Origin of the sequence: Bartonella sp. CB10SXKL (assembly GCF_042195515.1) — a bacterium.
GTDB lineage: Bacteria > Pseudomonadota > Alphaproteobacteria > Rhizobiales > Rhizobiaceae > Bartonella.
The window spans coordinates 230,685-279,827 of record NZ_JBHION010000002.1; the positions used below are offsets into that span (position 1 = coordinate 230,685).

General features: G+C 37.6%; 39 protein-coding genes, 3 tRNA genes and 2 pseudogenes (1 of these 44 cut by a window edge). 38 read left to right on the forward strand and 6 right to left on the reverse strand.

The window, feature by feature from the left end; translation table 11 throughout:
• The 7 genes from tatC to ACFIK3_RS02205 form a co-directional block, all read left to right on the forward strand.
• A protein-coding gene (tatC, locus tag ACFIK3_RS02175) for a twin-arginine translocase subunit TatC (RefSeq protein ID WP_273791131.1) crosses the window boundary here: on the forward strand, window positions 1-594 show its 3' portion. The gene continues 189 nt to the left of window position 1, outside the view; 594 of the gene's 783 nt are visible here — the last part of the coding sequence; its start codon lies off the left edge, out of view; it ends in the stop codon at window positions 592-594.
• A 61-nt stretch (window positions 595-655) separates the two neighbouring features.
• Window positions 656-1,933, forward strand: coding sequence for a serine--tRNA ligase (gene serS, locus ACFIK3_RS02180; RefSeq protein ID WP_375631757.1), 1,278 nt, complete (start codon window positions 656-658; stop codon window positions 1,931-1,933).
• 133 nt (window positions 1,934-2,066) lie between these two features.
• A complete protein-coding gene (locus ACFIK3_RS02185; protein WP_273791164.1) occupies window positions 2,067-2,726 on the forward strand; it encodes a protein-L-isoaspartate(D-aspartate) O-methyltransferase in 660 nt (219 codons plus the stop codon).
• Window positions 2,727-2,881: 155 nt separating this feature from the next.
• A complete protein-coding gene (locus ACFIK3_RS02190; protein ID WP_375676186.1) occupies window positions 2,882-4,063 on the forward strand; it encodes a peptidoglycan DD-metalloendopeptidase family protein in 1,182 nt (393 codons plus the stop codon).
• 684 nt (window positions 4,064-4,747) lie between these two features.
• Complete coding sequence (gene yajC, locus ACFIK3_RS02195; protein WP_375676187.1) at window positions 4,748-5,200, forward strand: preprotein translocase subunit YajC; 453 nt, start codon at window positions 4,748-4,750, stop codon at window positions 5,198-5,200.
• A gap of 462 nt (window positions 5,201-5,662) precedes the next feature.
• Complete coding sequence (locus ACFIK3_RS02200; RefSeq protein WP_375643084.1) at window positions 5,663-6,049, forward strand: Mth938-like domain-containing protein; 387 nt, start codon at window positions 5,663-5,665, stop codon at window positions 6,047-6,049.
• 898 nt (window positions 6,050-6,947) lie between these two features.
• Window positions 6,948-7,808, forward strand: a complete 861-nt coding sequence (locus tag ACFIK3_RS02205; RefSeq protein WP_375676188.1) for a phytoene/squalene synthase family protein — start codon at window positions 6,948-6,950, stop codon at window positions 7,806-7,808.
• A gap of 913 nt (window positions 7,809-8,721) precedes the next feature.
• Here the strand turns inward: ACFIK3_RS02205 and ACFIK3_RS02210 are convergent.
• The gene (locus tag ACFIK3_RS02210) at window positions 8,722-10,611 is read right to left on the reverse strand and encodes a peptidyl-prolyl cis-trans isomerase (protein ID WP_375676189.1); all 1,890 of its coding nucleotides are present in this window, start codon (window positions 10,609-10,611) and stop codon (window positions 8,722-8,724) included.
• Between the two features lie 154 nt (window positions 10,612-10,765).
• On the opposite strand from ACFIK3_RS02210, the gene tpiA reads away from it, so the two are divergent.
• The 14 genes and pseudogenes from tpiA to ACFIK3_RS02280 all read left to right on the forward strand — a co-directional run bounded on the left by tpiA (window position 10,766) and on the right by ACFIK3_RS02280 (window position 24,951).
• Window positions 10,766-11,530, forward strand: a complete 765-nt coding sequence (gene tpiA / locus ACFIK3_RS02215; RefSeq protein ID WP_375631362.1) for a triose-phosphate isomerase — start codon at window positions 10,766-10,768, stop codon at window positions 11,528-11,530.
• A gap of 82 nt (window positions 11,531-11,612) precedes the next feature.
• On the forward strand, window positions 11,613-12,065 hold the full coding sequence (gene secG, locus ACFIK3_RS02220; RefSeq protein WP_375631361.1) for a preprotein translocase subunit SecG: 453 nt from the start codon (window positions 11,613-11,615) through the stop codon (window positions 12,063-12,065).
• Between the two features lie 127 nt (window positions 12,066-12,192).
• Window positions 12,193-13,821, forward strand: coding sequence for a CTP synthase (locus ACFIK3_RS02225; protein ID WP_273791140.1), 1,629 nt, complete (start codon window positions 12,193-12,195; stop codon window positions 13,819-13,821).
• A 36-nt stretch (window positions 13,822-13,857) separates the two neighbouring features.
• A complete protein-coding gene (kdsA, locus tag ACFIK3_RS02230) occupies window positions 13,858-14,694 on the forward strand; it encodes a 3-deoxy-8-phosphooctulonate synthase (RefSeq protein WP_273791141.1) in 837 nt (278 codons plus the stop codon).
• Between the two features lie 71 nt (window positions 14,695-14,765).
• Entirely contained in the window at window positions 14,766-16,052 is a 1,287-nt protein-coding gene (gene eno / locus ACFIK3_RS02235) for a phosphopyruvate hydratase (RefSeq protein ID WP_375643079.1), read from the forward strand.
• Window positions 16,053-16,144: 92 nt separating this feature from the next.
• Entirely contained in the window at window positions 16,145-16,552 is a 408-nt protein-coding gene (locus ACFIK3_RS02240) for a TM2 domain-containing protein (RefSeq protein ID WP_375659950.1), read from the forward strand.
• Window positions 16,553-16,934: 382 nt separating this feature from the next.
• Window positions 16,935-17,371: pseudogene (locus tag ACFIK3_RS02245) on the forward strand (TM2 domain-containing protein).
• A 182-nt stretch (window positions 17,372-17,553) separates the two neighbouring features.
• Window positions 17,554-17,865: a septum formation initiator family protein gene (locus ACFIK3_RS02250; protein ID WP_012754998.1), complete on the forward strand. Its 312-nt coding sequence runs from the start codon at window positions 17,554-17,556 to the stop codon at window positions 17,863-17,865.
• A gap of 135 nt (window positions 17,866-18,000) precedes the next feature.
• Window positions 18,001-19,041, forward strand: a complete 1,041-nt coding sequence (gene pdhA, locus ACFIK3_RS02255) for a pyruvate dehydrogenase (acetyl-transferring) E1 component subunit alpha (RefSeq protein ID WP_273791144.1) — start codon at window positions 18,001-18,003, stop codon at window positions 19,039-19,041.
• Window positions 19,042-19,057: 16 nt separating this feature from the next.
• Complete coding sequence (locus ACFIK3_RS02260) at window positions 19,058-20,425, forward strand: pyruvate dehydrogenase complex E1 component subunit beta (RefSeq protein ID WP_375638116.1); 1,368 nt, start codon at window positions 19,058-19,060, stop codon at window positions 20,423-20,425.
• A gap of 14 nt (window positions 20,426-20,439) precedes the next feature.
• Complete coding sequence (locus ACFIK3_RS02265) at window positions 20,440-21,783, forward strand: pyruvate dehydrogenase complex dihydrolipoamide acetyltransferase (protein WP_375659951.1); 1,344 nt, start codon at window positions 20,440-20,442, stop codon at window positions 21,781-21,783.
• Window positions 21,784-21,996: 213 nt separating this feature from the next.
• Window positions 21,997-23,457: a dihydrolipoyl dehydrogenase gene (gene lpdA, locus ACFIK3_RS02270; RefSeq protein ID WP_375643074.1), complete on the forward strand. Its 1,461-nt coding sequence runs from the start codon at window positions 21,997-21,999 to the stop codon at window positions 23,455-23,457.
• 67 nt (window positions 23,458-23,524) lie between these two features.
• On the forward strand, window positions 23,525-24,487 hold the full coding sequence (gene lipA / locus ACFIK3_RS02275; protein ID WP_273791148.1) for a lipoyl synthase: 963 nt from the start codon (window positions 23,525-23,527) through the stop codon (window positions 24,485-24,487).
• A 2-nt stretch (window positions 24,488-24,489) separates the two neighbouring features.
• Complete coding sequence (locus tag ACFIK3_RS02280; protein ID WP_273791149.1) at window positions 24,490-24,951, forward strand: type II toxin-antitoxin system RatA family toxin; 462 nt, start codon at window positions 24,490-24,492, stop codon at window positions 24,949-24,951.
• A 575-nt stretch (window positions 24,952-25,526) separates the two neighbouring features.
• Here ACFIK3_RS02280 and ACFIK3_RS02285 read toward each other — a convergent pair.
• The 3 genes from ACFIK3_RS02285 to rirA are packed head-to-tail and all read right to left on the reverse strand — an operon-like array spanning window position 25,527 to window position 27,670.
• Entirely contained in the window at window positions 25,527-26,015 is a 489-nt protein-coding gene (locus ACFIK3_RS02285; RefSeq protein ID WP_375631353.1) for a CinA family protein, read from the reverse strand.
• Window positions 26,012-27,202: a bifunctional 2-C-methyl-D-erythritol 4-phosphate cytidylyltransferase/2-C-methyl-D-erythritol 2,4-cyclodiphosphate synthase gene (locus ACFIK3_RS02290; RefSeq protein ID WP_273791165.1), complete on the reverse strand. Its 1,191-nt coding sequence runs from the start codon at window positions 27,200-27,202 to the stop codon at window positions 26,012-26,014. The genes ACFIK3_RS02285 and ACFIK3_RS02290 overlap by 4 nt, the downstream gene beginning before the upstream one ends.
• A 24-nt stretch (window positions 27,203-27,226) precedes the next feature.
• On the reverse strand, window positions 27,227-27,670 hold the full coding sequence (gene rirA, locus ACFIK3_RS02295; RefSeq protein WP_273791151.1) for an iron-responsive transcriptional regulator RirA: 444 nt from the start codon (window positions 27,668-27,670) through the stop codon (window positions 27,227-27,229).
• Window positions 27,671-27,843: 173 nt separating this feature from the next.
• Here rirA and ACFIK3_RS02300 point away from each other — a divergent pair, with 173 nt between their 5' ends.
• From ACFIK3_RS02300 to ACFIK3_RS02335, 8 genes are all read left to right on the forward strand, one after another.
• Complete coding sequence (locus ACFIK3_RS02300) at window positions 27,844-30,111, forward strand: ATP-binding protein (RefSeq protein WP_375676190.1); 2,268 nt, start codon at window positions 27,844-27,846, stop codon at window positions 30,109-30,111.
• A 1-nt stretch (window position 30,112) separates the two neighbouring features.
• Window positions 30,113-31,471 carry a sigma-54 dependent transcriptional regulator gene (locus tag ACFIK3_RS02305; protein ID WP_273791153.1) on the forward strand — a complete coding sequence of 453 codons (1,359 nt, stop codon included), beginning with the start codon at window positions 30,113-30,115 and terminating at the stop codon, window positions 31,469-31,471.
• A gap of 3 nt (window positions 31,472-31,474) precedes the next feature.
• The gene (trkA, locus tag ACFIK3_RS02310) at window positions 31,475-32,851 is read left to right on the forward strand and encodes a Trk system potassium transporter TrkA (RefSeq protein ID WP_273791154.1); all 1,377 of its coding nucleotides are present in this window, start codon (window positions 31,475-31,477) and stop codon (window positions 32,849-32,851) included.
• Between the two features lie 10 nt (window positions 32,852-32,861).
• Entirely contained in the window at window positions 32,862-33,671 is an 810-nt protein-coding gene (locus ACFIK3_RS02315; RefSeq protein WP_375676191.1) for a hypothetical protein, read from the forward strand.
• A 146-nt stretch (window positions 33,672-33,817) separates the two neighbouring features.
• Entirely contained in the window at window positions 33,818-34,450 is a 633-nt protein-coding gene (gene clpP, locus ACFIK3_RS02320) for an ATP-dependent Clp endopeptidase proteolytic subunit ClpP (protein ID WP_273791156.1), read from the forward strand.
• A 183-nt stretch (window positions 34,451-34,633) separates the two neighbouring features.
• Window positions 34,634-35,908 (forward strand): ATP-dependent Clp protease ATP-binding subunit ClpX, encoded by a 1,275-nt coding sequence (clpX, locus tag ACFIK3_RS02325; protein WP_273723371.1) that lies wholly within the window; start codon window positions 34,634-34,636, stop codon window positions 35,906-35,908.
• A 183-nt stretch (window positions 35,909-36,091) separates the two neighbouring features.
• Window positions 36,092-38,518: an endopeptidase La gene (lon, locus tag ACFIK3_RS02330; RefSeq protein ID WP_273791157.1), complete on the forward strand. Its 2,427-nt coding sequence runs from the start codon at window positions 36,092-36,094 to the stop codon at window positions 38,516-38,518.
• A gap of 229 nt (window positions 38,519-38,747) precedes the next feature.
• On the forward strand, window positions 38,748-39,026 hold the full coding sequence (locus ACFIK3_RS02335; RefSeq protein WP_273791158.1) for an HU family DNA-binding protein: 279 nt from the start codon (window positions 38,748-38,750) through the stop codon (window positions 39,024-39,026).
• Window positions 39,027-40,126: 1,100 nt separating this feature from the next.
• Here the strand turns inward: ACFIK3_RS02335 and trmFO are convergent.
• Window positions 40,127-41,539, reverse strand: coding sequence for a methylenetetrahydrofolate--tRNA-(uracil(54)-C(5))-methyltransferase (FADH(2)-oxidizing) TrmFO (trmFO, locus tag ACFIK3_RS02340; RefSeq protein ID WP_375676192.1), 1,413 nt, complete (start codon window positions 41,537-41,539; stop codon window positions 40,127-40,129).
• 134 nt (window positions 41,540-41,673) lie between these two features.
• Here trmFO and ACFIK3_RS02345 point away from each other — a divergent pair.
• From ACFIK3_RS02345 to ACFIK3_RS02370, 6 genes are all read left to right on the forward strand, one after another.
• Window positions 41,674-41,756, forward strand: a tRNA-Leu gene (locus ACFIK3_RS02345).
• A 135-nt stretch (window positions 41,757-41,891) separates the two neighbouring features.
• Window positions 41,892-43,319, forward strand: coding sequence for a trigger factor (gene tig, locus ACFIK3_RS02350; RefSeq protein WP_273791160.1), 1,428 nt, complete (start codon window positions 41,892-41,894; stop codon window positions 43,317-43,319).
• Between the two features lie 129 nt (window positions 43,320-43,448).
• Window positions 43,449-44,948 (forward strand): Asp-tRNA(Asn)/Glu-tRNA(Gln) amidotransferase subunit GatB, encoded by a 1,500-nt coding sequence (gene gatB / locus ACFIK3_RS02355; RefSeq protein ID WP_273791161.1) that lies wholly within the window; start codon window positions 43,449-43,451, stop codon window positions 44,946-44,948.
• A gap of 182 nt (window positions 44,949-45,130) precedes the next feature.
• Window positions 45,131-45,529 carry an NADH:ubiquinone oxidoreductase subunit NDUFA12 gene (locus ACFIK3_RS02360; protein ID WP_012755018.1) on the forward strand — a complete coding sequence of 133 codons (399 nt, stop codon included), beginning with the start codon at window positions 45,131-45,133 and terminating at the stop codon, window positions 45,527-45,529.
• Window positions 45,530-45,619: 90 nt separating this feature from the next.
• Window positions 45,620-46,045: a DUF2155 domain-containing protein gene (locus ACFIK3_RS02365; protein ID WP_273791166.1), complete on the forward strand. Its 426-nt coding sequence runs from the start codon at window positions 45,620-45,622 to the stop codon at window positions 46,043-46,045.
• 887 nt (window positions 46,046-46,932) lie between these two features.
• Window positions 46,933-47,664 carry a rhomboid family intramembrane serine protease gene (locus ACFIK3_RS02370; protein ID WP_273791162.1) on the forward strand — a complete coding sequence of 244 codons (732 nt, stop codon included), beginning with the start codon at window positions 46,933-46,935 and terminating at the stop codon, window positions 47,662-47,664.
• Here ACFIK3_RS02370 and ACFIK3_RS02375 read toward each other — a convergent pair.
• Window positions 47,661-48,491, reverse strand: a complete 831-nt coding sequence (locus ACFIK3_RS02375) for a TrmH family RNA methyltransferase (RefSeq protein WP_375676193.1) — start codon at window positions 48,489-48,491, stop codon at window positions 47,661-47,663. The genes ACFIK3_RS02370 and ACFIK3_RS02375 overlap by 4 nt on opposite strands.
• 206 nt (window positions 48,492-48,697) lie before the next feature.
• Here ACFIK3_RS02375 and ACFIK3_RS02380 point away from each other — a divergent pair.
• From ACFIK3_RS02380 to ACFIK3_RS02390, 3 genes and pseudogenes are all read left to right on the forward strand, one after another.
• Window positions 48,698-48,781: transfer RNA gene (locus ACFIK3_RS02380), tRNA-Tyr, on the forward strand.
• Window positions 48,782-48,813: 32 nt separating this feature from the next.
• Window positions 48,814-48,887, forward strand: a tRNA-Gly gene (locus ACFIK3_RS02385).
• A gap of 180 nt (window positions 48,888-49,067) precedes the next feature.
• Window positions 49,068-49,143 (forward strand): annotated as a pseudogene (locus ACFIK3_RS02390) (elongation factor Tu); the annotation flags it as partial.

Here is a 49,143-nt window from a genome sequence, read left to right on the forward strand (position 1 = left end):
GGTAATCCTGAGGGTATTCGTTTGCAATCAACGCAAGTATGGGAAACTTTTTTAACGAAGATGAAGCTTTCTGCTTTTGGGGGAATTATTTTATCTTTTCCCTATACGGCTTTTCAGTTTTATAGTTTTATTGCACCAGGGCTTTATAAAAATGAGCGGATGGCTTTTTTACCATTTCTCATTGGGGGGCCTATTTTATTTTGTATTGGGGGAGCGTTTGTTTATGGTCTATTAGCGCCAATAATACTATGGTTTAGCCTTTCTCAGCAATTTCTTCCAGATGTTCATTTAAAAATAGAGTTTATAGTGCGTATTTCTGATTATTTGGGCTTTATGACATCATTTATCCTAATTTTTGGTTTGATTTTTCAATTACCTCTTGTCATCAGTCTTTTAACAAAAATTGGATTTTTAACGTCTTATGATTTGGCGTCTAAACGAAAATGGGCTATTTTGCTCTCTTTTATTATTGCGGCAATCATAACGCCGTCGGATTTTTTTACGATGTTTGCAGTGGCTTTACCAACGATAGCACTTTACGAGATTTCAATTTTAATTGCTTACAGTATAGAAAAGAGAAGAAAATCCGCTTAAGAAAAGTGTATAATCTTATGCGATAAGGAATGAATAAAAACAATATAAATGAGGAATTTTTATGCTTGATATTAAGTGGATTCGTGACAATCCTGAGAAATTAGATAAAGCACTCGTAAGTAGAGGTCTTGAGCCACAAGCTGAAAGGTTAATACAACTTGATCTTGCACGTCGGTCGCATATTGCTAAGGTGCAATTGGCGCAGGAACGTCGCAATGCTGTTTCAAAGGAAATAGGACAGGCTTTAGCGGTATCGGATCAGCAAATGGCTGAACGTCTTAGAGCTGAAGTTGAAGAGATTAAAGCTTTTCTTTCCTCTGCAACAGTGGAAGAAAAACAGCTGACGGAGAGTCTTGAGAAAATTCTTTCAGCACTTCCAAATATTCCATTAGATGATGTTCCAGAAGGTAAAGATGAAAGTGATAATGTCGTCATTCGACATTTTGGTACACCTCCAACATTTAATTTTACACCAAAGGAACATTTTGATCTTGGTCAAGATCTCAAGCAGATGAATTTTGAACGAGCTAGTCGTTTGTCTGGAACACGTTTTACAGTACTTTCAGGGGCATTAGCACGGCTAGAACGAGCATTAGGCCAGTTTATGCTCGATGTGCATGTCAATGAGAATGGTTACACAGAAGTCTCAATACCTCTTCTTGTTCGTGATGAAATTGTTTACGGAGCAGCACAATTACCGAAATTTGCTGAAGACCTTTTTCGTACAACAGATGGTCGATGGCTTATTTCCACAGCAGAAGTGCCATTAACCAATTTGGTCAACGATGAAATTCTTGAAATATCAGATTTACCACTGCGATTTTCTTCTTTATCTCCCTGTTTTCGTTCAGAGGCGGGAGCAGCCGGTCGTGATACGCGCGGTATGTTGCGTCAGCATCAATTTTGGAAAGTTGAAATGGTCTCGATTACCAGTGAAGAGCAGTCTTTAATTGAATTAGAACGTATGACGGAATGTGCAGAAGATATATTAAAGCGGCTTGGTTTGCCTTTTCGCACAGTGGTTCTTTCTACGGGTGATATGGGGTTTGCAGCGCGTAAAACCTATGACATCGAGGTTTGGCTTCCTGGTCAAGAATGTTATCGTGAAATTTCTAGCTGTTCAGTTTGTGGAGATTTTCAAGGTCGTCGTATGAATGCGCGCTATCGTAAAGAAGGCGATAAAAAATTGCATTTTGTTCATAGCCTTAATGGTTCTGGTACGGCTGTTGGACGTTGTCTTATTGCCGTACTTGAAAATTATCAACAGGCTGATGGATCAATTATTATTCCAGATGTTTTACAACCTTATATGGGAGGCATGCGCTGTATTACTGCTTAATTTTACGAAAGGAGAGACAATATGCGTTTATTGCCAAGAGGTGATGATACACAGACGCAAGTTTTTGCCATTTTAAAAGAAGCAGTTTGTCAGTATGATAAAAGTGTACCTCCATTGGAGATTGAATGATACTATGGGGCAAAAGGGTATTTTACAATTTCGTGAGGAGTTAGCCGCTCTTGTACTGAAAATGCGTAGCAAAGGCATTGATGACGTGCGATTTTTTTCGGCATTAGAGAAAATTCCGCGTCAACAGTTTGTTGCTGCTCCTTGGTTCAATAGTGCTTATGATAATAAAGTTATTCCCCTTGAGTGTGGTGAATATATGGAACGTTTGGAAGAACAACTCTTAATTCTTTCGGCATTATCGTTGAAAAAAAGGCATCGTGTCTTAGAAATTGGTACAGGATCTGGTTTTTGTACTGCTCTTATGGCATGTCTGAGTGACCGCGTGACAACGATTGATCGTTATAAAACGCTTGTTGATTTAGCACGCCAAAAATTTCAAACTTTAGGAATTGAAAATATTGTTATAAGGCAGATTGATGGAAGTCATAGTGTGACAGGCTTAGGATCATTTGATCGCATTCTTATTTGGCCATCACGTTTTGATGAACCAAAGGAATTTTTAGAACTTTTAGCTGAAAATGGAATTCTCATTCAGGCGATAGGACCTGACGAAGGGGTACAAACGGTGACGCGCTATACAAAAATTGGTAGTCGATTTGAGTGTTTAGAACTGTTCCAAGTGCGTTATCAACCTTTTATTAAAGGCATTGCGGAGATACTTTAATTTTTAAAAGCTAAGAAGTTTCTGCAAATTGTCTACGTTAAATTCATTTTGATCTTATATAAAGATATTTATGAATAAAACATCTCATTTTAACTCTTCGGTAATTTAAAAAAGCTTTAATGGAGTAAGTTGATTATTGATGAGTGAGCAAAACGATGTATCTAAAAGCTTTGGATAATATTTTCCAGCATAATTTTCAGAGAATAACTTTTTTAGCGGTGGTAACTATTGTTGCTGGTTGTAGTTCTGGTACACAGCGTTTTTCCAATACGTTCTCTCATCGTACGGTATCATCTCAATCAAATATATCAAGCACTATGTATACAGACCCGCGAATTCTATCATACGGTAGTGGTATGATACAAAGCACTGAATTGCCACCTGTGGAATCAGGTGATGATTCGTGGGGAGATGACAATTCTCCCTATAATTTTCCACATCAAGATAGGATAACTTCTTCTGATGGTCGCGTTATGGGCTCCCCTCCACGTAATCTTGGAACACTTTCTCGTTCACAAATGGATAAATCTCCTATTTTTCGGCGGAATTCTTATATTGTCCAGAGTGGAGATACACTGCTCAGTATTGCACGACAAGTAGGGGTTAGTGTTGAGGCATTAAAATTAGCAAATGGTATAAACAGCAATTCCATTTATATCGGTCAGGTACTGGTTGTTCCAAGCAGGCGTACATTAGCGTCTTCAAATGCACACAATAATAACGATTGGGCAGTGTCAACTACAGAATCTACATCCCAATCTCAAGTGATGTCCTCTATAAAAAACAAGAAGTCCTCTCCTATATATAAAGCTCCTGTAACAACGCCACCCTCTGCAAAGATGAACAAATCAAGTTCTGAGAAAAATTTTTCTAAACAGATGACGCAATTGAAACATGAGACTGGTTTGTCAAGTACTGTTACGAATACAGATAATATGACGACTCCGCAAGCCACAGGAATTTCTAAGATGCGTTGGCCAGTACGAGGGCGTTTATTAAGCCAGTTCGGTCAAAAAAAGGGAACAGTAATGAATCGAGGAATAGATATTGCAGTGCCTGAAGGGTCTTCGGTAAAGGCGGCAGAAAATGGTGTGGTTATTTACGCGGGAGATGGATTAAAAGAGCTTGGTAATGTTGTGATGATTCGACATGAAAATGATATTATCACTATTTATGGATGTAATAGTAAGCTTGTTGTTAACAAAGGACAAAGGATAAGGCGCGGTGATGAGATTGCTAAATCTGGTGTTTCAGGAAATGTTAAAACGCCACGTGTCTATTTTGAGATGCGTAAGAATTCATTACCTGTTGATCCCCTTAAATATTTAGAAAACTAATTTATTGATGACTTTTACATTTGAATAGTCTTACAGTTTATAGAAAATTCATGAAAAACAATTGATTTTCTTAAATCAATAACATTGCAGCAAAAAATCATTGGTTTCAGGAGAGTAGTTCGTGGGGGGCGTTAGATATTACCATCTTTGTATTTATGAAAGTGTAAGACAATAGTATCATACTATTTGTCAGCTTTGAGTGTTCCAATTGCTCTTGCATTTGAGAGAAGCATGAAAAAAAATTTCACGCCTTTCTTAAAAAGTTTTTATCTACAGGCTCATTTCATATGTGTGACGTGCAAGAAAATCGTTTTGATTAATTCAGAAGGTTTGAAATAAGAGCGTTTTATTGTATTTAGATCTGTCGTTCGATATCAAAAACGATAAATTATCTATATAAATTAAAGTTTGTTCATTAGAAAAATTATCTTGTATAATTTATTGAGTTAGTGAAAAGATTTATATTGTAGGATATACAATAGGGGAAAGTGAATCTATTTTTTAAGATTTTTCTCATTGTATTTTGGTATTCTGCCTCTTAAGGATTTATTGTATTTTTGTAAAGCTGTGATTAGATTATGTAGTTATTGCTTTTTATGATAAATTCTTTAGGAATTTTTTCTGTATCGGAATTTCATTTTAATAGAGTGGGAAATACCTGAGGTTTAACTATAGGAGATAAAAATGTTTATGACGAACGCTTATGCTCAAGTTGCAGGCGATGTTTCCGGTGGAATTTCATTTGCTAACGCTGTCCCATTCATTTTAATTTTTGCAATTATGTATTTTTTTATGATTCGTCCACAGCGTGCCCAAATGAAAAAACGCCAAGAAATGCTTAATGCAGTACGTCGTGGTGATACAGTTATAACGGGTGGTGGTATTATCGGCAAGGTTACGAAGGTTCACGACGAGAGTGGTGAGTTAGAGGTTGAAATTGGTGACAGTATAAATATTCGTGTTATTCGCTCAACATTAGCTGATGTGCGCGTTAAAGGTGAGCCGATTGCAGAAAAAAAATCAAAACTTAATGCTAAAGCAAAAACACCACAAAAGTCTAAATCTAAAACGACAACGAAAGAAGATATGAGTATCTCTGAAGAGAAAAAAGCTATATCAAAGGAAAATGCATCTTAAGGTGTAATGGCAGTTTATTACATTTTTTAAGCATTTTTGTAAAAAGCTTGGCAAGATCAAGACAATTTCATTGGAAAAGGGGCTTTTATAGTGGCTACAGAAAATGGAGTTTTTGTTTTCTTTAGATTATTAAAATAGTTGCTTTATTTATAGAATATTACGCAATTTTTTTCTGTTTTTTAAATAAGATCATTGTTTTTATAAAAAGAAATTTGTGAGTAAATAAGCTGAGGAAACTTTTTAAAAGATAGATTTATTGAAGCAGGTATAGCAATTTATCGCGATTTATTACCAAATTTTCCTATATTTGTTGTATGAGAAGATTAGGGTATTATATAAAAATTTTCACTTCAGTACTAGGTTATGGTTAACATATCAATGTTTATATCAGCCTTACTTTAATTTTTATGGTGAGAAGTAGCAAAGACAATTGGATTATTCAAAAATAAAAGGTGCTTATTCATGTTCGATGCAATTCAAATTCGTGAAGCACATTTTCCAAGTCGCGCACCTATTGATGCTTATGGAAATGGTGGGTTTCGTTTTGCTGATATGTCTCATAGAGGTTCTATTATTTGTGTACCATCAGGTATTTATGGCATTGACATGGCAGGGCCTATTCCCACTCAAGGGGATATATCTCGTATTTTAGAAGAAGCTTCTGAAATCGAAGTTTTATTAATAGGTACTGGAATTGAATTATTACGATTACCTGAAGAGTTACGGGTGCTTTTAGGGGAAAAACGTATTTCATCAGATACAATGAGTACGGGAGCGGCGGTGCGTACATTTAATGTTTTATTGGCTGAAGATCGCGCTGTTGCGGCGTTATTATTTGCGGTAGAATAGAGTATTGTTTAATAAAACAAATGCTCTCGTCTAGTATGAAAGACTTGTGCGATTATTTTTCTGCGCCGTAAAGTACCGTCGTTTAAGGCGGTGATATAAGGGTATAGAATATACATAACTTAACATATTAAAGTGTTTTTAAATACAAAAGTGTTTTTAAATACAGCGGCAAGTATTTAGGACAAAGCTTGCTCGTCGTTCCTAATGAATCACATGAGTGATCAACTCTTGGCACTTGAGACAGTTCATAAGAGGCATTTTTAATTCTTTCTTATACAGTTGTTACCTACAAGCCAGTTACGCTTGGGACGTGCAAGGGAATGGTTTTTATTAATTTAACCTGGAATTGGTTTGAAATGAAAGCATATCTACGATATTTGGGATTCTAATTTAACATACAAAACAACAAATTATGATTATAAATAAATGTATTGATAGTAACAGAAACTCACCGAGAGCAATTGGACTTTTTACAAATTGGTATTGGTAAGAACCTTTGTCTTTTAGGATGGGGAGGAGGTCAATGAGTTGATGAAGTTTTTGTGATCAGTGTATTTTTTATAAAATAACATTGTCATCTATCCACTGAAAAAGTGTTTTTCGTTGTTTGTTGTTCAAGTTTTACTATGCATGTTACGATTGTTTTTTAGCTTTTTTACTGCAAATGAAAACTTGAAGTCCTATAAGATAAGTTTTATCAGAAAAATTATTTATTTAATTTTTTTCTTTCTAAAACGAAAAGTGACTAGAAAAGAAACTTTAATTCACAATACAGTTAAGAGACACATTTAAAAATCTTATTTTCTGAACTGTATTTGCTTATCCTTCATTTTTTAATATGAATAAAAAGAGGATATTAATTTAATTGCTAAAAAAGGGACGTTAATAGGTTCATAGAATGATAGGCTCTCTTTCTTATTGTCTTGATATTTTACGTACCATAGATCGTGATCGCTATATATCGGTTTTATTTGCGCCTAAAAAAAAGCGCCAAGCATTGGCTGCTCTTTATGTATTTAATGCTGAAATTTCTCGTATTCGCGAAAGTGTACATGATCCACTCATAGGAGAAATACGGTTACGTTGGTGGTATGATGCTATTGCTCATGGTGAAATGCAAACGAGTGGAAACAATCCGATTTTGAATGATTTATTAAAAGCAATGACTCTTTTTAATTTACCTAAGACAGCTTTTTTACGTTATTGTGATGCGCAAATTTTAGATCTTTATCACAATCCAATAGAAACACTTCATGATCTAGAGCATTATTGTGGTGAGACAGCAGGCATAATTTTACAGCTTTCTTGTCAGATATTAGATCCTGAAACTGCACAAGAGTTTACAGATATCTATGAACATGGAGGGATTTCTCAAGGATTAAGCGGTGTATTGCGTCTTTTATCATTCATGCAATCACGATATCAATATTATTTACCTACTGATATATTAAAGGCTGTAGGAGTGAATAGGGAAGATTTGGAATCTCATCGTCTCAGTGATCAACAAAAGGGTCGTATTGTTGAAGCTATGGTAGCATTATCACGCGATCATTATACCCAATTTTACGAGTATTCTTGTACTTTACCTAGAATTCTTAAGCCAGCTTTTCTTCCATTGGTCATTGTACCGGCTTCTCTTCAAAAAGCTATACAGCTGGGGGGAGCAATTTTTCAAGAGAGTGCAACTTTGCCATTGATATATCGCTATTGGTTGATAACAAGGGCAGCAATAAGCGGCAATTTTCCAAAGATACTGTAAAAGAATATTACTACGTTGGAATGCGTAACATGGAGACTGATTTTCTCATATGAAGATAAAAGGAGCCATTGTGATTCCAAACCATTTTTTTGTTATAAAAAATGTTGATGTTTTGGTTGTTATGAACGCAAAAGAATAAGAAATTTTATGATCTTGAAAATACAGTGTATTTCTTCATCAGTAATATGTTTTATTCAGTGTATTGGATGGGTGAGATGCAGAGAAAGAAAAACATGAGATAAATCTTAATACATTGGTTTGTTTGATGAAGAACTTTTAAGTACTCTGAATGTATTGATTGTAGCTCATTTGCAAATGAAATAAAATTTCTATTTTATGAGAGAAGTTATCTTAGCAGTCTATAAGTCTATAAAAAACTCTTATTTTTGAGAAATTATAACATCATAATTGATGACTGTTATGATTTATGAATATATTGATTTATAATGATAATTCGTTTTTTCTCATATTGAATGAGAGTCTTGAATAGAAAAAGATTTCTCCATTTTTATAATGAATTTTAAAAATAGTTTTTTTATATATTATAAGTTTGGTGTGTAAATGAAATCATTTAAGGAAGAAGAAATATGCTCCTTATGAATGATATTAAGAGTAGTAATATGATGAGCTATAAATGAGTGACGATAGGGATGATATTTATAGCTTAATGGGCGACAACCTTTACAACCTTTGGATGAATAATGTTTTTTAATGCGTTGCAAAAACGATTCTACATTCCATTAACTATTTTCTCGCAAATCCATACATGCACTGATTTGCGAGAGAATGAATCATTATACAAATGTTCGATCCTAAGATATGCAAACAAGAGATCTATCTTACCTCTTCAACTATAGACGAAGAGCTGACGGAAACTTTATCAAATAAGTTCTTTAAATTATGTAAAATCTTTTTATTGGAGAGCGTTAAAGATCTGATTATAATTTGTGCTATTAATTTCCAAAGGATGTTCTTTATTGGCAACTTGTAGCATTTCTAGCTTGAGATCTTCTCTTATCATCATATCTATATTGGTGCGGACTTCAGTTGAAAGAGTATGAGACGTGATATCTTTAGGCATGGTTACAGTCTTTATTTGATAAATGATACGGTTTGTTGCAACCGGACCTTTTATGATGCCATAATGACCTTTGGGAGCGGAAAATAATGCTTTAATGCCTTCAACGCCAAGGGTTTCAGATGAGTCTTGACGCCGGAGGGTTGGTGTTGTTTGTTTTGTAACACCAAGGGTATGAGCAAGAGCAACAAGACTTTTTCCTTCCGTGAGCTGTTTGAGAGCATTTTGGGCTTTTTCATCAAGAAGACGTTGGATTTCCTCATTTTTCCATTGAGAAAGAACATCTAGCTTAGCCTCTTCAAGTGTTTTATCACGGGCAGGAATAATTTTATCGACCTTGTACCAGAGATATCCACCATTTTGAAAAGAGAGAGGATCAAGATCGACTCCTTCGTTTGATTGATAGATGGCATTCAGTAAAATATCTTTTTGAGGTAAATCCGTGAGTATTACACCTTCAAGCGTTTTTCCTGTTTTATCAATGGTAATTGTGCGCAAAGATAACTTGTATTGGTCAGCTAACTCTTTGAGAGAAGCACCCTCAAAGCGAGCATTTTCAATGGCTGCATAATTGTTACGGATATCATCAGTAGCACGATTTTTGGCAAGTGTTTGGCGAATATTTTCTTCTACACTTTCAAAAGGAAGAGAGCTTGAGGGTTCAATATGCGTGACGCGAATGATAACAGGTCCTTGTAAGTCATTTATCACAGAACTGACTTGGCCTTGTTGAAGTTCAAAAATTTCAGATGTCAGATGATTAGGAAGTTCATTTTCTGCGAGAGGCCCTTTTTTTATTTCATTAAGAGTCTTTTTTTCAGCTTTTACCAGTTCATCAAAACTCAATCCATCAGCTATTTTTTTTGCTGCATTATCGGCTTCTTCGCGTGAGGGGAATCGCAGTTCTTCGAATGTACGCTTTTCAGGCGTTACAAAACGTGAAGCATTTTGTGTATAATAGGCTTTCGCCTCATCTGTTGAGATATCTTGAGGTTTTACAAAATCATTAAGTTCCATAGATAGCAAAGAGACAGTGCGGTATTCTGGAGCACGAAATTGACTTTGATGTGTTTCAAACCATTTTTGTAATGTTGCGTAATCAGGATCAGCAATTGTTTTCTTTTCTTTTAGATCAATAACAAGATAATCAGCAATACGCATTTCTTCTTGATAAAGAGCAAGTGCTTTATAAAAGAGATTTGGTGCCTTCATATCAGAAAGTAAAGCAGCAATAAGCTGATTACGCTTTTCTTGTTTGGTGTAATAATTAAGAAAAGCACTTTCACTAATACGTAAATGCTGAAGATAGTTATAAAACAAGTTTTTATCAAAAGTGCCATTTACCTGGAACATCTTATCAGAACCAATCGTATGAGCTATTGTATCTTTTGAAAGACTTATTTTCATTTTACGTGCTTGTTCATCAAGAAGTACATTTTGTTGTAATTGATTAAATACAAAAGCAGGAATTTGGTATTGCTGCATTTCATTTGCTGTAAACATTCGTCCAAGATGAGCTGCATATGCTAAACGTGCGCTTTGATCGGCGAGTGCAAGACGATAATCATCGACAGTTACTGTGGACTTTCCAGAAGTAATAAGATCTCTTTCACTTTTTTTGTGTAACTGCGGTACCCCCCATAAAAGAATGAAGCATAAGAGTAAAATAGCAAGGAAAATTCTAAAAATCCAAGAATTTGTAGCATTTCTTATGATGTCAAGCATTGTTCAAGTCCATTTTTAATGTGAGTTATTATCAAAGCTGTAATGGAATTTGCAATAAAGAGATGAAAGATGCAAGCTTTAAAGACTTGCTTTCATTTTATAATTTGGTAACTACAGATAAACAATGTATTGTAAGAGCTCTTGAGGTGAAAATATGTCTCAAAATATTCGGCCTTTTCTTGCTGGAAATTGGAAAATGAATGGAACGAGTGAATCGCTTGGAGAGTTGCGTGCTATTGCTACAGGCGTTAGCTCTGATCTAGGTCATCTTTTTGAGGCGCTTATTTGTGTTCCAGCAACGCTTTTATCGCGTGCTTCTAATACGCTGAATGGTGAAAATCTCCTTTTAGGAGGACAAAATTGTCACTTTGATGATCATGGTCCTTATACTGGAGATATTTCAGCTTTTATGCTTAAAGAAGCGGGAGCAAGTCATGTTATTATTGGGCATTCAGAACGTCGTACAGTGTACCAAGAAAATGATGCGATTGTCTGTGCCAAAGTGCAAGCTGCGTGGCGAGCAGGTCTTGTGGCTCTTGTGTGTATTGGTGAAACATTGGAGGAGCGTAAGAATAATAAAGTACTGGATATTCTCACGCAGCAGCTTGAAGAATCTTTACCAGATGATGCAACAGAAGAGAATACCATTATCGCTTATGAACCAGTTTGGGCGATAGGCACCGGCAATACAGCGACTCCAGAAGATATTGCAAAAGTACATCATTTCATTCGTGATAAGGTGCGCTCTCGTTTTGGTGATGAAGGCAATAAGATTCGTTTGCTTTATGGTGGATCCGTAAAGCCATCCAATGCATTTGAGCTTTTAAGCATTGCTCATGTTAATGGTGCTTTGATAGGTGGAGCAAGCTTAAAAGCGATTGATTTTTTAACTATTTGCGATGTTTGTCGTAAACTATAGCAGAGAAATTTGAGTTTCCCCTTGGATTGTGCGTTATTTATGTGTAAATAGCTATTAAAGAGTTATTTGAAGAGCAGGGTTTATGCAAACAGTACTTATAGTTATTCATTTTTTGATTGTGATTACTTTGGTTGGTGTTATATTAATTCAACCTTCAGAAGGTGGTGGGCTAGGTGTGAGTAATAGCTCAGGGTTGATGAAAACTCGTGGATCTCGAAACCCTTTAACACGTTTGACTGCTATTTTAGCCTGTTGTTTTTTTGTTGTGTCTATTGGACTTACCGTGGTGGGTAATATATCAAATTCTAGTTCTGATATCTTAAAGCGTATACCGGTTAATTCAGAACAGAATTCTACCAATAAAGGCTCAGGCTCAGTTCCATCATCAAATGATGAGTCTTCCCCTTCTGTTCTTGAACAGCTAGGAGGCACTTCGAATTCTCCGCAGGAACAGAAACAGTCCACAAATCCTGAAGCAGAAAGTCCAGTTCCACAGGTTCTTGAAAACACAGTTCCGGATAACAGTACAAAATAGTTTTTTAAGAAAATATAGACTTTTTAAAAAGGTGATTTTTTCACCTTTTTTATTTTAGAAGAAAAATTGTTTCTTTTTGCATTTTTTGCTGGAAAAATCATTATAAATTGCTTATCACCATAAGCCCATGGCACGTTATGTTTTTATTACTGGTGGTGTGGTTTCTTCCCTTGGAAAAGGCATCGCAGCGGCGGCGTTAGCAGCGTTATTACAGGCTCGTGGTTATCGCGTACGTCTTCGCAAACTTGATCCTTATTTAAATGTTGATCCAGGTACGATGTCACCTTATCAACATGGTGAAGTATTTGTGACCGATGATGGTGCAGAAACGGATCTTGATCTTGGTCATTATGAGCGTTTTACTGGGCGTTCTGCAAATAGCCAAGATAGTATTACAACAGGGCGTATTTATCGCAATATCATTGAACGAGAGCGGCGTGGTGATTATTTGGGGGCAACAGTCCAAGTTATTCCTCATGTTACGGATGAAATTAAGAGATTCATTACGATGGGAAATGAAGAATTTGATTTTGTTTTGTGTGAGATAGGTGGAACGGTTGGTGATATTGAAGCAATGCCTTTTCTAGAAGCGATTCGTCAGCTTCGCAATGAGCTACCGAGACAAAATGTCGTTTATGTCCATCTCACATTAATGCCTTATATTCCTTCAGCAGGTGAATTAAAAACGAAACCAACACAACATTCTGTCAAAGAATTGCAAGCAGTTGGTATTTCTCCTGATATTTTGCTTGTACGTGCAGATAGATCTATTCCAGAAACAGAACGGTGCAAATTATCACTTTTTTGCAATGTTCGCTCCAATGCAGTCATTCAGGCATTAGATATGCCAACGATTTATGATGTTCCTATGGCATACCATAAGGAAGGTTTGGACTCTGAAGTTCTTTGCGCTTTTGGAATTGATTCGGCACCTTCCCCCAAGATGGATCGTTGGGAGGATATTACGCATCGTATTCACAATCCTGAAGGAGAAGTCACGATTGCTATTGTAGGAAAATATACGGGCTTAAAGGATGCTTATAAATCTCTTATTGAAGCGATTGCGCATGGTGGTTTAGCGAATAGAGTGAAAGTTAATATTGAGTGGATTGATTCGGAACTTTTTGAAAAAGAAGATTCTGTTTCAGCTTTACAAAAAGCCCATGGAATTTTGGTTCCAGGTGCTTTTGGGGCACGTGGGGCAGAAGGGAAGATTCGAGCAATTCAATTTGCACGAGAGCGTAAAGTTCCATTTTTAGGGATTTGTTTTGGGATGCAATTAGCTTGTATAGAAGCTGCGCGCAATATTGCACAGATTGAGAATGCTTCATCGAGTGAGTTTTGCGAAACAGACAATCCAATTGTAGGTTTAATGACAGAATGGCTTAAAGGAGACGTCCTTGAAAAACGTACAAGAAATGGTGATCTCGGCGGTTCGATGCGCCTTGGTGCTTTTGCTGCTGAATTAAAAGAAGAGAGTCATATTGCTCAAATTTATGGGATGACCAAGATTGTCGAGCGACATCGTCATCGTTATGAGGTCAATATTGATTATAAGGATAAGTTAGAACAGTGTGGTTTGATTTTTTCTGGGATGTCTCCTGATGGTATTTTACCAGAAACGATAGAATATGTAGATCATCCATGGTTTATTGGTGTTCAATATCATCCAGAATTAAAATCCCGTCCTTTTGATCCACATCCGCTTTTTTCTTCTTTTATTGAAGCTGCTGTAGAACAAAGTCGATTAGTTTAATGCATAAATTGGGTTACTTTGCTTTTGAGGGATAAAATGACTAAACCAAATGCCCGTGTGAAAGTTGGAAATATGATTTTTTCAAATGAAATGCCTCTTTCATTAATTGCAGGGCCGTGTCAGATGGAAAGTCGTGATCATGCTTTTGAAATGGCTGGTCGTATTAAAACAATTACCGATCAGCTTGGTATCGGGTTTGTTTATAAATCAAGTTACGATAAAGCCAACAGAACCTCTTTGGGGGCGGCACGTGGTATTGGTCTTGAAAAAGCAATGTCCATTTTTTCTGATTTAAAAAAAGAGTTTAATTGTCCCATATTAACTGATGTGCATACAGAAGAGCAATGTACAATTGTTTCTTCTACAGTGGATATTTTACAAATACCGGCTTTTTTATGTCGTCAAACAGATCTTTTGGTAGCAGCAGCCAAAACAGAATGTGTTATTAACATTAAAAAAGGTCAGTTTTTAGCGCCGTGGGACATGGAGAATGTTTTAAAAAAGGTTGTTTACAGTGGTAATCCGAATGTTATGCTTTGTGAGCGAGGCACGTCATTTGGTTACAACCGACTTATTTCTGATATGCGTTCGTTGCCTATTTTACGTTCATTTGGTGCTCCTGTTATTTTTGATGCAACGCATTCTGTTCAAGAACCTGGGGGGCAGGGGGCTTCATCTGGTGGGCAGCGTCAATTTGTTGAAATTTTAGCGCGTGCAGCTGTCTCTGTTGGGGTAGCTGGTATTTTTTTAGAAACACATCAAGATCCAGATAATGCACCTTCTGATGGACCCAATATGGTTAAAGTTGATGATTTACAAAGATTGCTTGAGACTTTAATGGAATTTGATTATCTGTCAAAAAAGTTGAGTTGAGAAGAGAAAAAATATTTCATTAATAGGGCATTATAAATGAATCGAGACTTTTATTGGATAAGGAAACACATATGACTATAATTGTCGATATCATTGGGCGTGAAGTTCTTGATAGCCGTGGTAATCCAACGGTAGAAGTTGATGTTCATTTGGAGAATGGAGCTTTTGGTCGCGCTCTGGTTCCTTCGGGAGCTTCAACAGGAGCACACGAGGCTATAGAGCTTCGTGATGGTGGTTTGCGCTATCAAGGGAAAGGTGTTGAAAAAGCGGTTGCTGCAGTTAATGGCGAAATTCTTGAAGAACTTGGTGGGCGGGATGCAACAAATCAAATTGCTATTGATCAAGCAATGATTGCTTTGGATGGAACGCCAAACAAAGCCCGTCTTGGTGCCAATGCACTTCTTGGTGTTTCATTAGCTGTTGCAAAAGCAGCTGCGGATTCATTAAATTTACCTTTGTATCGTTATATTGGTGGTACACAAGCGCATATTCTTCCAACCCCCATGATGAATATTATTAATGGTGGCGTTCATGCTGATAATTTGATTGATTTTCAAGAATTTATGATTATCCCTATAGGAGCTCCTACTGTAAAAGAAGCTATCCGTTATGGCGCTGAGATTTTCCATGCATTGAAAAAGCGTTTAAAAGATGCGGGTTATAATACCAATGTTGGTGATGAAGGTGGTTTTGCACCTCAATTTAAAAGTGCTGATCAAGCAATTGATTTTATTATGGAATCTATCATGATATGTGGCTATAAACCAGGTGAACAAATTGCCATTGGTTTAGACTGTGCTTCAACCGAATTTTATAAAAATGGTTCATATTTTTATAAAGGTGAGGGGAAATGCCGTGACATCCAAGAGCAGGTAGATTATTTAGCACATCTTGTGAAAAATTATCCTATTATTACAATTGAAGATGGAATGGCAGAGGATGATTGGGAAGGTTGGAAGCTACTTACTGACACAATTGGAGAAAAATGTCAGCTTGTTGGCGATGATTTGTTTGTAACGAATTCAGCACGTTTGCGTGATGGTATCAAAATGGGGGTAGGCAATTCTATTCTCATAAAAGTTAATCAAATTGGTACATTGAGTGAAACACTTGATGCTGTAGAAGTAGCACATAAAGCAGGTTATCGTGCCATTATATCTCATCGTTCAGGCGAAACAGAGGATTCTTTCATTGCAGATCTTGCGGTTGCAACGAATTGTGGACAAATTAAAACAGGTTCTCTTGCACGTTCGGATAGATTAGCCAAATACAATCAACTTATTCGTATTGAAGAAATGCTAGGAGCCCAAGCGCGTTATGCTGGTGATTTAGTGTATAGTTCTGAGCACAAAATATGAAAGTATAAGATCATTTAGATTATGAAATTGAGATTTCTTATCAAAGGCATATACGCAATAATTTTTAAGTGTTTAAATTTATAGGGATTAAGATGAGAGGTATAATTATTAGTCAAGATCAAGGAACTTATCTCGTTGCTGGTGATGATGGTAAACGTTATCAGTTTGCGACTTGGGATTGGTTGGGAAAGAATCCACCAAGGATTGGTAATGCTGTTGATTTTGTCTGTGAAGGGGGGGTTGTCAGTTCTGTTTTTCCATTGTTGAGATCAGGTACAGAGAACACAAAGATAATGTTCGCACTGCTTTGTTGGGTTGCAGGTATCTTTGGTGTCCATCGCTTTATGGTTGGTAAAGTTAGGACTGGTGCTTTAATGCTAGTTCTATCTTTATCATTGTTTGGATTGATAATTACCGGTATTTGGGCAATTGTTGATTTTATAGTCATTCTTGGTGGAAAATTTACGGATAAAGATGGGAATCAGATTACCGATTTGTAAAAAAATTACAATAAAAAGAAAATAATAAAGTCTACTTTTTATTTCGATCAATATATTAAGTTGCATAATGCAAGATTATTGTACTCTATTTCTTTAATGTGAGATATTAAGAGAAATATGCACAATTGAATAAAAGTATTGAAAAAGACTGTGCTATTTTATGTGGGTAAAACAACGACGTAAATCAACTAAGGTTGTTTTGTATTGCTGCTTATAGCAGCAGAAAGCGTTAGATCATTGGAGGGCAAAACTATTTTAATTTCATGTTTATCACGGTGAGTACGAATTGTATTTACACCGTGAGGTTAATCCGCATATTATCGAATTGAAATTAATCTCTTTATGAATAACACATAAGGAGCAGCTTTATAGGTGGGCAAGAATGAAAGGTAAGATTATTGGTCATGATCAGGGAGATTATTTCATTTCAGGGGCTGATGGTAAGCGCTATCAATTTGCGAATTGGGATTGGTCAGGAAAAACGCTGCCGAAGGTTGGTGACGTCGTTGATTTTGTGTGTGAAGGTGATACCATTAAATCTATTTTCCCTATCTTGACTGAAGGTCAGTCACAGCAATCAAAAGTGACGTTAGCGGTCGTTTGTTTTTTCTAGGTGGACTAGGGATTCATCGTTTTATTGTTGGTAAAGTTGGAACTGGCATTGTAATGCTTCTTATAAATATACTAAGTATAATCAGTCTACCATTTACTTTTGGGTTAGGGATTATTTTTATAATTACACCTTGGGTATTGATTGATTTTATAGTCATTTTAACAGGAAGTTTTAAGGACAAAGATGGGTGTAAAATCACGACTTAGAGGATATCCAATATTTATAATATAAAAAGTGGGGCATTCAGCTTACTTTGATTGTATTAAGGGGGGGATAAATTGAAATAACAAATTATTTTGGTGTAGATTTGGTAATGAGGTATTAATCAAAATCATGCATAGTTGGGCAAAATATCAAGAAATTTGTGCTGTAAAGACTGTGCTATTTTATGTGGACAAAGCAGAAACGTCGATCAATCAAAGTACGCTTTGTACTACCTCTTATGACGGTGGGAGTCTTAAGCTATTTCAGTTATCACATTTATCATGGTGAGTATGGATTGTATTCACGCAGTGAAGTTAATCAGCATATTAGCGAATTAGAAAAGGAGCTTCATAAAATAGAAGCTGAGCGGATATTCATGGAAAAGCGTATTTCTCTTTTACGCAATGGGCATATAGAAAAAGATATGTTGGATGAGTATGTCCGAAAGAATTTGAACTTTTCTAAGCCAAATGAATTGACAATCTTAATACCTTGAAATGATACCAAAGGTAAATGAAAAATCGCTTAATTTAAACAACAATCAGCAATGATATTGTTTAAGCCGATTGATAAGGCTTGTAACTTTTGTTCGTAAAGGTTATTCCTAAATAATCATAAAAGGGAGTTTAATATGGCAGAACGACTTAAAAAAAATTCTGCGTCGGCGGCGCGCACTGCATTATCAAGCACCACAAAGAAAGCACCAATAGCAGATTTTACAAAAGAAGAAGAAATTGATGCTTATCGTGAAATGCTTTTAATTCGCCGTTTTGAAGAAAAAGCAGGACAACTTTATGGTATGGGGCTTATTGGGGGATTTTGTCACCTTTATATTGGTCAGGAAGCCGTTGTTATAGGAACATTGAAAGCGGCAAAAGAAGGTGATCAGGTTATTACGTCTTACCGTGATCATGGTCATATGTTAGCGGTTGGGATGAGTCCGCGTGGTGTCATGGCAGAATTAACGGGGCGCCAAGGTGGCTTTTCCAAAGGGAAAGGTGGCTCGATGCATATGTTCTCTAAAGAAAAGAACTTTTATGGAGGACATGGTATTGTTGGTGCGCAGGTTCCAATTGGTTCAGGTTTGGCATTTTCGAATCAGTACCTTGGTAAAGATAATGTGACATTGGTTTATTTTGGTGATGGTGCTGCAAATCAGGGGCAGGTTTACGAGAGTTTTAATATGGCTTCACTTTGGAAGCTTCCCGTTGTTTATATTATTGAAAACAATCAGTATGCTATGGGAACGTCAGTTTCACGTGCATCTGCAGAAACTGATTTTTCCCGACGTGGTCTTTCTTTTGAAATTCCAGGTATTGTTGTTGACGGTATGGATGTTCGATCAGTAAAAGGAGCTGCTGATGAAGCAATTTCTTGGGCACGCTCAGGTAAAGGACCGATCATTCTTGATATGCAGACCTATCGCTATCGTGGTCATTCCATGTCTGACCCAGCAAAATATCGTTCAAAGGAAGAAGTCCAAAAAATAAAAGAGGAGCACGATCCGATTGATCAAGTAAAAAGTCGGATTCTTAAAAAAAATTGGGCGAGCGAAGACGATTTAAAATCTATTGAGAAAGAGGTCCGTGCAATTGTTGCTGATGCGGTAGATTTTGCACAAAGTGATCAAGAGCCAGATGCTTCTGAGCTCTATACTGATATTTTAGTTTGATGCGAGGGAAGCAAGTATGTCTATTGATATTTTGATGCCGGCGCTTTCACCAACTATGGAAGAAGGTAAACTGTCTAAATGGCTCAAGAAAGAAGGTGATAAGGTTAGCTCTGGCGATGTTATTGCTGAAATTGAAACGGATAAGGCTACAATGGAAGTAGAGGCCGTTGATGAAGGTACTCTTGGTAAAATTTTTGTGCCTGAAGGTTCAGAAGGCGTAAGGGTTAACACTGTTATTGCAATTTTGTTAGAAGAAGGTGAGCGTGCTGAGGATATTTCGCAACCTACGGATACAGCACAAAAACCTAAGGAATCTGCTCTTTCTCTACCTTTGTCAGTTCCGCAGGCTGCTCCTACTTTTGATACATCTCTTAATTTTGATATTCCAGCGGGAACACAAATGGTTACAATGACAGTTCGTGAAGCGCTTAATCAGGCTTTGGCTGAAGAAATGCGGCGTGATGAAACAGTTTTTCTTATGGGGGAAGAAGTCGCGCAATATCAAGGTGCCTATAAGGTTAGTCAGGGTTTGTTGGAAGAATTCGGAGAACGCCGAGTTATTGATACCCCAATTACAGAGCACGGCTTTGCTGGGCTGGCTGTCGGGGCTGCTTTTGGTGGGTTACGTCCTATTGTCGAGTTTATGACTTTTAATTTTGCGATGCAGGCGATGGACCAAATTATTAACTCAGCAGCCAAAACACGTTATATGTCTGGTGGACAAATGACCGCTCCTATGGTTTTCCGAGGTCCCAATGGTGCGGCTGCCCGTGTTGGTGCTCAACATTCTCAATGCTATGCTGCATGGTATAGTCATGTACCAGGTCTGAAAGTTGTCATGCCTTATAGTGCTGCAGATGCAAAAGGTTTGCTGAAAGCTGCTATTCGTGATGATAATCCTGTTATTTTCCTTGAAAATGAGATTTTGTATGGGCATCAATTTGATGTTCCTCAACTGGATGATTTTCTTTTGCCTATTGGTAAGGCGCGTATTCATAAGTCTGGACAAGATGTGACGATTGTTGCATGTGGAATTGGGATGCATTATGCTGTTCAAGCGTTACCAGAAATTGAAAAACTTGGTATTGATGTTGAATTGATTGATTTACGAACCATTCGCCCTATGGATCTTCCAACAATTCTTTCGTCAGTTAAAAAAACAGGTCGTTTGGTAACAATTGAAGAGGGATTTCCTCAGTCATCCGTGGGAACTGAAATAGCAACGCGTGTTATGCAGCAGGCTTTTGACTATCTTGATGCGCCAATTGCTACGATTTCTGGCAAAGATGTTCCGATGCCTTATGCCGCTAATCTTGAGAAGTTGGCTTTGCCTAATACTGCTGAAATTATTGAGGCAGTTCAGGCTGTGACATACAGAGCATAACGGAGGAAAGCATAATGCCCATTAAAATTACAATGCCAGCGCTTTCCCCTACGATGGAAGAGGGAAATTTAACAAAATGGAATATTAAGGAGGGAGATAAGGTTTCCTCTGGTGATGTTATTGCTGAAATTGAGACGGATAAAGCGACAATGGAAGTCGAAGCCGTTGATGAAGGTAGGGTTGCTAAAATTGTTGTTCCTGCTGGAACACAAGGCGTTAAAGTAAATGCTTTAATTGTTGTTTTAGCAGAAGAAGGTGAAGATTTAGCTGAAGCTGCAAAAGTTACAGAAGAAATCTCTTCTTCTACAAGACAAGAATCAGAGGGCATCAAACAGACAGATTCTCTGAAACAGACGGACTCAAAGGGAATAAAAATGTCTCATGAATCATCAACTGAGCAATTAATACAGCAAGATAAAAAAGAAGCTCGTCTTTTTGCCTCTCCCTTAGCGCGGCGATTAGCATCTCAGGCAGGTCTTGATTTATCCCTTATTTCTGGAAGTGGTCCGCATGGGCGTATTATTAAGCGCGATGTGGAAAAAGCTGTGAGCAGCGATATTTCTAAAGTGTCTTATTCATCACAGATAGGGGAGCTAACAGCTACAGGTGCTTCAGACAAACAGATATTGAAACTCTTCAAAGAGGATGAATATAGCTTCGTTCCCCATAATAATATGCGTAAAACAATCGCGACACGTTTGGTGGAATCAAAACAGAAAGTCCCACATTTCTATGTAACGGTAGATTGTGAACTTGATGCGCTATTAGCACTGCGTACACAACTGAATGCTGCTGCACCAATGGTTAAAAGGCAGGAAGAAACTCAGCCTACTTATAAGCTTTCTGTTAATGACATGGTGATCAAAGCTGTCGCACTTTCTTTGAAAGCGGTTCCTGATGCGAATGTCTCTTGGCTTGAAGGTGGGATGATTCATCATAAACATTGTGATGTTGGGGTTGCTGTTTCTATTCCCAATGGATTAATTACACCGATTATTCGCCATGCAGAGGAAAAGCCGTTATCACTTATTTCCAAAGAGATGAAGGATTTTGCAAAGCGTGCGCGCGAGGGCAAGTTAAAAATGGAAGAATATCAGGGTGGAACAACAGCTGTATCAAATATGGGGATGTATGGTATAAAAAGTTTTTCTGCTATTCTTAATCCACCGCATGCGACGATTTTTGCGATTGGAGCAGGGGAGCAGCGCGCCGTTGTTAAAAATGATGCATTAGTCGTTGCGACAGTTATGTCAGTTACGATTTCTGCTGATCATCGTGCTGTCGATGGTGCTTTAGCAGCAGAGATCGCGCGGACTTTTAAGAAGATGATTGAAAATCCATTAGCAATGTTGGTTTGAACTGTTTAACAGTTCTTCACGTAAATTGTGAGAGAGTGTATTAAGAGAATAAAAGCAAATTTAACGAGTTTGAAGAGCAATGTTATTGCTATTTCTGGTTTGGGTAAAGCATTTACGTAAGCAAAAGACATAAGATAATTCTGTCATGTTATTTTGCAGACTTAAGTTCAAAAAGTGCATATCCGTTTTATATATATCCATGGAGGAATTACTGTGGCAAATCTTTATGATGTAATTGTGATTGGATCAGGTCCAGGCGGATATGTAACCGCAATTCGTGCAGCACAATGTGGCTTTAAGACTGCGATTGTTGAACGTGAACATTTGGGAGGGATCTGTTTAAATTGGGGATGTATTCCCACAAAGACCCTTCTACGTTCAGCGGAAATGAAACATTTTGCTGAACATGCGAAAAATTATGGACTAAAAATTAATGGTTCAATTGAGGCAAACATCAAAGATGTTGTGGCACGTTCACGCGGTGTTTCAGCACGTTTAAATGCTGGTGTTGATTTTCTAATGAAAAAAAACAAAATTGATATTATTTGGGGTGAAGCAAAGCTTACTAAAGAAGCAAAGGGAAGCCATCCTGCGGAAATTATGGTTTCTTCATCCTCAAAACCGATTATGCAACCGCAAAATCCAGTCCCTAAAGGAACGTTAGGGGAGGGAACTTATCAAGCAAAGCATATCATTATTGCAACGGGCGCACGTCCTCGTGTTCTTCCTGGTATTGAACCAGATGGAAAACTCATTTGGACTTATTTTGAAGCTATGATACCGCCAGCAATGCCAAAATCGCTTTTGGTTATAGGGTCTGGGGCTATTGGCATTGAATTTGCCTCTTTTTATCGTGATATGGGGGCGACAGTAACTGTTGTTGAAATGATGCCCCATATCATGCCTGCTGAAGATATTGAAATTTCAACGTTTGCTCGTAAACAGTTAGAGAAAAGAGGTTTACGCATTCTTCGTCAAGCAAAAGTAACAAAGGTTGAAAAGTCTTCCGATTCTGTGACTGTACATATTGATGTTCAAGGTAAAATAGAGACAATAACTGTTGACCGGTTAATTTCCGCTGTAGGGGTGCAAGGTAATATTGAGAATCTTGGTTTAGAATCTTTGGGAATAAAAACCGATCGCGGGTGCATTGTAACTGATGAATGGAGTTGGACGGGGGTGGAAGGCATTTATGCTATTGGTGATGTAGCAGGTCCTCCTATGTTGGCCCATAAAGCAGAAGAAGAAGGAGTGATATGTATTGAGCATCTTGCAGGTTTGAAGAGTGCTCATCCGCTTGATAAAAGAAAAATTCCAGGGTGTACATATTGTACACCACAGGTTGCCTCTGTAGGGCTTTCAGAAGCGGCTGCAAAAGAAGCAGGTTATGATATACGTATTGGTCGTTATTCTTTTGCTGCGAATGGTAAGGCGATTGCTTTGGGTGAAGATCAGGGGTTAGTAAAAACGATTTTTGATAAAAAAACAGGACAGCTTCTCGGGGCCCATATGGTAGGGGCTGAGGTAACAGAATTGATACAGGGTTTTGTTATTGCTATGAATCTTGAAACAACAGAAGAAGAATTAATGCATACTGTCTTTCCACATCCGACCTTATCGGAAATGATGAAAGAAAGTGTATTAGATGCTTATGGTCAAGTTTTAAACGCTTGATGACTGGATTGTATGAAAAATTTTATATTTTTGATTGTTACTTCGTATTTATAAGGCAAAGGCTTAAATGGTTACGGTTGTTGATAGAGTTACAAATAGACGTTTGCGTCATCCTGAAAAGGCACATCGTCCTGATACAAGCGTTCAAAAAAAGCCAGATTGGATTCGTGTAAAAGCGCCAACATCACCAATTTATAAGGAAACACATGGTATTGTACGTACGCATAAGTTAGTGACTGTATGCGAAGAAGCTGGTTGCCCTAATATTGGCGAATGTTGGAGCCAGAGGCATGCTAGCTTTATGATTTTAGGTGAAATATGTACGCGTGCTTGTGCTTTTTGTAACGTTGCAACAGGTATTCCACTTGCCGTTGATGACAATGAGCCAGAACGTGTCGCCGATGCTGTTGCACGGATGGAATTAAAACATGTTGTCATTACATCTGTTGATCGTGATGATCTTGCTGATGGTGGTGCTGAGCATTTTGCAAAAGTTATTTATGCGATTCGTCAAAAAACTCCTAAAACAACAATTGAAGTTCTTACACCTGATTTTCGTCATAAGGATGGCGCTTTAGAAGTTGTTGTTGCTGCTAAGCCTGATGTTTTTAATCATAACTTAGAAACAGTTCCTTCTAAATATTTGAAGGTCCGTCCAGGGGCGCGTTATTTTCATTCAATTCGTTTATTACAACGCGTTAAAGAACTTGATCCAACAATTTTTACAAAATCGGGAATTATGGTTGGCCTTGGGGAGGAGCGAAATGAGATTTTGCAATTGATGGATGATTTGCGCGCTGCTGATGTTGACTTTATGACAATTGGACAATATTTGCAGCCTACACGAAAACATCATCCAGTTGTTCGTTTTGTGCCTCCTGAAGAATTTGAGTCTTTTGCCAAGATTGGTAAAGTAAAAGGATTTTTACATATGGCTTCCAATCCTCTGACGCGTTCATCTCATCACGCTGGAGATGATTTTGCCATTTTGCAAAAAGCGCGTGATGAAAAATTTTCCTTACAGAGATAATTATGCCGATTTTTACAATACATCGGCAGATCACCCATAGTGCCAGTGAAATGTTTGATCTGGTTTCAGATATTGAGCGTTATCCTGAATTTTTACCAATGTGTGAGTCTTTAATAATACGTTCTCGAAAAGAATATGGAAAAAAAATATTGCTTCTTGCGGATATGACCGTTGGCTATAAGATTATTCGTGAAACTTTTACGACTCAAGTATTTCTTCAGCCGGAAAAAAGTCTTATAGAAGTTAAATATATTGATGGTCCATTCAAATATCTTGAAAATCGTTGGGCCTTTCATGATATTGAAAATACCAATGCATGTAATGTAGAGTTTTTTATTGATTATGAATTTAAAAGTAAAACGCTTGGATTAGTGATGGGCTCAATGTTTGATATTGCGTTTCGTAAATTTACCGAGGCTTTTGAGAAGCGTGCGCATCAGATTTATGGCTCTACGGTAACATAGTCTATTCTGTTATTTTTTAACAATACGTATTGCTTATAACAGCGTGAAGGTGAAAACCGGTTTCCATCTTTACTATTTGTTTTTAATTCAGCTTTCAAAAACATATTGAAGGAACATCATTTTAAATGATGAAAATGATGTACAGCTTCACTCTTTTGTTTCTCTCTTTTTTAATGGATACACATCCGTTAAACAGAACGCCCAAATAGAACATGCTTGCGTCATACCCATTTCATAATAGTGCTCATAATAAATAGTATAGATCCTTCGTAAAAGCATATAAACTCCACATCTGTACGTTTATGAACAAGTCAGCCTGCACCATTTATTTGCCATCTCTCAAGATGTTGCGCCAGCTCTTAGCACTTGAGAGAGGTACAAGTGTCCCTTTCTTTAATCATTTTATTTACTACAGTTTTTTTCTCTTGTGGCGTGCAAGTGAATAAATTTAATTAATTCAACCTACACAGGGCTGAAGTGAGATAACTTTACGCTATTCAGGTCTTTCATTTTCAAGTTGTGGGCGACTATAGACTCAATGTGGAATAGAGAATTTTGAAATTAGTATGGGGAATTCAGTGAAGTAATTCCAGAATCATTTTAAAAACATTTTCAACAGTTGCATGGCGGATAGCATTGCGATTAAGATGAGCAAAGTGCATTTCTTTGTGCAGGGGGGGGTGATTTTTGTAAGCAACTGCGCAATGCACAAGTCCTACAGGTTTATCAAGACTTGCACCTCCTGGACCAGCAATCCCTGTTACAGAAACTGCAATGTCAGCTTGTGAATGTTTTAATCCACCCTCAGCCATTGCAAGAGCAACTTCTTTTGAAACGGCACCATAGGTTCTTATAAGTTCAGCACAAACGCCAACAAGGCGTGTTTTGGATTCATTTGAATAAACAACAAATCCACAATCGAGAACATCTGACGATCCTGCAATATTTGTGAGGCTTGCAGCAATGAGCCCCCCTGTACAAGACTCTACAGTTGTTAACAGTAAACCTTTTTGGCGAAAGGTATTAAGGACTTCATGTGCTTGTTTTTCACAAAGATATGTCATTGGGGAATTTCTCCTGAATAAAGAACGCTCGCTGTTGCAAGAGCAGCAATTCCCTCACCACGACCAATAAATCCAAGCTTTTCATTTGTTGTTGCTTTGATAGAGATTCGATCAGGTGTCATTGCAAGTATTGTCATAAGATTTTCTGTCATAGCATGACGATAGGGACCAATTTTAGGATTTTCAGCGATAATTGTGATATCAACATTGGCGATACGACCATCTGCTTGTTTTATAATATCGAGAGCATGACGGAGAAAAATTTCTGATGATACATTTTTCCATTGAGGATCAGAGGGAGGAAAATGTGTACCTATATCTCCAGCACCTTGAGTTGCAAGAAGGGCATCTGTTAATGCATGAAGAGCAACATCCGCATCGGAGTGTCCATTTAATTTTTTATGAAAAGGGATTTTTATACCACATAATATAAGAAAATCACCATCTTCAAAAGAGTGAACATCATAACCATTGCCAGTACGGATATCAGGAAACATTTGCATTTTCTTTTGGAGATATAAATGTGCAGTATTAAAATCTTCATGCCATGTAATTTTTATGTTGTTAGGATCCCCAGGAACGGTACGCATAGGAATTCCAAACCATTCGGCAATTGCAGAATCGTCAGTGAATTCTTGTTTGCAAGCTTGTTTTGCTTGTTTATGGGCCGCTAAGATATGTTCAAAGGGAAAACACTGTGGAGTTTGTGCACTATAAAGATGGGTACGGGGAATTGTTTCTAAAACATGCTGATTATTTATACGTTTAAGGGTATCAGAGATGGGCAGAACAGGAAGAACACCTTCTTGAGGCGTGATAGTGTTGTGAATGTTATTAAAAAGCTTGTTTTCAATAAAAGGGCGTGCACCATCATGAATATGCACATATTGGGGGGAAAATTTTTTAAGTGCCTGAAGTCCATGTAAGGTAGAGATTTGACGTGTATTGCCTCCTTCAACGATAATAAGGCGCTCTTTAAAATCGCCAATAGCTTGTTCACAGATTTGACGATCTTCTGGATGAATAACAAGGATAATTGTTGTGATAGCTGGATGCTGCAAAAAACAATGCACGGTATGATAAATAATCGGCTTTTGTCCTAGAAGCCGATATTGTTTTGGAATTTTATAGGGAGATCCTGCTCTTTCACCCCGTCCAGCGGCTAATATTATTGCTGCAATAGAAATACTTAATCTCCTTGTATTATAATCTTAGTTTTCTTTTTTGTCATTAATTTTAAAATGATTTTGAAAGGATGGTTGTTGTAGATCAGCAAGGGATATCATGGACAACACCTCAAAAAAAGCATTTAATGCTTTTTGAAGTGCGGTATTTAAACCACAAAAATCAAACAAGGGGCAAGTTGGTTCTGCAGTATCGAAACATTCTGCTAGGGAAAAGTTGTCTTCTGTTACTTTCACAACATCAGCGACTGAAATCTCTGCTGCGGGTTTAGCCAATCTAACTCCACCATTGCGTCCACGCACTGTTTGTATAAAACCTGCTTGAACAAGCAGCTGAAGGATTTTAAATAAAAAAAGTTCTGAAACGGCATATGCTTTAGCAATTTCTGGAACACGACTGAGAGTTCCCTGATTATCTGCACAATACATGAGCATTCGAAGAGCATAATTTGTTTGTTTTGTTAATCGCATCTCATTTCCTTCGTAAAGTATCGTCGAACACAGTCTATTTTAAAGATATTTTGCAAAATATAGAAGCTTTTCCTCATTGACTATATTTGCCCTATTTTAAATGTAGTATTAGTATTGTCAATTTTTGCTACAAAAGGTTATATGAGAATAATGGGATAAGGGTATGTAAGCTCATGACGAATATAACATCTGTGACGAATCTTCAAGACATAGATAAAAATACTTATAACGATGAGTTGTATCGTTTAAGTAAGGTATATATTTTTTTAGGGGTTACAATTATTGTATTGGCTTTACTTACGGCCTCTGTTTCGTTTATTATTCTTATTGGATTAACTCCTGTTGTTCCCAGTAGAACAGTAACCCTTATTCTTATAGGAATTAATAGTTTTTGGGTTTTAGGGCTTATTGTCATCGTTTTTTATGAGATGATTCCGATCATTCGTGCTTGGCGTTCAAGGCGTGCAGGATCGCGTCTTCATGTGCGTCTTATTTCATTGTTTGCACTTGTTGCGACAATGCCAGCTGTTGCTGTAGCTCTTGTATCGGGTCCAGCACTAAATTTGGGACTTGATCGATGGTTTGATACAACAACGCGGCAAATTGTGGGCTCTTCTATTGATTTAGCAAATGCTTATGCAGATGAAATGCTTCAAAATTTAAAAAATTTATCCTACGCGATGGCATTTGCACTTGATAACAAAAAACTCTTAGAACGTAATCCAGCTGAATATAGGATGCAATTGACACGTCATGCTATAGGACGCAATTTGCGTGGTGCATTTTTGTTAAGTTCTAGCGGAGCTATTTTTGTATCGAGTGCTCTTGGTGATGAAGATAAACTGCCAATTCCTCCTTCTCATCTTATTGAACGTGCAACCAGTGCGAGACCTTTTTCTTTTCAACCAGGCGTTCATGATTATTTTGGTATTATTTTAAAATTTACCAACATTCCAAACACATTTTTATATTTGGTGCGTGACGTTGATAAAGGTGTTTTATCTGCTTTGCGTTTGACAGAAGTTAATACAGATCGTTATCGTGATTTAAATGAAAATCGCCTGCTGACACAGATTGCATTTGGTATGCTTTATTTGTGTCTTTTTTTTAGTTTATTCTTATCAGCTATTTGGGCTGCTATTGCTGTTGCTGATCGTTTAGTGCGTCCTATTCGTCTTCTCATTAGTGCTGCCGATGATGTTGCTTCTGGAAATATGGAAATTTTCGTGCCAGTACGAGCAAAAGATGGAGATATTGGGCAATTATCCAAAACTTTTAATTACATGGTCAGTGAATTGAAAAGTCGGCGTAATGAGTTGATTGCAGTGCGTGATCAAATTGATGAAAGACGGCGTTTTTCTGAAGCTGTGTTATCGGGTGTAACAGCGGGAGTAGCAGGTATAGATGATAATGGTGATATCACCATTATCAATCGGTCTATTGAAGCGATGTTTGATATTCGCTCTGAGCACGTTGTTGGACAAAGTCTTTTATCTTTAAGCGCTGAAATTTGGCAGGTTTTTCAGTTTGTGCGTTCATTAGATCGTAAAAACCATCGTGAACAGGTCACTTTAAACGTTGCAGGAAAAGAGCGTGTCTGTAATGTTCAAGTTACGATGGAGGAGGATGATGGACAGGGGCAATCTTGGGTTCTAACAATTGATGATATTACTGACCTTGTTGCAGCGCAACGTACAGCGGCGTGGGCGGATATTGCGCGGCGTATTGCGCACGAAATTAAAAATCCTCTTACACCTATTCAGTTATCCGCTGAACGCATTCGTAAACGTTATAACAAAGCTATTACACAAGATAGAGAGGTTTTTGAGCGGTGTATTGACACGATTATTCGGCAGGTTGGAGATATTGGGCGTATGGTTGATGAGTTTTCCTCTTTTGCACGTATGCCCAAACCCAAAATGCATATTTTAGATATACGAGAATTGTTGCGCGAAGCATGTTTCTTGATAGAGGTGACGCGACATGATATTCATTTTGAGCAAGATTTAGGAACTCTACCACTTATGGGTGCATTTGATAACCGTCTCATTGTACAGGCTTTCTGCAATGTTATCAAAAACGCGAGCGAATCCATAGATTCAGTTATGCGAGAGGAAAATATTCACGGTCATATTCTTGTCCGTTCTTATCGACAGAAAGAATGGGTGGTTGTGGATGTTGTTGATAACGGGAAAGGACTTCCTAAAGAGCAAAGACAAAAGTTATTAGAACCCTATATAACAACGCGGGAAAAAGGAACAGGACTGGGGTTAGCCATTGTGCGCAAAGTTATTGAAGATCACGGTGGTTTCATGGAGCTTCATGATGCACCGGAGAGTTTTTATGAAGGTCGTGGTGCGATGATCCGTTTGATATTTCCTGCGGATGGGGGTAAGCAGGGTAATATTATACAAGCCATAAATCATAAGATAGGGGAATAGTATGGTATCAGATATCTTGATTGTTGATGATGAAGCAGATATTCGTGAGCTTGTTGCTGGTATTTTAGAGGATGAAGGTTATGAAACGCGCGTTGCTTGTAACTCTGATGAAGCATTGGCTCAAATTAGTGAGCGTATTCCAAAGCTCATTTTTTTGGATATTTGGCTACAGGGTAGTCGTCTCGATGGTTTAGCACTGCTTGATGAAATTAAAACACAATATCCGGCTCTTCCGGTCGTTATGATCTCTGGTCATGGTAATATTGAGACGGCTGTTTCCGCTATAAAGCGAGGGGCATATGATTTCATTGAAAAACCTTTTAAAGCTGATAGACTTGTATTGGTTGCAGAGAGAACACTTGAAAATTCAAATTTAAAACGTGAGCTTTTAGAATTACGAAAGCGTTCGAACGAGACATTAGAGTTGCTCGGAAAATCGACAGTTATAAAAAATTTGCGTCAAATCATAGAAAAAGTAGCACCAACCAATAGTCGCATCATGATAACAGGTCCTTCAGGGGCAGGAAAAGAGACTGTTGCACGAACTATTCATGCGCTCTCAACGCGTTCGAATGGGCCATTTGTTACAATAAATGCTGCAACGATTACTCCGGAAAGAATGGAAATAGAGCTGTTTGGCAGCGAAATGGAGGGAAGAGAGCGTAAAATCGGTGCCTTAGAGGAAGCTCATGGCGGTATCTTATATCTTGATGAAATTGCTGACATGCCGCGTGAGACTCAAGGGAAGATTCTTCGGGTTTTAACGGGGCAAACATTTGAGAGAATTGGCGGCACAAAACGTGTTAAGGTGGATGTCCGTATCATTTCTTCGACAGCGCAAAATCTTGAAAACCTCATTTCTGATGGGCGCTTTAGGGAGGATCTTTTTCACCGTCTTTCCGTTGTTCCTATTGTTGTTCCTCCCCTTTCAGCGCGTCGTGAAGATATTCCAGAACTTGTACATCATTTTGTAAAAACAATATCACAGCAGGTTGGGATTAAACCGCGTGCAATCAGTGATGATGTGATTGCTATTTTGCAAACGCACGCTTGGCCGGGTAATGTGCGGCAATTACGTAATAATATTGAGCGTCTTCTTATTCTTGTGCGGGATGGTGATGGTCCTATAACAGCGGACTTTCTTCCCAGTGAAGTAAGTGATTCTTTGCCACGCCTTCAAATGGATTCAGATGAAAGTATAATGGATTTGCCGTTACGTGAAGCTCGAGAATTGTTTGAAAAGAGATATTTAGTGGCGCAGATTGGGCGTTTGGGTGGAAATATATCACGTACTGCTGAATTTATAGGCATGGAGCGTTCAGCTTTGCACCGTAAACTTAAAGCGCTTGGAGTTTCTTAAGCGATGCGTGTTATTATTTGCGGAGCAGGACAGGTTGGTTATGGGATAGCAGAGCGTCTTGCTGCTGAAAATCATGATGTTACCGTTATTGATATCGAAACGAGATTAATTGAAAAGATTCGCGATACATTGGATGTGAGAGGTTTTGTTGGTCACGGTTCACGGCCTGAAGTTCTTTTGGCAGCAGATGCAGACAAAGCTGATATGTTGATTGCTGTTACTTTGTTTGATGAAGTCAATATGGTAGCTTGCCAAGTAGCACATTCATTATTTAATGTGCCCACAAAAATTGCTCGTATTCGCTCACAATCTTATTTAGAGCCACGTTATAAGACGCTTTTTTCCAGAGAGAATATTCCCATTGATGTGGTTATTTCGCCAGAAGTTGAAGTTGGGGAAATGGTTTTGCGCCGTATTGCTTTACCTGGTGCAATAGATGTTCTTTATTTTTGTAATGATGATATTGTTGCGCTAGCCTTGGAATGTATGGAAGATTGTCCAGTTATTAATACACCTTTGCGTCAATTAACAGAGCTTTTTCCAGATCTTCATACGACGGTTACCGCTATTAAACGTGGCGCGGAATTATTGGTTGCACATTCAGAAACGCAATTACGCGTTGGTGATATAACCTATCTTGTTGTTTCTCGTGAACAGATGCGTCGTGCTGTTGGGCTTTTTGGTCATAAAGAACAAGATGCACACCGCATGATTATTGCAGGGGGTGGTCACATTGGCCTTTATGTTGCACAGGCGATTGAAAAGCGTTTCCATAAATTAAAATTGAAGATTATAGAATCGCATAGAGAAAGAGCTCTTACAATTGCTGATCAGCTTGAAAAAACGACAGTCTTATACGGTAACGTGTTAGATCCAGTGATTCTTCAAGATGCGGGAATTGATCAGTCCGATTTAATGATTACATTGACCAATCAAGATCAGGTTAATCTCTTAAGCGCTATTATTGCTAAAAGATTGGGCTGCAAAGCCAATATGGTATTGATTAATAATGTTGCCTATCAAGAATTTAGTCGTGCTGTTGGTGTGGATGCATATCTTAATCCCCATAGCGTTACAATATCGAGAATTTTGCAACAAATGCGCCGTGGGCGTATTCGTTCTGTTCATTCAGTTTTTAATGGCCGAGCAGAAATTATTGAAGCTGAAGTGATGCAAACATCTTCATTAGTTGGTAAGTCATTATCAGAGCTCAATTTATCAGATGGTTTGAGAATTGGTGCAATTTATCGCAATAAGACAATAATACAGCTTTCGGCAGATACGCGTATTTTGTCTGGTGATAGAATAGTGATTTTTGCTCTTGCTGATAGGGTTCGTGATGTTGAACAACTCTTTCGCGTAAGTTTAGAATATTTTTGATGTATTATCTATGGATATTTGTACTTTTGGGTATAGTGGACAATTAAGATTGGTGGATAGGCTTTGTTTGTCTTCAATGGTTAAAACTGGACAGCGCGTTAAGCTTTTTAGTTATGATAAAAAAATAGATAATCTCCCTGCTGGTGTTGAGCTGCATGAAGCCGAATCAATTTTACCACGCTCAGCAATTTATCGCCTTGATCCCGATTTTTCTGATGATAAACTAGGGTGTACAATTGTTCAGTTCTCGGATTTTTTTCGTGTTATGCTGATGAAATATCAACAAGGTGTTTGGTTAGATACAGATGTTTACCTTGTTAAACAATTTCATCCAGATGCCGATAAGGTTTGGTTGGCAAGAGAAAATAATACAAGAGTAGGCGTTTCTGCACTTTATTTTCCGCCCAATAACCCTATTATAAAAATATTTGAAGATTATTGGGCAGGCACAGAAATTATTCCTCATTGGCTTGGGTTTAAGCGTCGTGTTTGGAGACCGTTCTGGTTAAAGAGGAAAAAAATGCCGATTTTACCGGGAAATCTTGGCGTTACAATATTTGGCAATGATGGTATTTCACGATTAGCAAAACGATATGGTTTTTTTCATGAAGCAAGGGAAAAGGAAACTTTTTATTATTGGACTGGGCGAAAAACTGAACGTATTTTTGAACCAGCTTTTGGCGTAAAGCCGCTTACAGATTCACGCTTGATAGGCTTTCATATTCACAGAAAGACAAAGACCACGAAAAGACCTCAGGAAGGAAGTTTTTACCATTGGGCGGTATCTCGCATTCCTGATGTTCATCATTTGTTTAGGTAGAGTTATTATTGCTATTTTAACTATTGAGATTTTAATCTATCTTATACATCTCTTGATTGTAGCTTGCACAAGAGAGTAATGTTAGCATATGGATAAAAACATTGAATGTGTAAAGAGCGGTTGTTATATGAACGGAAAGTAAAAATATGAGTGATCCAATGAAAACAGCATTAAGCCTTGTTCCTATGGTTATTGAACAAACCAATCGTGGTGAGCGGGCCTATGATATTTTTTCCCGTCTTTTAAAGGAGCGGATTATTTTTATTAATGGTCCTGTTGAAGATGGTATGGCAATGCTTGTTTGTGCACAATTGCTTTTCTTAGAAGCGGAAAATCCTAAAAAAGAAATTAGTCTTTATATTAATTCTCCAGGTGGTGTCGTAACATCTGGTATGGCTATTTATGATACTATGCAGTTTATTCGCCCTCCTGTTTCTACGCTTTGCATGGGGCAAGCGGCATCTATGGGGTCTTTATTGTTAACAGCTGGAGCAAAAGGTCATCGTTTTACATTGCCAAACGCACGCATTATGGTGCATCAACCATCTGGAGGTTTTCAAGGTCAAGCTTCAGATATTGAGCGACATGCGCAAGATATTATAAAGATGAAACGGCGTTTAAATGAAATTTATGTCCAACATACGGGGCAAGATTATGAGGTTATAGAGAAAACTCTCGATCGCGATCATTTTATGACAGCAGAAGAAGCCAAAGCGTTTGGCTTAGTTGATGATGTTATACAATATCGTGCAGAAACTGAAAAAGAAGAAAAAGATTAAGAATTTTTATAGAAAAAACAGCTACTTTAAATCAAAGAGTTTTATAAAAAATATCGCAAAATAAGAGAAACACCTAAAAATATTGAGACATGCATGGTTTTCTATATGTCTTTTAGTTTTCATGATGAAAAGCTTCCTTTGAAAAGGCAAAGTATTCATATATCGTGGTGAAAGGAAAGAAAAATGAGCAAAATTAGCAATAGCGGGAACGAATCAAAAAATACTCTCTATTGCTCGTTCTGCGGCAAGAGTCAGCATGAGGTGCGTAAGCTCATTGCGGGGCCTACTGTATTTATCTGTGATGAATGTGTAGAGCTTTGCATGGATATTATTCGGGAAGAAAATAAGTCTTCTGGGGTTAAGGTGCGTGATGGTGTTCCTACGCCACAGGAAATTATAACAGTTCTTGATGATTATGTTATTGGTCAGCAGCATGCGAAGCGTGTTCTTTCTGTTGCTGTGCATAATCATTATAAACGGTTGGCGCATCAGTCTAAAAGCAATGATATTGAGTTGGCAAAATCAAATATTCTTCTTGTTGGTCCAACGGGCTGCGGTAAAACTTATCTCGCACAAACATTAGCACGTATTATTGATGTACCTTTTACGATGGCGGATGCGACCACTTTGACTGAAGCAGGTTATGTGGGGGAAGATGTTGAAAATATTATTCTTAAGCTTCTTCAAGCAGCAGATTATAATGTTGAACGTGCACAGCGTGGTATTGTTTATATCGATGAGGTTGATAAGATTTCTCGTAAAGCAGATAATCCTTCTATTACAAGAGATGTTTCGGGGGAAGGAGTTCAGCAAGCGTTATTAAAAATTATGGAAGGAACGATTGCTTCTGTTCCTCCTCAAGGTGGACGTAAGCATCCGCAACAAGAGTTTCTTCAGGTTGACACCACAAACATCTTATTCATTTGTGGGGGAGCTTTTGCAGGTTTAGAACGGATTATTTCAGGGCGTGGTGAAAAAACTTCTATTGGTTTTTCTGCGACCGTTAAGGCTCCTGATGAGCGTTGTGTCGGTGAAATTTTTCGTGATTTAGAGCCTGAAGATCTTATAAAATTTGGTTTAATACCAGAATTTATTGGACGCCTTCCTATAGTCGCTACCTTAGAGGATTTAGATGTTAACGCCCTCATGCAAATTTTATCACAACCTAAAAATGCATTAGTAAAGCAATATCAGCGTCTTTTTGAAATGGAGAATGTCGAGTTAGCATTTCATGAAGATGCTTTACGTGTTATTGCAAAGAAAGCAATTGAACGTAAAACTGGTGCTCGTGGTTTGCGTTCAATTATGGAGAAGATCCTTCTTGAGACGATGTTTGAGCTACCGGCTCTTGAAGGCGTTCAAAAAGTGGTTATTTCGAGTGATGTCGTTGATGGGAAAGCGCGTCCTCTTTATATTTACTCAGAACGTGCAGAAGATAAAGAAAATGTATCAGCATGACATTGTGCGATGCACAATATAAAAGGTGGTAATGAATGGTATTTGATGGGTGTTTCTAATAATATCATTATAATGCTTGATTTATGTATGAGTAATTACCACTTCATGTACAGTGAAGAGCTGAGGTTTTCTAAAGGTGAGCTGGTTGTTGTAGGTAGCTCATAGGCTCCAGAAAGGAGAGTTATGCAATATATTGATGAAAAGACAGATGAAGTAAGAGATGGGGTTTATGCTGTTTTACCTCTTCGTGATATTGTTGTCTTCCCCCATATGATTGTTCCACTTTTTGTGGGCCGCGAAAAATCAATTCGTGCTCTTGAAGAAACGATGGCGGTTGATAAGCAAATACTATTGGTGACACAAAAAAATGCTTCTGATGACGATCCAAAATCAGAGGATATTTATCATATTGGTACATTTGCTAATATTCTTCAACTTTTAAAGCTTCCTGATGGTACTGTAAAGGTTTTGGTTGAAGGAACTGCACGTGCAAAAATTAGTCAATTTGCTTTAAGTGAAGGTTATCATCAGGCTTTTGCAACTGTTACAGAAGAACCTAGAGAGAGTGATGTTGAGATTGAAGCTCTTTCAAGGTCAGTGATTGCTTATTTTGAAAACTATGTAAAGCTTAATAAAAAAATCTCTCCTGAAGTTGTGAATGCGATTGGCCAGCTTGATAATCCTTCTAAGCTTGCCGATACGATTGCTTCTCATTTGATGATTAAACTTGCAGAAAAGCAAGAAATATTAGAGCTCTTACCTGTGCGGGCCCGTCTTGAACGTGTTTTGTCCTTCATGGAAGGAGAAATTTCTGTTTTGCAGGTTGAAAAACGTATTCGTTCGCATGTTAAACGGCAAATGGAAAAAAACCAACGAGAATATTATCTCAATGAGCAGATGAAGGCTATTCAAAAAGAGTTAGGAGCAGGTGATGATAGCCGAGATGAACTCTCTGAATTAGAAGAACGTATCAAGAATACAAAACTATCCAAGGAAGCGCAGGAAAAAGCTGGAGCAGAATTGAGAAAATTACGGAATATGTCTCCTATGTCTGCAGAAGCGACAGTTGTACGTAACTATCTTGATTGGTTATTAGCAATGCCTTGGGGTAAAAAATCTAAGATTAAAAACAATTTAGATTTTGCTGAAAAGGTCATGAATAATGAACATTTTGGTCTTGAAAAAGTTAAGGAGCGAATTATTGAATATTTGGCCGTACAAAGTCGCGCGTCAAAGATAAAAGGCCCCATTATTTGTTTGTTAGGTCCTCCAGGTGTTGGGAAAACATCATTAGCGCGCTCTATTGCAAAGGCAACGGGGCGTGAGTATGTTCGTATCTCATTGGGAGGTGTCCGGGATGAAGCAGAAATTCGTGGACATCGCCGAACATATATTGGCTCGATGCCTGGAAAAATTATCCAGTCTATGAAAAAAGCAAAAAAATCTAATCCGCTTTTCTTGCTTGATGAAATTGATAAAATGGGACAAGATTTTCGTGGCGATCCTTCATCTGCTTTATTAGAAGTTCTTGATCCTGAACAAAATGGTACGTTCATTGATCACTATTTGGAAGTTGAATATGATCTTTCTGATGTCATGTTTATCACAACTGCCAATACGCTTAATATTCCAGGTCCGTTAATGGATCGTATGGAAATTATTCGTATCGCTGGTTATACTGAATGTGAGAAAATGGAAATTGTTAAACAGCATCTTTTACCAAAGGCACTAAAAGATCACTGTTTGTCTAAAAAAGAACTCAGTATTTCTGATGGAGCACTAAGGTCAATTATTCAGTTTTATACACGTGAGGCAGGCGTTCGTAACCTTGAACGTGAACTCATGAAAATTTCCCGCAAATCCGTTACAAAAATTCTCAAAACACATCAAAAATCTGTAAAAGTTACAGAAAGTAATATTCATGATTTCTTGGGTGTTAAACGTTATCATTACAATCAGATTGAAGGAGAAAATCAAGTTGGTGTTGTAACAGGTCTTGCGTGGACAGAAGTCGGTGGAGAGTTATTGACCATTGAAGGAGTTATGATGCCCGGCAAAGGGAAGATGACTGTAACTGGAAATTTACGTGATATTATGAAAGAGTCCATTTCAGCGGCAGCATCTTATGTACGTTCTCGTGCTGTTGATTTTGGTATTGAACCTCCACTTTTTGAAAAACGCGATATCCATGTTCATGTTCCAGAGGGTGCGACACCAAAAGATGGCCCATCGGCTGGGATTGCAATGGTGACAGCAATTGTTTCGGTCCTTACAGGAGTAGCTGTGCATAAAGATATTGCAATGACTGGTGAAATTACTTTACGTGGACGCGTTTTACCCATTGGTGGATTAAAAGAAAAACTCTTAGCAGCTCTTCGAGGAGGGATAAAAAAAGTACTTATTCCTGAAGAAAATGCAAAAGATTTGGTTGATATTCCTGATGATGTCAAAAATAATATGGAAATTATTCCGGTAAATCATGTGAGTGAAGTTTTGAAACACGCTTTGGTTCGTTTTCCAGATACTATTGAATGGAAAGAACCCTCTACAGTGGCTGTCCCAATCCGGTCAGAGAGCAGTGATAGTGACGGAATACAGATTGCGCACTGATTCACTTATCTCATTTATAACGGCATTTTTTAGGTGGCAGAAGGCGTTGTTGAGGTTATTATTTTGTTTTTTGTTGGAAAAAGTGAAAAATTCCGTGAATAACTGTGATTATTGCTAAAAAAACAATGTTTTGGATAAAAATAAGACTTCTGTTTGCTGTACTTTTCAATAAACTGACCAATAACATGATTAAGTCATGTTCAGGTAATATAGGGAAAGGAAATATTTTATGAATAAAAGTGAATTGGTTAGCTCCGTTGCTGAAAAGGCAGGTGTTTCGAAAGCGCAAGCTGGTGCTGTTGTTGATGCTTTTATGGCTTCTGTAACAGAAGCTTTAGCTTCAGGGGGAGATGTTCGTCTTCCAGGTTTTGGCACTTTTGAAGTTTCTCATCGTGCTGCAACAAAGGGGCGTAATCCTTCAACTGGTGCTGAAATCGATATTCCAGCACGTTCTGTACCCAAATTTTCTGCAGGAAAAAGCCTTAAAGAAGCAGTTAATAAAAAATAATTTAAGCTACATTAAAAAAACCCGATTTATTTATAAGCGGGTTTTTTTAACACATGTGTTATGCGCATTTTTCATATAAAACTTTGAGATCTTTGCGATACTTTTTATTTTCATGTATTGCTGGTATTTTTGAAAATGATTTTAAGTTTTGTATAAAATACTGTCAGCTTAAAATATATTTTTTTTAGTATTTTCAAAAAATATTGCACTGTATTAATTGAGCACGGGTATGGCTTATAAAATGTAATATTAACTTTTATTACGCTGAAGTGTTACGGTATTTATTTCAAAACAAGATCCGTAAATAATATGAGGCGGAAAACTCTGTAAAGTCTATAAAAGTTATTATATATCACCATTGACGCTTAATGAAAGCGCATGTTGGTGCCACCGTGCTATCTATTTTTCTTAGTTCCTATAATGTTGCGACTAGCCCCAGATATCTGAGACGAGTGCATAAGGGATAGTTTTATTCTTTTACTCTTATACGCCAACCTTGCTTGTGACACACCAAGAGGATAATTTTATTGATTTATTAGAGAGCCTGAAATGAAAGAATCTTTTGATATTCAGATTTGGTTTTCAATATTGTGATTTTTCTTGGCATTTGAGAGGGGAGAGATAGCTTCAGCTCTATCCTACAAATATTTTTTCCATATCTTTATTTCACTTGTGATATGCAAGCGAGTATTTTTCCTTCATCATACAAGAGTTAAAATGAGAGAACATCACAAATTTTGAGGGAGGAAGTTACAAAACAGAAAAATTACTCTTATAAAATAATATACATTACGTAATATAAAAACTATTAATAAAGATAGTACAGTATTACGTGTGTATTTTTTATCTATTTTTTTGATTATTCATAATATATTTATATGATTATTTTTTTTAGTCATTAAATCATATTAAATTGTTGATAGCGGTAAAGGTTTTTTATAGCCAAAAGTTATTTTACAGCACCTACATAATTGAATAAATGATGAAATGTAGGTAGTATTTATTGATTGGGGGAGACAGTCTTTAAAAGGCTTTAGAATGATTTTTTCACGAGAGTCATAAAGATCTATTCAGTAGGTGAGAGGCGAATCGTATGTTTTTTATAAACAGGAGCTCTTTGATTCTTTATCTGCTAACCACTGAGTACAATCATTGAGAGCTCTCGCTGTTATGGCTTGTTTTTTTACTAATTTTTTTTCTTTACTTGGTAAGCGTTTCCCTGAATGTTTAATAGAAGCAATAGGGGGAAAAAGTCCGAAATTGATATTCATTGGCTGAAAAGACTGTGTTTCTGCTTTTTCATCTATGATGTGTCCCCCCGTAATATGATTCAAAAGGGCTCCGAATGCTGTAGTTTGTGGGGGGAGGAAAGGGGAAATATGATGATATTCGGCAGCAGCAAAACGTCCAGCAAGAAGCCCTATTGCCGCTGATTCTACATAACCTTCACATCCAGTAATTTGCCCTGCAAAGCGTAGTTGTCTTTTTTGTTTTAAACGAAGGGTTTGATCAAGAATAATTGGCGAGTTGAGGTAGGTATTGCGGTGAAGACCACCAAGACGCGCAAACTCTGCTTTTTCAAGACCGGGAATCATTCTAAAAATACGAATTTGTTCACCATATTTCAGTTTTGTTTGAAAGCCGACCATATTATAAAGCGTTCCAAGTTTATTATCTTGGCGTAATTGAACGACAGCATAGGGTTTAACTGTAGGGTTATGGGCATTAGTTAAGCCCATAGGTTTCATAGGACCATGTCTTAACGTTTCAAGTCCGCGCTCAGCCATAATTTCAATGGGGAGGCATCCATCAAAATAGGGCGTTTTTTCAAAGTCACGAAACTCTGTTTTTTCAGCATTTTTTAACGCTTCAACGAATGTTTCATATTGTTCTTTGTTGAGAGGACAATTAAGATAATCTTTTCCTGTTCCCTCAGGACCAATTTTATCATAGCGAGATTGATACCAACAAATGTTGATATCAATACTGTCGGTATGGATAATAGGTGCAATCGCATCAAAAAAAGAAAGAGCTTTTATACCGGTTATTGCTTGTAATTTTTGAGCAAGTGCAGGCGATGTAAGGGGGCCCGTTGCAATGACAACATGTTTCCAAGCTTTAGGAATTTCTTGAACTTCTTCACGTTTGATTGTTATAAGGGGGTGGTTTTCGAGTGCTGTCGTAACGGTTTTTGAAAATCCATCACGGTCAACAGCAAGAGCACTCCCTGCGGGAACTTTGTTGGCATCAGCAGCTTTCATAATTAACGATTTTGCTAATCGCATTTCAGCATGTAAAAGCCCTACGGCATTTGTTAATGAATCATCGCAACGAAACGAATTTGAACAAACCAGTTCTGCTAATTTATCTGTTTTATGGGCATCTGATTTTTTTTCAGGCCGCATTTCATGCAAAACAACAGGAATTCCTGATTGAGCGATTTGCCAGCTCGCTTCACACCCCGCAAGACCGCCACCGATGATATGAATTGGGATATCAAATGTCTTTAACATAATTGACTTTTAGCGTAAGCAGTTATGTATGAAAAGCATAGATTTTGTTTTTTTTAATATATTTGTTTGCTTTTTTTCTGTAATTAATGGTATAGAAACGCCGCTTGTATAAGGTTATTAGCTTGTAAGTTTGAGCGGATGTGGCGAAATTGGTAGACGCACCAGATTTAGGTTCTGGCGGGAGACCGTGGGGGTTCGAGTCCCTCCATCCGCACCAAAGCAATCCCTTAGGTGCTACGGATTTCTACGTGTCTGAAATTCCGCTTCATGGTAAATGTAACACTCGAAGTGTTAGAATGTAATGATTATTAGAGTGGGTTGATCCCTCTCCTTAGAAAAATGAAGGTGTTTAATGCAGGTTACCGAGACGCTTAATGAAGGACTGAAGCGCGAAATTAAGATCGTGGTTCCAGCGAAAGATTTAGAAGAAAAGTTGAATGAACGATTGGATGATACCAAGGGAAAAATCAAGCTTAATGGTTTTCGTCCCGGTAAAGTGCCTAGTGGGCATTTGCGAAAAATGTATGGTAAATCCTTTATGGCGGAGATTCTCAATGAGATACTCAGTGATGCACCCCGTTCTATTTTAGCAGACCGCAATGAACGTGCAGCGATGCAGCCAAAAATTGATATAGATGAAGATGAAAAAATTCTAGATGGCAAAGCTGATTTTACTTTTAGTTTAAAGTATGAAGTTTTACCAAAAATTGACATTAAAGATTTTGAACACATTACGGTTATCCGTGAAATTGCAACTGTTCCTGAACAGGATATTGATGATCAAGTCAAACGCGTCCTTTCTTCTACGCGTAATTATTCCCTAAAAGAGGGGAATTCTGAAGAAGGTGATCGTATTACCATAGATTATCAAGGTAAGCTTGAAGGCGTTCCATTTGAAGGTGGGGCAGATAGTGATGCACAACTGATTCTTGGGTCAAAACAATTTATTCCTGGTTTTGAAGAGCAATTGGTTGGTGTGAAAGCTGGGGATGCAAAAACGATTTTTGTTAAATTTCCAGATAATTACAGTGCGGCACATTTGGCGGGACGGGAAGCAGAGTTTGACATTACTATCAAAGCTGTCTTTAAACCAGATGAATTAAAAATTGATGATGAAGCAGCGCAAAAAGTTGGTTTAGAGTCTCTAGATCGCTTACGTGAGGTCGTTCGTGGGCAGATTGAAAGCCAATATGGTTCAGTGACACGTCAAAAAGTTAAGCGTCAAATTCTTGATGCTTTAGATGCTGATTATAATTTTGAGATTCCTGAAGAACTTTTAGAAGTTGAGTTTAACAATATATGGGCTCAGGTTAATGATGATTTGAAAAAGGCTGGGCGCAGTTTTGAAGATGAAGGTATTACAGAAGAAAAGGCACGGGAGGAATATCGTGTCCTTGCGCAGCGTCGTGTTCGTCTTGGTTTGGTGCTTTCTGAAATTGGAATGAAGGTTGGTGTTAAAGTTAGTGAGGATGAGCTAAAAGCAGCCGTTTTTGATCAGGTTCGCCAGTATCCTGGACAAGAGAAAGAGATTATGGATTTTTTCCGTAGGACTCCGGAAGCTGTTGAAAATCTACGTGCTCCGATTTTTGAAGAAAAGGTCATTGATCATTTATTAGCACAGATAAAAGTCACAGATAAAGAAGTGACGGTTGAAGAGTTGATGAAAGAATATGACGAATCAGATGTTCCTGAAGAAAAGCCGGCAAAGAAAAAGTCTGCAGTGAAAGAAACGTCTACAGAGAAAAAACCAGCTAAGAAAAAGGCTCCTAAAAAAGCTTAATATTTATGCAAACAGAACAAGCCCGATAGAAACGGGCTTGTGTTGTAAGATTTATGTTCTGGGGTTACACTGAGAGAATGGTTTTAGATAAGCCATGAGTATATTTTAAATATTGGTAGTGGATTGGCAATGAGCATCATTGATACGCGTACTCCTGATTCTAAGCGTTTTATTTCTGGAGTTACAGGTGATTGGGAAGTCATCATTGGCATGGAAGTTCATGCGCAAATCATATCAAATTCAAAACTTTTTTCAGGAGCATCAACAAAATTTGGTGCAGAGCCGAACAATCATGTATCACTTATTGATGCAGCCATGCCAGGTATGTTGCCTGTTCTTAATCAAGAATGTGTTCGTCAAGCGGTTCGAACGGGGTTAGGATTAAAGGCGCATATTAATTTAAAGTCTGTTTTTGATCGCAAAAATTATTTTTATCCAGATTTACCGCAGGGGTATCAGATTTCTCAATTTCGCTATCCCATTGTGGGAGAGGGAAAGATTATCATATCTGTTGGTCCAGATTCGAATGGCCAATTTGAGGATATTGAAGTGGGAATTGAGAGGTTGCATCTTGAACAGGATGCTGGAAAATCGATGCACGATCAACATCCAACGATGTCTTTTGTAGATCTTAATCGTTCTGGTGTTGCTCTTATGGAAATTGTTTCCAAACCTGATATGCGCTCATCAGATGAAGCCAAAGCCTATATGACAAAATTGCGTACGATTGTTCGTTATTTGGGCACTTGCGATGGCAATATGGATGAAGGTTCTATGCGTGCAGATGTCAATGTATCTGTTCGTCGTCCTGGTGAAGATTTTGGAACGCGCTGTGAAATTAAAAATGTTAATTCTATTCGCTTTATTGGTCAAGCAATTGAGTATGAAGCGCGTCGTCAGATCGCAATTTTAGAAGATGGAGGCGTCATAGATCAAGAGACTCGGCTTTTTGATGCCGCTAAAGGTGAAACGCGTTCTATGCGCTCAAAGGAAGAAGCGCATGACTATCGTTATTTTCCTGACCCTGATCTTTTACCATTAGAATTTGATCAAGCATTTGTGGATGCTTTGGCAGCAGACTTACCAGAATTGCCTGACGCTATAAAAGCACGTTTTATTAAGGAAATGGGATTGACAGTGTATGATGCTTCCATTCTTGTGACAGAAAAGGCTATTGCTGATTATTTTGAAGAGGTAGCGCGTGGGCGTGATGGAAAAATAGTTGCCAATTGGGTGATTAACGACCTTTTAGGGGCTTTAAATAAAGATAATCGTGAGATTGAAGAGTCCCCAGTATCGCCAAATCAATTGGGAAGTATTATTGATCTCATAAAAGAAGGAGTTATTTCTGGAAAAATTGCCAAAGATCTTTTTGAGATTATTTGGAATGAGGGGGGTGATGCACGCCAAATTGTAGAAGAGCGAAATATGAAGCAGGTAACGGATACAAAGGCTATTGAAAGAGCTGTTGATGAGATCGTTGCTAATAATTCTGATAAAGTTGCGCAAGCAAAGCACAAACCTGCTTTAGCTGGTTGGTTTGTTGGACAGGTAATGAAAGCAACAGGTGGTAAGGCAAATCCCCAAGCTGTTAATGAATTGGTTAAGATGAAACTTGGCATAGATTAAATTTTTATGGGGTGGAGAAGAAGCCATACATATGATATCTTCTTGAAATTAAAGGATAGCACGTTAACCTATCAATTGGAATTGTAGTTGAATTTACGAGTAACTTTTTCGATAATTTCAATCGTTAATAATTTTATTCCAACGATTAATTTCATGAGCGCACTAAATGAATGGAATAGCAGATGGCTCGTTTTTTTAAGCAAATCTTCACATGGTGGAATGGCAATACCATTGGTACGCGTTTTTTCACATGGCGCAAAGGTAAGCGGATAGGGGAAGATCAATTTGGAAATATATATTATGAAGGAGGACTTCATAAGGATGGTTATCCGCACCGTTGGGTTATCTATAAAGACTATTCTGAGGCCTCTACTATTCCACCAGGTTGGCACGGCTGGATTCATCATCGCTGTGAGTGTCCACCAACACAGGAGGATTATCATCCTTATGAATGGGAAAAGCCTCATGTTGCAAATATGACAGGAACAAGTGAGGACTATCGACCAAAGGGGGCTATCACCTCCAATGGAGAGCGTTCTTGTGTGCATGAAGATTATGATGCGTGGTCACCTAAAAAATAACATGTTTTAATGTGCGTGTGTATTTTTGTCTTATTTGACTCTATGTTATGAAAAGAATTATTTTTTTAAGGTGCGATTGATTTTGATATGATGAGATTTTTTTTATTGTTAGGGGTGAGGCATTTTTTTTATATTTTTTTAATGGGAATTTTAGTGTTTTTATCCTTAAATAGTGGAGTGCGGGCTGAACGTATTAGCAATGGAATTGCTGTTTTTGCGGGTCTTGACAAAATCACGGGGCGGACTACACGTTTTGAAGTTACTCTTGGTAAAATTTATCAGTACGGTGCATTACAGGTAACTCCACGTGCGTGTTATACGAGCTCTAAAGATGAACCCACGCGTACAACAGGTTTTGTTGAAGTCAATGAAGTGACATTAGATAAAAAAATACGGCGTATTTTTACAGGATGGATGTTTGCGGATAGTCCTGGTTTGAACGCTGTTGAGCATCCTATTTATGATGTATGGTTAAAGGATTGCAAGCAGAATTCTCAAGATCTTCCTCTTCAATGATTAGTGTATTATCTATTTATAATACATTGATTTATAATAGTTATTTATCATTTTACAACTTAATAGGAGGTTCAAATTCCTATGATTACCTCATTTAAAATTTTTTATATTGAATTGATCCAAACTATTCTCTTGCGCGTTAAAAGTGACGGATGTGTAAATAAGACTGTCTAAGAAAGGAATAAAAAACTCCGTCATGAACTGTTTAAATTCAAAGATGCATCATTAGAATAAACATATTTTTTCAGTGTTTCATAAGAGACAGTTCTTGAATTATATTTGTAAAAGGTTGAAATGAAAGGCTTGTTTATATTTGTTAAAGAGATGAACTGACGCTTTTGCATTTATGAGGGAAACAGACTATCAAGTAAGTAATTCATCATGAAACACCAATCAGTATATCTAGAGAACGCCTGTGTTGGTAGTTCTTTTCTCATAGAGATGTCGTTTTTTATTCAAAGAGTAGAAGCAATGCAATCTCTATTAATGGAAAAATTGAGATTTAAGATTATTTAAAGTTTATCAATCGAAGTATAGCTTGGTTAAAAAATGCAGTGATCAATATATTTCTAGTAAGAAAACAATGTTTATATATTTTTATTATATACCACACTCATAAGTGAGTTTGTCTATTCGTAAGTCCTTGTATATTGCATGATAACTTCACATTTAAGTAAGCAGGATACCATTAAGTTTGTAAATCATATTCTTGGTATCCGTGCTTTTTAAAATCTTTTGTATAAAATACACGTGTTTTCATGTAGAGCTATTGAAAATTTAAAAAGGGGCCTCGAAGAGGCGTTAAAAAGATTTTGTATCACTGGGAGTGGTATATTTATTTTGTATAAAGAATAACCCATTTTCTGAAAAATACGAGATTTTATACAATGAAAGTTTCTAGTCACAACCATAATGATGTTTCCCGATTGCCGAAACAACCTAAAGAACCCTTATTGAATGTTCCATTTATTATAGTTGTTTTGATAGCATTTTGTTTTTGTCTTTATTGCATTTCTCAGTATTTTTTTTCTCATCAGTTTTATGTTGAAAGCCTTGAGTTTTTTTCATTTATACCAGCATTGTTTAAGAGGGATCCTGTAGCATTTTGTTATACCATGGTGAGTTATTCATTTATGCATAGTAGTTTTAAACATGTTGCTCTTAATATGGTTTGGCTTTTGGTTTTTGGCTCTCCTTTAGCAAGGCATTTTGGTGTTTTACGTTTTTTAATTTTTTGGGTGTTAACGGCAGTTATTTCTGTTTTGACTTATTTTACATTTCATCAAGAAAGTACCATATCACTTATTGGGGCGTCAGGTGCCGTATCTGGAATGATGGGTGCTATTGCACGTTACGGTTTTCCTAGTGGGAATCTAGCTGTCAATGCGCAGAACGAAAAACTTTTGGGACCTTTATTGTCTGTCAAAAAAGCTCTGTGTTCTAAGGGGGTGCTTGTTTATATGAGTGTATGGCTAGCGACTGATTTTATCATAGGTATTTCTTCTATTTTGTTTGAAGAAAATGGCATCTCAATAGCATGGGAAGCTCATATTGGCGGTTTTTTTGCGGGTTTTTTGTTGGTTGGTTTTTTTGATGTTTCACAAAAAATTAAAAACTAGGATCTAAGATATTGATGTGCCACATAAAGTGCTATTGTTGCTGCATTTGAAACATTTAATGACTTAATATTTCCAGGCATATCAAGGCGTGTTAAAGCGCAAACGGTTTCGCGTGTTTTTTTACGTAAACCTTTACCTTCTGCTCCTAAAACAAGAGCAATTTTATTCCCTGTTAATGCTGTTTCTAGAGGTTGGTCACCTTCTGAATCGAGACCAAAGCTTGTAAAACCTGTTTGATGAAGTTCTTGAAGAGCTTCAGCGAGGTTTCGTACGGTAATATAATGAATCATTTCCAGAGCTCCAGATGCTGCTTTCGCAAGAACACCGCTTTCGTGGGGAGAGTGACGGCAAGTTGTAATAAGTGCTTTAGCTTTCAATGCAACTGCAGAGCGCATAATAGCGCCAACATTATGTGGATCAGTAATTTGATCCATGACAATGACCAGATCAGTATTGGTTAGTTCCGACAGTTTGCATGGTTTGAGGGGGAGCGTTTCCAGAACAATACCTTGATGAACAGCCTCACTTCCAACAAGCGAATCAAGATATTTGGGGGTGCATAATGTAACAGAGCAAGGATAATCTGATTCGGATATATTTAATCGTTTTAAGGCATTTTGTGTAACGTAAAGACATTTTAAAATTCTTTTTGGGTTTTCTAAAGCAGCCTGAACAGAATGAATGCCATAAAGATGGATGATCCCTTGCTGTAAAGAAGCAGCTTTCTTCTTTGGGTGTGTAAAAGATCGAGAAGCAGAGCCTTTTGTATCGCGATATCGGCGACGCAAACGAGCATAATGAGAATTTTGTGATGTTTTTTCTTTCATAGCTTCTTTATAGCGTGTTAATAAGAAAAATAGAGAGAAAAAAATCTATGATTTAAAATTATGAGCAGGAAATTTGTACAGAACTGTATTTATTCTGTTGACAGATACAATAGTAATCGTCATAACCACATCGCAATCAGATTGAATTGAATGGGTATTCAAGATGGTTGTCGTGATGTCTCATTGCGTGACTTTATCGGTGTAATGGAGGGGTGCCCGAGTGGTTAAAGGGGGCGGACTGTAAATCCGTTGCGTATGCTACGTTGGTTCGAATCCAACCCCCTCCACCATTCATCGAAGGAGAGTTAGTACGTGGGTTCATGCGGGTATAGCTCAATGGTAGAGCAGCAGCCTTCCAAGCTGAATATGCGGGTTCGATTCCCGCTACCCGCTCCAAATGGTTGTTGATGATTGGGCAAATAGGTATGATGGAGGATATTCCATTTATAGATGGGGTGGGGTTTTGCCTCTAAGAGTTGTGGTTATTGGGCTGTTTACAGTCTGGTCAGACTCATTTTTGCAGGACTGACCCTAGGTGCTAACAAAAATAGGGAATAAAACAAGAGATTAATAACAATGGCGAAGAGCAAGTTTGAACGAACAAAACCGCATGTTAATATTGGTACGATTGGTCACGTTGATCATGGGAAGA

Bases quoted from the DNA above. Each gene is read 5' to 3' on its own strand.
- rirA (WP_273791151.1), bottom strand. From the start codon at position 27,670: ATGCGATTAACAAAACAAACAAATTATGCTCTTCGAATGCTCATGTAT.
- lipA (WP_273791148.1), top strand. From the start codon at position 23,525: ATGGTTACGGTTGTTGATAGAGTTACAAATAGACGTTTGCGTCATCCT.
- ACFIK3_RS02265 (WP_375659951.1), top strand. From the start codon at position 20,440: ATGCCCATTAAAATTACAATGCCAGCGCTTTCCCCTACGATGGAAGAG.
- clpP (WP_273791156.1), top strand. From the start codon at position 33,818: ATGAGTGATCCAATGAAAACAGCATTAAGCCTTGTTCCTATGGTTATT.
- ACFIK3_RS02285 (WP_375631353.1), bottom strand. From the start codon at position 26,015: ATGACATATCTTTGTGAAAAACAAGCACATGAAGTCCTTAATACCTTT.
- ACFIK3_RS02190 (WP_375676186.1), top strand. From the start codon at position 2,882: ATGTATCTAAAAGCTTTGGATAATATTTTCCAGCATAATTTTCAGAGA.
- ACFIK3_RS02365 (WP_273791166.1), top strand. From the start codon at position 45,620: ATGAGATTTTTTTTATTGTTAGGGGTGAGGCATTTTTTTTATATTTTT.
- ACFIK3_RS02185 (WP_273791164.1), top strand. From the start codon at position 2,067: ATGGGGCAAAAGGGTATTTTACAATTTCGTGAGGAGTTAGCCGCTCTT.
- kdsA (WP_273791141.1), top strand. From the start codon at position 13,858: ATGACTAAACCAAATGCCCGTGTGAAAGTTGGAAATATGATTTTTTCA.
- ACFIK3_RS02300 (WP_375676190.1), top strand. From the start codon at position 27,844: ATGACGAATATAACATCTGTGACGAATCTTCAAGACATAGATAAAAAT.
- ACFIK3_RS02360 (WP_012755018.1), top strand. From the start codon at position 45,131: ATGGCTCGTTTTTTTAAGCAAATCTTCACATGGTGGAATGGCAATACC.
- ACFIK3_RS02335 (WP_273791158.1), top strand. From the start codon at position 38,748: ATGAATAAAAGTGAATTGGTTAGCTCCGTTGCTGAAAAGGCAGGTGTT.
- secG (WP_375631361.1), top strand. From the start codon at position 11,613: ATGCAAACAGTACTTATAGTTATTCATTTTTTGATTGTGATTACTTTG.
- ACFIK3_RS02305 (WP_273791153.1), top strand. From the start codon at position 30,113: ATGGTATCAGATATCTTGATTGTTGATGATGAAGCAGATATTCGTGAG.
- ACFIK3_RS02260 (WP_375638116.1), top strand. From the start codon at position 19,058: ATGTCTATTGATATTTTGATGCCGGCGCTTTCACCAACTATGGAAGAA.
- trkA (WP_273791154.1), top strand. From the start codon at position 31,475: ATGCGTGTTATTATTTGCGGAGCAGGACAGGTTGGTTATGGGATAGCA.
- ACFIK3_RS02250 (WP_012754998.1), top strand. From the start codon at position 17,554: ATGTGGACAAAGCAGAAACGTCGATCAATCAAAGTACGCTTTGTACTA.
- trmFO (WP_375676192.1), bottom strand. From the start codon at position 41,539: ATGTTAAAGACATTTGATATCCCAATTCATATCATCGGTGGCGGTCTT.
- clpX (WP_273723371.1), top strand. From the start codon at position 34,634: ATGAGCAAAATTAGCAATAGCGGGAACGAATCAAAAAATACTCTCTAT.
- eno (WP_375643079.1), top strand. From the start codon at position 14,766: ATGACTATAATTGTCGATATCATTGGGCGTGAAGTTCTTGATAGCCGT.
- pdhA (WP_273791144.1), top strand. From the start codon at position 18,001: ATGGCAGAACGACTTAAAAAAAATTCTGCGTCGGCGGCGCGCACTGCA.
- tpiA (WP_375631362.1), top strand. From the start codon at position 10,766: ATGTCTCAAAATATTCGGCCTTTTCTTGCTGGAAATTGGAAAATGAAT.
- ACFIK3_RS02210 (WP_375676189.1), bottom strand. From the start codon at position 10,611: ATGCTTGACATCATAAGAAATGCTACAAATTCTTGGATTTTTAGAATT.
- yajC (WP_375676187.1), top strand. From the start codon at position 4,748: ATGTTTATGACGAACGCTTATGCTCAAGTTGCAGGCGATGTTTCCGGT.
- ACFIK3_RS02200 (WP_375643084.1), top strand. From the start codon at position 5,663: ATGTTCGATGCAATTCAAATTCGTGAAGCACATTTTCCAAGTCGCGCA.
- ACFIK3_RS02370 (WP_273791162.1), top strand. From the start codon at position 46,933: ATGAAAGTTTCTAGTCACAACCATAATGATGTTTCCCGATTGCCGAAA.
- serS (WP_375631757.1), top strand. From the start codon at position 656: ATGCTTGATATTAAGTGGATTCGTGACAATCCTGAGAAATTAGATAAA.
- ACFIK3_RS02315 (WP_375676191.1), top strand. From the start codon at position 32,862: ATGGATATTTGTACTTTTGGGTATAGTGGACAATTAAGATTGGTGGAT.
- tig (WP_273791160.1), top strand. From the start codon at position 41,892: ATGCAGGTTACCGAGACGCTTAATGAAGGACTGAAGCGCGAAATTAAG.
- ACFIK3_RS02240 (WP_375659950.1), top strand. From the start codon at position 16,145: ATGAGAGGTATAATTATTAGTCAAGATCAAGGAACTTATCTCGTTGCT.
- ACFIK3_RS02375 (WP_375676193.1), bottom strand. From the start codon at position 48,491: ATGAAAGAAAAAACATCACAAAATTCTCATTATGCTCGTTTGCGTCGC.
- ACFIK3_RS02205 (WP_375676188.1), top strand. From the start codon at position 6,948: ATGATAGGCTCTCTTTCTTATTGTCTTGATATTTTACGTACCATAGAT.
- lon (WP_273791157.1), top strand. From the start codon at position 36,092: ATGCAATATATTGATGAAAAGACAGATGAAGTAAGAGATGGGGTTTAT.
- ACFIK3_RS02225 (WP_273791140.1), top strand. From the start codon at position 12,193: ATGGCACGTTATGTTTTTATTACTGGTGGTGTGGTTTCTTCCCTTGGA.
- gatB (WP_273791161.1), top strand. From the start codon at position 43,449: ATGAGCATCATTGATACGCGTACTCCTGATTCTAAGCGTTTTATTTCT.
- ACFIK3_RS02280 (WP_273791149.1), top strand. From the start codon at position 24,490: ATGCCGATTTTTACAATACATCGGCAGATCACCCATAGTGCCAGTGAA.